Below are 56,782 nucleotides of genomic sequence, written 5' to 3' on the forward strand. Positions count from 1 at the left end.
ACTCGCCTGATGCGGCCGCCTTCAGATAATCGCCCGCCGTCTTGTAGGGCGCGTCCTGCTTGACCCAGAGCAGGAACTCGTCCTGCGCCATCGCCGCGATCGGGGTGAGATCGGTGTAGTTGAAAGCGACTTTGGAGACGAGCGGCTGCTGCCAGGCATTCGACGTGCCGAAGATCACCTTGTAGGGATCGCCGGCGGACGCCTTGCCGTAGACATAGCCTTCCGCGCCGCTGCCGCCGCCCTTGTTGACGACGACGATCGGCTGCTCCACCAGCTTGTGCTTGGTGATGATGTTCTGCACGGCGCGCGCGAGATTGTCCGTGCCGCCGCCGGGCCCGGCGGTCGCCACGAACTCGATCGGCTTTTGCGGCTGCCAGGCCGAGAGCGCCGGCGTCGTGCCGGCGAGCACAATTACGGCTGCGGAGAGCAGAAGTTTTGATGTCTGACCCATGATGTCCTCCAGCTTATTTTTGTCTCTTGTTCTTGTTGTTTTCGACGTCCGGTCAGGCGACCCGTTCCTCGCCTCTTCCCGATGCCAACACGATTGCGCCTTCTTGTTCGAGCGCGTCGATCTGCTTCCGGTCGAACCCATGCTCGGCCAGCACCTCGCTTGTATGCTCACCGTAGACCGGCGCGCCCGTGCGCACTTTGCCTGGGGTCTCCGAAAACTTGACCGGCAAGCCGATCGTCTTCACGGGCCCGAGCGTGGAATGCTCGACCTCGACAACCATCTCGCGCGCCAGCGTCTGCGGATCGCTGAGCGCCTCCAGCATGTCGTGCACGGGGCCGCACGGCACGCCCTTCTCGTCCAGTGCCGCCAGCCAGTGCGCGCGCGTGCGGGTGCGGAAGCGCTCGCTCAGAACAGCTTCGAGCTCCTTCAAATTGGCCATGCGGTCGGCGCCGGTGACGAAGCGTGGATCGGCTGCGAGCTCGCTTGCGCCGAGCGCCTCCAGCATCAACAGCCAATGCTTCTTGTTGGCGCCGCCGACCACCAACCAGCCGTCCGAGGCCTCGAACGCCTGATATGGCGCGTTGAGCGGATGCGCCGAACCCATGGCCCGCGGCGCGGTGCCCGCGGCCAGCGCGATGGTCGACTGCCAGTAGGTCTGCACCAGCGCGGCCTCATAGAGCGAGGTCTCGACCCACTGCCCTTCGCCGGTCTTGAGACGGTGCGTGTAGGCCGCGAGGATGCCCATGCTCGCCAGCAGGCCGGCGGTGATGTCGGACAGCGGCGGGCCGCATTTCACGGGCGGACCATCGGGACGTTCGCCGGTAAAGCTCATGATTCCGCTCATGGCCTGGGCGACCAGATCGAAGCCGCGGCGATGCTTGTAGGGTCCGGTGCGGCCGAAGCCAGACAGCGAGCAATAGATCAGCGTTGGATGCTGCTTGTGCAGGTCGTCATAGCCGAAGCCGAGGCGCTCCATGGCGCCCGGCGCAAAATTCTCGACCAGCACGTCGGCGGCCGCGATCAGCCGCCGCAACACCTGCTTGCCGCCATCGGTATCCAGCACGATGCCGCGCTTGTTGCGGTTCATCATCAGGAAGGAGGCCGCCTCGTCGCCGATCTTCGGCGGCACCGAATGGCGGGTGTCGTCACCGTTCGGCGATTTCTCGATCTTGATGACGTCGGCGCCCATATCGGCCAGCATCAAGGTGCAGGTCGGCCCTGCCATGACATGGGTGAGATCGATGACCTTGAGGCCGGCAAGCGGCCCCGAACGGCCGGAGGTTGATTGCGAGCGATCGCTTTGCATCGGGGCGTCCTATTGGCCGCGCCATTGCGGCGCGCGCTTGGTGAGGAAAGCATCGAGCCCTTCGCGAAAATCCTGGCTCGTGTAGCACATCAGGATGAGGTCTTCGCCCTCGTCGGGCGTCAGGCGCCTTTGCAGGCGCGCCACGGCCTGCTTGGTCGCATTCAGCGTCAGCGGCGCGTGGCTGGCGAGCAATTTGGCAACCTCGTCCGCGCGCCTTTCGAGCGCGGCGATATCCTCGACGACCTCGCCGAGCAGCCCGACACTGGCAGCCTCGGTCGCGTCGACGAGCCGCGCCGTGAAGATCAGATCCTTGACGCGGGCGGCGCCGATCAGCGCGGTGAGACGACTGACATTGGACATCGACAGGCAGTTGCCGAGCGTGCGGGCAATGGGAAAGCCGATTTTCGCGCTTTGGGTGCCGATGCGGAGGTCACATGCCGCGGCAATGCCCGCGCCGCCGCCGGTGCAGAACCCGTTGATCGCCGCGATCGTCGGCACGCGGCACTGTTCGAGCGTGGTCAGCACCCGATCGATGCGGTTCTCGTAGTCGATCGCGTCCTGCGGCGACTTGAAATCGCGGAACTGATTGATGTCGGTGCCCGCGGCAAACGCCTTGTCGCCGGCCCCGCGCAGCACCAGTACCTTGATCGCGTGATCGTCGTTGATCTCCTCGCAGATCGCGGCGAGCCGCTCATACATCGCGAAAGTGAAGGCGTTGCGCGCCTGCGGGCGGTTGAAGGTGATCCGCCCGATCCCGTCCTGGCGCTCGAAAACGAGGTCTTCCGCCTTCACCTGCTGGTCCATTTCCTCGATGTCCTTCTGCTTTTCTACATTTTTGAATGCAAAATGATCGATTTACAAGCCGGAACTTGCATTAATGCGTATATAGCTCCATTTTTGCATTCAAATGGACTTCAGACCCATGCTTCATGAGGAAGTCGTCGGCCGCATCCGGGCCATCCTGCTCGACGGCGAGATCCCGCCGGGCGCGCGGATTCCCGAGCGCGAACTGTGCGAGCGGCTACAGATATCGCGCACGCCGCTCCGCGAGGCGCTCAAGGTGCTCGCCGCCGAAGGTCTCGTGCAACTCCTGCCGCATCGCGGCTCGCGTGCGGCAAAACTGACCGACAAGGATATGCGCGACCTGTTCGAGGTCTGCCAGGGCCTCGAGGCGCTCGCCGGCGAACTCGCCTGCGAACGCATCACCGATGCCGAGATCGACGCGATCGCTGCCGCGCACGCGGACATGGTGCGGCATTATCGCGAACGCGATCTGATCCAGTACTATCGCGGCAACCGCGCCATTCACGAAGCCATCGTCGTTGCGGCCGGAAACCCGGTGCTCGCGGGGCTGTATACGTCCGTGACCGCGCGCATCCGCCGCGCGCGCTATGTCACGCCGATGACGCCCGAACGCTGGGCGGTCGCCGTGAAGGAGCACGATGCCATCCTGAACGCACTGCAGAGGCGCGACGGCGTCGGCCTCGCCCATATCCTGCGAGCGCATTTGCGCCACAAGCGCGAAGAGGTTTTGCAGGCGGGCTTTGCCGAAACGGAAGGGAGCGAGCTCGCGCCGAGAATTGCGTGAGCCATAGGTCGCGGCGTACAAAGAATCTTGCGGTCACGCCGTATCGGGCGGCCAGCAGACACAATCACGACACAATCATTGATTGCTTTTGGCCGTACTGGCACGGATCGTGCTGACGAGGCTCGTCGGCAACGGACGTCTTTTGTCGCGCGCCGGAATTGCGCATCCAACTTCGACAAACCGAGATCATCGCCAAATCAATTCCACTTGCTCGCCTGCCTGAACCGGCGCAGCATTCGACCATCGGCGCGGGCCGAATGTAACGCGCAAGCAATTGCGCAAAACAAAAGACAAAAGCGGAGGAAACGCATGACAATCGATGTCTCACGTCGGTCCTTGTTGACCCTCGGGGCTGGCCTTGGTGCCAGCGCAATGCTCGGCGGCAGCGCCTTGGCGCGCGCTCCCAAGCTCGGCACCCAGACGCCCTACTGGCACCGCTTCGTTCTCGGCGACGCCGAAGTCACCGTCGTGTCCGACGGACCGCTTCCCCTGGGCGATCCCTCGGGCACCTTCACCGGTGTTTCCAAGGAAGAGGTGAAGAAGATGCTCGTCGACAATTTCCTGTCGCCGGACAATGTCGTGCTCGAGCAGAACTCGCCGATCGTCAACACCGGCGACAAGCTCATCCTGTTCGATACCGGCATGGGCTCATCCAAGATGTTCGGCGCCACCACCGGTCGGCAGCAGAAGAGCATGACCGAGGCCGGCATCAAGCCCGGCGACATCGACGCCGTGGTTTGCTCGCATGCCCATATCGACCACATCGGCGGCATCGTGGACGACGGCGGCAAGCCGCTGTTTCCCAACGCGCAGATCTACATCTCGCAGACCGATTTCGACTTCTGGACCGACGAAGGCAAGCTCGGTAGCGCGGCCAAGGATTTCGTCGTTCACGCCCGCAAGAACCTGCTGCCGGTCCGCGACCGCATCGTGTTCTTCAAGGACGGCCAGGAATTTCTGCCTGGCGTGCAGGCAATCGCAGCGCCCGGTCATACCGTCGGCCACACCATCTTCATGGTCTCGTCGGCCGGCAAGTCCTTCGCCTTCCTTGGTGACCTGTCGCATCATCCCGTCCTGCTGCTCGAGCGGCCGCGGATGGAATTCTCCTACGACACCGACCCGAAGCAGGCGGCCGAGTCACGCGTAAAACTGCTGACCATGCTTGCTGCGAACAAGACGCCCGTGATGTCCTATCACTTCGCCTGGCCGGGCTATGGCCATGTCGCCAAGGCGGGTGAAGGATTCCACTATTATCCCGAACCGATGCAGATGACTTTGTAATCGCCGGATCTGGTCCGGGCGACGCACGCGCCGCCCGGACCATCCGAACGATCACCGCCGTCCGACTGGCCGGTAAAGAACTTCAAATTCGTGATGCCTCCGGCGGCGTTGGCGAACATTACTTCCTAGTTGCAAGTTAAGTTCATTTCGCTCAATTGCGTTTGGGAGCGTCAATGTCCCGCGAGAACGATGGTTTTGTCTTCCATCGCGACCTGCTCCAATGGGTCCCGGATGTTATCTATCGGGCCGTCAACTTCTTTGTCACATGGGACAAACTGCCGACCCTGCTCGGAGCCGCCAATCTCTCGGCGTTCCGCGACCGGCTGCGGGAGCGCAATCTGCACCATACCGGCTACGGCACGACATCGCCTCGCTGGAACACGGGCAATGACCGGTGGCGTTCCGCCGACGGCTCGTTCAACAGCCTCGACCATCCGCGCATGGGGATGGCTGGCGCCCGGTTCGGACGTAACTTCGCGCTGTCCGAATGCGTACCGGACAGCCTGGACGATTTGCTCGAACCCAGTCCGCGCGTGATCTCGGAGGAATTGCTGGCGCGCCACGAATTTATTCCGGCGACCAGCCTCAATCTGCTGGCCGCCGCCTGGATCCAGTTCGAAACGCATAATTGGTTCAGCCATGGGGCCCCTAAGTCGGGAAACGAGTTCAAAATTCCGCTGACGCCAAACGACGAATGGCCTGCGGATGAGCGGATCGACGACTGCATGAAGATCCGTCGGACCGTTTGCGACGAGACGCCACGTGAACCATGGCTCGGCGCGACCCCCACGTTCCGCAACCTCAACTCGCACTGGTGGGACGCCGGACAAATCTACGGCAGCGACCGCGCAAGGCAGATGCAGATCCGTTCCGGGGCAGATGGGAAGATCGCGGTCGGCGATGATGGGATGCTTCCAGCCGATCCGGTGCATCCCGGCGCCGATCTCACCGGCTTCAACGACAATTGGTGGGTGGGGCTCAGCCTGCTGCACAACCTCTTCGCACGCGAGCACAATGTCATCTGCGACGGCTTGAAGGCGCGGTATCCGACCTGGAAGGACGAGGCGCTATTCCAGCATGCGCGCCTGATCAACGCGGCCCTGATCGCCAAGATCCACACCGTCGAATGGACGCCAGGCATCCTCGGCCATCCCGCACTGGACTTCAGCATGCACGCCAACTGGTCGGGGATCCCGTGCCGGGTGCTGCGCGCGGTGCTCGGCAAGAACAGCGAAGCCGCCTTTGGTATCGTCGGCTCTCCGACGGATCAGCACAGCGCGCCTTACGCGATGACGGAGGAATTCACCGCCGTGTACCGCCTGCACCCGTTGATCCCGGAAAACCTTGATGTACGGCGGCTCGATACCACAGAGGTTACCCCTAGCAATCTCGTCCATATGCAGGGCCCCGCCTCCCGCAAGTTCATGCAGACTCACGGCTTCGCCAACCTGCTGTACTCGTTCGGCACCGCTCATCCCGGCGCCATTCGCCTCCACAATTTTCCCAACTTCCTGCGCCGGTTCACGAAAGACGGCCAGCCGCTGCTCGACGTGGCCGCGATCGATATCATGCGTGATCGCGAGCGCGGCGTGCCGCGCTACAACCGGTTCCGCGAACTGGTCGGCAAGAAGCGGGTCAACACATTCGAGGAAATCACCAGCATCCCCGGCGCGGCCAGGAAGATGCGCTCGATCTACAAGGGCGACGTCGATCGCGTTGATCTGATGGTCGGATTATTGGCCGAAGACCTGCCGGACGGTTTTGGCTTCAGCGATACCGCCTTCCGCATTTTCATCCTGATGGCATCGCGGCGCCTCAAGAGCGACCGGTTCTTCACCGATGACTACCGGGCGGAAGTCTACACCAATTTCGGTCTGGACTGGATCCACAACAACGGAATGAAATCGGTGCTGCTGCGGCATATGCCGCAACTCGGACCGGCGCTCGAGGGCGTCAACAACGCCTTCGCCCCGTGGAACGTCCTGCGAGGCTGAGCCTTGGCCCATATGTTCAGCATTCCGGGCCTCGTCCGCCTCGGATGAGCGTCAGCCGCCCTAGCACCCGAGCTTGTCGGCGATCCCACCAAAATCCTTGGCGACGATGTCCCAATTGCCGGTGGCCTGGAAATCGACCTTCTGAAGCGGACCGTATTCGGTCGGCCGCGCCACGAAGGCCGTCTTCAGCCCGTTCTTCTGCGCGGCGGCGAGATCGCCGTTGTGGGCCGCGACCATCATCACCTGCTCCGGCTTGAGGCCGAGCAGGCGCGCGGCGCCGAGATAGGTTTCGGGATCGGGCTTGTAGTGCTCGAACAGCTCGGCCGACATGATGAGGTCCCAGGGAAGCCCTGCGAACTTCGCCATGTTGGTGAGCAGCGCGACATTGCCGTTCGACAGCGGCGAGATCACGAATTTCGTCTTCAGTCGGGTCAGGCCGGCGACGCTGTCGGGCCACGGGTGCAAGCGGTGCCACCCCTTGGTGAGGTGATCGAGATCGGCCTCGGTCAGGCTCGGAATCGAAAATTGCGCGACCAGTTTTTCGAGCGAGCGGCGATGCAGATCATCGAGCATGACGTAGCCGCGCTCGGGATGTTTGCGCACGTCATCCATCGAAGCCATGTACATGCCGCGCCAGCCGTCGACCAAGGCGGTCCAGTCGGCGCTGATGCCGCGGCCCTTCGCCCACCAGATGAAGTCGGTGATCAGGCTGGTGCGCCAGTCGACGACGGTGCCGAACACGTCGAAGACCAGGGCTTTGACGGCGGAGAGGTCGGACATGTGCGCTTCCTCTTTTTGTTGTTCGTCATTCGGGGACTCTCGTCAGAGCGGCCCCAGAATCCAGAGGTTATTGGCACGAGATTCCGGCCTCGACGCTGTCAGCGCCGTCCTGAATGACGGCAGTCGTCAGTCGAGGTGGAATTTCGCCAGCTCGCGGTGCTCGGCCTTGATGTAGCGCACGGTGCCGGTGACGGAGCGCATCACCACCGTCTCGGTCTCGATCACGCCGTCCTTGCGGAATTTGACGCCCGACAGCAGCGAGCCCGTGGTGACGCCGGTGGCTGCGAACAGGCAGTCGCCGCGCGCCATGTCCTCGATGCCGTAGATCATCTTGGGATCGCTGACGCCCATCTTGGCGGCGCGCTCGCGCTTCTCGTCGGAGTCGAGGATGAGACGGCACTGCATCTGGCCGCCAATGCAGCGCAGCGCCACGGCCGCGAGCACGCCTTCCGGCGCGCCGCCGGTGCCGAGATACATGTCGACGCCGGTATTGTCGGGGTCGGCGCAGTGGATCACGCCGGCGACGTCGCCGTCAGTGATCAGGCGCACGGCGGCGCCAGTCGATCGCACGCTCTCGATGATGCTGGCATGGCGTGGCCGGTCGAGCACGAGAACGGTGATGCCGTCGGGCTTGACGCCCTTGGCCTTGGCGAGCCGGCGGACGTTTTCGGCCGGTGTCGCATCGAGCTCGACGACGCCCTTGTCGTAACCGGGACCGATCGCGAGCTTCTGCATATAGACGTCGGGGGCGTGCAGCAGCGTGCCGCCGTCGGCCATCGCCATGGTGGCAATCGAGCCCGGCATGTTCTTGGCGCACAGCGTGGTGCCTTCAAGCGGATCGACGGCGATGTCGACCTGCGGGCCGGCGTTCATGCCGACCTTCTCGCCGATGAAGAGCATCGGCGCCTCGTCGCGCTCGCCCTCGCCGATGACGATGGTGCCCTCGATCGGCAGCTTGTTGAGCTCGCGCCGCATCGCGTCCACCGCGGCCTGGTCGGCCGCCTTCTCGTTGCCGTGCCCGCGCAGACGCGCCGAAGACACCGCCGCCCGCTCCGTCACACGCACGATCTCCAGCGTGAGAATGCGCTCGAGCAATGCTTGCGGCGGGACTGAAATATGGGTCGACATCGGCTCACTCCTTCGAAACAGTTTTGGACGGACATCTCCGCCGCATCAACTCGTAACACCCACAGTTCGTTCGAACCGTGTCAGTTCTTCTCGATCCTGATGACCTGCGGCCGTCCGCTGATCACCTTGTCCTTCTGCACGGCCGCGAGCGCACGGCGCACGGCGTCCTCATGCGTGGCATAGGTGATGAGAATGACAGGCACCGGGACCGCCTTGCCGTCTGCCGGCGCAGCGCCGCCATTGGGATGGCGCTGCACGATCGACTCGATTGAAATCTTCTGCTCCGCGAGCCGGGTCGCGATCGCAGCCGCGGTGCCCGGGAAATCGCGTGCCAGAAGGCGGATGTAGTAGCCGCCCTCGTGGCGCTCCATCGGCGCCTTCTTGGTGTCGCGCAGCTGCGAAATCGGCCGGCCGAACGGATTGGCGCGAATGCCGCGCGCAACGTCGGCGATGTCGGCGACGACGGCGGATGCGGTCGCGGCGCCACCGGCACCGGGGCCGACCAGCGTGATCGGCGGGATGCCCTCGCCATCGATCGTGACCGCGTTGGTGACACCCATCACCTGCGCTATCGAGGAGGATTTCGGAACCATGGTCGGATGCACGCGCTGCTCGATGCCCGTGGCGGTGCGAACCGCGACGCCGAGCAGCTTGAGCCGGTAACCGAGATCGTCAGCGGCACGGAGATCTTCCGGCGCGATGGAGGAGATACCTTCGACATACACCGCGCTTTGAGCAACTTTCGTGCCGAAAGCGAGGCTGGCGAGAATGGCGAGCTTTTGCGCGGTATCGTGGCCGTCGACGTCGAATGACGGATCGGCCTCGGCATAGCCGAGCCGTTGCGCGTCCTTCAGGCATTCGGCGAAGGACAGGCCCTCCTGCTCCATCCGGGTCAGGATGTAATTGCAGGTGCCGTTGAGGATGCCGTAGACCCGGTTGATGCCGGTTCCGGCAAGACCTTCGCGTAACGTCTTGATGACAGGGATCGCAGCGCCGACGGCTGCCTCGAAATTCAGCGCGCCGCCGTGCTTTTCGGCGGCCTTTGCCAGCTTGAGGCCGTGCTTTGCCAGCAACGCCTTGTTGGCGGTGACGACGGACTTGCCGGCGGCGAGCGCGGCCTCGACCGCCGCCAGCGCGGGATCGCCCGCGCCGCCCATCAGCTCGACGAAGCAGTCGATGCCCGGATGCGTGGCGAGGGCAAGCGGATCCTTGACCCATTCGATGCCGCGCAGATCGACGCCGCGCTTCTTCGCCTTCGAGCGTGCGGTGACGGCGACGACACGGATGCCACGGCCGCTGCGGCCGGCAAGCACCCGCGCCTGCGTTTCGATCAGACGGACAACTTCGGCGCCCACGGTGCCGAGCCCCGCTATGCCCACTTTCAGGGGTGCAACCATGATGCCTTGGAAAACCTGCGGAAGAGAACTTAACGCCGAGTGGCGAGCGGAACGACGTTGTGCAACGTTTCGATGCCGCTTTCAAGGAAGCGGCGCACGCCACGCGCGGCCTGCCTGATCCGTTGCTCGTTTTCCACCATGGCGATGCGGACATATCCTTCGCCATGCTCGCCGAAGCCGACGCCGGGCGAGACCGCGACACCGGATTTCTCCACCATCAGGGTCGCGAACTGCATGCTGCCGACGCTGCGGAAGGCTTCCGGCAGCGGCACCCAGGCGAACATCGATGCTTCCGGCGGCGGGATCTCCCAGCCGGCACGGCCGAACGATTCCACCAGCGCGTCGCGCCGCTTGCGGTAGGTGTCGCGCATCTCCTTGATGCAATCGTCCGGTCCGTTCAGCGCGGCGGTCGCTGCGACCTGGATCGGCGTGAACGCACCGTAGTCGAGATAGGATTTGACGCGGCCGAGTGCCGCAATCACGCGCTCGTTGCCGACCGCGAAGCCCATACGCCAGCCAGCCATCGAATAGGTCTTCGACATCGAGGTGAACTCGACGGCAACGTCCATCGCGCCCGGCACCTGGAGCACCGAGGGCGGCGGGTTGCTTTCGTCGAAATAAACCTCGGCATAAGCGAGATCCGACAGGATCAGGATCTCGTGCTTCTTCGCGAACGCGACCAGGTCCTTGTAGAAGTCGAGGCTCGCGACGTAGGCGGTCGGGTTCGAAGGATAGCAGACCACGAGCGCCAGCGGCTTCGGGATCGAATGCACGATCGCCCGCTCGACAGCCTCGAAGAATTGCGGCGTGGGCTCCGAGGGCACCGAACGGATCACGCCGCCCGCCATCAAGAAGCCGAAGGCGTGAATCGGGTAGCTCGGATTGGGACAAAGGATGACGTCGCCGGGCGCGGTGATCGCCTGCGCCACGTTGGCAAAGCCCTCCTTGGAGCCGAGCGTCGCCACCACCTGGGTGTCGGGGTTGAGCTTCACGCCGAAGCGGCGGGCGTAGTAGCCGGCCTGGGCCCGGCGCAGCCCGGGGATGCCGCGGGAGGCCGAGTAGCGGTCGGTGCGCGGCTTGCCCAGCGTCTCCTTCAGCTTCTCCAGCACGTGCGCTGGCGCCGGCAGGTCCGGATTGCCCATGCCGAGGTCGATGATGTCGGCGCCGGCGTTCCGCGCAGCTGCCTTGGCCCGGTTGACCTGTTCGAACACGTAAGGCGGAAGGCGGCGGATGCGGTAAAATTCTTCCATGGCTCTCTCAGCTCCGGGCAACCGGTCAGGACAGAATCGACAGGCCATGAAGACCAGGCGGAAGGCGCCCGCATCTCTCGCGAAAATTACTCAAGATCAAATACTTAGAGCAATCATCGACGATGTTGACTGAAGTCGTTCGCCCCGACTCTCGGCTGAACTAAGGTCTTTTAGCACGGCGAGGCGGAGGCGCCAGCGATTACCTTGCGGCGCCCTATTTCGCGTCCTTGGTGGCAACCGCCTGACGGTCGCGCGCGGCAGCAAGTTCGGCCTCGATCTTGGCGCGTTGGTCCGGCGGCATGACGGCCTGATCGCGATCCGGCGGCAGATCGTGCACCGGCAGATAGCTACCGGCCTCTCTGGGATGCGCTTGAGCATCGGAAGGCGTCATATCCGCGAGCTGGCTCGAGCAGCCGCCCAGGGCGAGCGTCGCCATCAGCAGCGCGCCACAGATCCGCCGCCACTTTTGCAGGTCCCTCAACGCCAACACTAGGGAAATCCCCACTTCGTCCCAAAGCACGGCCCCGGGCAACCTTACCCAAGTCCGCGCCCAAGCTCAAACCATTGCTGCCCAAATGGTGCGAGCGAGAAAATAGCCCCAGTCCATCAAGCCGAGCGGTGCGGCTCGATTGTGACGGAACCAAGAAAATTTGTCGCACTGCAACACATCTTCGAGAGTGTTTAACGCCAAACATGCGAGCTTCGCGGTGACGAATACGGAATGAATCGTTACTGTTCTCCTCATGAGTATGGCCACCACCGATACGCCCAAACCCGAGACGAAGTTCGATGCGGAAGCCTTCGCGATGAATGTCGCGCGGGCGATGGAAAGCGGCGGCAAGGCGCTTGCCGCGTACCTGAAGCCGCGCGAGAGCGGCGAGGTGCAGGATCGTCCGCCGGCGGAGCTTACCGAGGTCATCAAGACCTTCACCGCCGTCGCCGAATACTGGCTGTCGGATACGTCGCGGGCCTCCGCACTCCAGACCAAGCTCGCCAAGGACTATCTTGACCTCTGGGGCTCGGCGGCGCGCCGCATGGCCGGTCAGGACGCACCGCCCGCGATCGCACCCTCGCCGCGCGACAAGCGCTTTGCCGATCCGGAATGGAAGTCGAACCAGTTCTTCGACTTCATGATGCAGCTCTATCTGCTCACGACCAAATTTGCGCAGGAGCTTGTGCGCGAAGCCGAGGGCCTCGATCCGCAGACCCGCCGCAAGGCCGAGTTCTACGTCCAGCAAGTCACCAACGCGATATCGCCCTCCAACTTCGTGCTGACCAATCCGGAAGTGCTGCGCGCGACGGTGGCCAGCAGCGGCGAAAATCTCGCGCGCGGCCTGAAGATGCTGGCCGAGGACATCGCCGCCGGCAAGGGCACGCTGAAGATCCGTCAGTCCGATCCGGACAATCTCCTCGTCGGCGTGAACATGGCGACGACGCCGGGCAAGGTGATCTACCAGAACGAGATGATGCAGCTGATCCAGTATGCGCCGGCGACGGAGAAGGTGCTGCGCACGCCGCTCCTGATCATCCCGCCCTGGATCAACAAATTCTACATCCTCGATCTCAAGCCGGAGAAATCCTACATCAAATGGTGCGTCGATCAGGGCATCACCGTGTTCGTGATCTCATGGGTCAATCCCGACAAACGCCTCGGCGCCAAGAGCTGGGAAGACTACATGAAGGAAGGCCCGCTCACGGCGATGGACGTGATCGAGAAGGTCACCGGCGAGATGAAGGTGCACACCGCCGGCTATTGCGTCGGCGGCACCATGCTCGCGACCACGCTGGCCTGGCTCGCCGAGAAGCGCCGCCAGCGCGTGGCGTCCGCGACGTTCTTCGCGGCACAGGTCGACTTCACCCATGCCGGTGATTTGCTCGTGTTCGTCGACGAGGAGCAGATCGCATCCCTCGAGCAGGACATGAAGGCGGCGGGCGTGCTCGAAGGCTCGAAGATGGCGATGGCCTTCAACATGCTGCGCTCCAACGATTTGATCTGGTCCTATGTCGTCAGCAATTACCTCAAAGGCCAGCAGCCGAGCGCGTTCGACCTGCTGCACTGGAATTCGGACGCGACCCGCATGACCGCGTCGAACCATTCGTACTACCTGCGCAATTGCTACCTTGAGAACCGGCTCTCCACCGGCACGTTGGTGCTGGACAACACCTTGCTCGATCTCTCCAAGGTCATGGTGCCGATCTACAATCTCGCAACCCGCGAGGACCATATCGCGCCGGCTGAATCGGTGCTGTACGGCTCCCAGTTCTTCGGCGGCCCGGTGAAATACGTGCTGTCCGGCTCGGGCCACATCGCCGGCGTGGTCAATCCGCCCGCCTCGAACAAATACCAGTACTGGACCAACGACAACGTGAAGTCCGCCAACGTCGCCGAGTGGATGAAGGGCGCGGTCGAGCACAAGGGCTCCTGGTGGCCGGACTGGCGGCAATGGCTGGGCGCACTCGATCCCGAGGAAGTCCCGGCCCGCACGGTCGGCAGCGAGGCGTTTCCCCCGATCGAGGACGCACCCGGCAGCTATGTCAGGGTTCGCGCATAGCAGAATCTTTCGCGCTTTCGTATAAGCTCCATGCCTGCAGCAGAAATTGATGAGGGGACCGGGTTATGACGCGTGAATTGTTCTGGCTGACACTGACGGTGGTCCTGACTGGAATCCTCTGGATTCCCTACACCATCAACCGCTGCCAGATTCGCGGGCTTGGTGGTGCGATGGCCAATCCCTCGCGCACCGACAAGCCGCAGTCGGAATGGGCGAACCGCCTGATGTTCGCGCATGACAACGCCGTCGAGAACCTCGTGCTGTTCGCGCCGCTGGTGCTGATCCTGAATGCGATCGACTACTCCTCGAAGTGGACGGTGCTTGCCTGCGCCGTCTATTTCTGGTCGCGCGTTGCGCATCTGATCGTCTATGCGATGGGTATTCCCGTCTTCCGCACCCTCGCCTTCACCGTCGGTTTTCTCGCCCAAGCCGTGCTGGCGCTCGCGATCTTCAAGGTGCTCTGATCGGCCCCGGTTGGGTTGGCGCCTGCAACGAACGGGTGAAATCTCGAAGGCCTATCGCGGCTGCCGGTGTTGCCGAATGACGACAGTGCGGAAAAAAGCAGCAATGCCCTCTTGGGCTGACACGATGGATCGCACATCCAGAGGTATATTTGCCCATCGCAATTGATTGATTCGGGGCAGACATGAATTGGAAGATTGCATCCGCCGTCGGCGCGTTGTCGCTCGTTGCCGTCGCGACCCAGGCTAACGCCGCAGATCTCGCCGCCCGTCCCTACACCAAGGCGCCGCCGATGATCGCCGCGATCTATGATTGGAGCGGCTTCTACATCGGCGCCAACGGCGGATATGGCTCGTCACGCAATTGCTGGGACCAGACGGTTGGTTTCGCGGCCGGCGTTGCGGAAGGCTGCCATGACGCGACGGGCGCCGTCGCCGGCGGCCAGATCGGTTATCGCTGGCAGAGCAGCGCCTTCGTATTCGGCCTCGAAGCGCAGGGCGACTGGGCGGACCTCTCCGGCCGGAACGCCAGCACCGTGCTCGGCGTCGCGAACCGCACCCGTGTCGATGCTTTCGGCCTGTTCACCGGCCAGATCGGCTACGCCTGGAACAGCGCACTGCTTTACGCGAAGGGCGGCGCCGCCGTCACCCGCAATCGCTACCGCGGCATCGGAACCGGCGGTCTGGCCGGAGCCGAGTTCGACGGTGCCGACGACACCCGCTGGGGCGGCACGGTCGGCGTCGGCATCGAATACGGCTTTGCGCCGAACTGGTCGGTCGGCCTCGAATACGACCATCTGTTCATGGGCCGGCGCGACGTTACCCTCACGGCAAACGGCGTGCTGGCACCCGTCGGCACGTTCTCACGTACCGACCGCATTGGCCAGGACGTCGACTTGATCACGGCCCGCATCAACTACAGGTTCGGCGGCCCGATCATCGCGAAGTACTGAGAAGCGCCCCTCGCGGCCGTCATGCCCGGGACAAGCCCGGTCATGACGAGCAGCGAATGTTGCTCCTACGCCTCCGGCAATCCCAGCATTAGTCGCATGTTCTGCACGGCCGCGCCGGACGCGCCTTTGCCGAGATTGTCGAGCCGCGCGACCAGCACCGCCTGATGGTACTTGTCGCTGGCGAAGACGTAGAGCTCGAGCGTGTTGGTCTCGTTGAGCCCTTCCGGCTCGAGCTTGCCACCCTTGGTCGTCTCGTTCTGCAGCGGCATCACCGAGACGTATTTCGAGCCGGCGTAACGCTTTGCCAGCGCGGCCTGGAGATCGGCGCCGCTGGGCTTGCCGGGCAGCGTGTCGAGCTGGAGCGGCACCGACACCAGCATGCCCTGCCGGTAGTTGCCGACCGACGGGATGAAGATCGGCCGCCGCGTCAGGTTCGAATAGAGCTGCATCTCCGGCAGATGCTTGTGCTCGAAGCCGAGGCCGTAGAGTTCGAAGGACGGCGCGCTGCCGTCCTCGAAACTCGCGATCATCGACTTGCCGCCGCCGGAATAGCCGCTCACCGCATTGATGGTGACGGGATAGTCGCGCGGCAGCAGGCCGGCATCGACGATCGGTCGCAGCAGCGCGATCGCGCCGGTCGGATAGCAGCCGGGATTGGACACCTTCTTCGCAGCCTTGATCTTGCCAGCCTGATCCGGCGTCAGTTCCGGAAAGCCATAGGCCCAGTCGGGCGCGACCCGGTACGCGGTCGAGGCATCCAGCACCTTCGGGCCCGACGGCCCCATGCTGTCGATGAGCGCAACCGTTTCCCTGGCAGCATCGTCGGGCAGACAGAGGATGACCAGATCAATCTTCTCCATCAGCGCCTTCTTGGCCGCGGGATCCTTGCGCTTGTCGTCGGCAATCGTCTTCACGACCACGTCGCTCTGCAGCTTCAGCCGCTCGTTGATGCCAAGCCCGGTGGTGCCGGAGCCGCCGTCGACGAAGACGGTGGCCGGCTTTGTCGCAGCGCCAGTGGTCGGTGCTTTCGTCGTTTCAGTGAGGCTCATGGCGCGCTCCTTTCGAGCATGTTGGTTTCGGATGCGAAGGCCTCCGGCCTTACGTCCTGCATCAGTTGCGCGATCTCCCTGGCGTCGGCATGGGCTTGCGCGCCAAGCGCATTGGCGATCGCCATATAATCGGCGTCGGACTTGTGCTGGTTGAGCTTGAAGCTGGCTTCGACCTCCTCAACCGTCATGACCAGACCCACGATCGCCTTCTTCATCGCCTCGAGCCGCCCGGCCGTCATCTTGCCCGACGTCCACGGCTTCTTCGGCAACAGCCAGTTTTCGAACTTGTTACTGAGCGTATCGATTTGCACGGCCAGTTCACCATCCGACAACAACCGCACCGGCCCGGTCAGATGGACCGACTGGTACAGCCAGGTCGGCACCTGATCCGGCGAGACGTACCAGTCCGGCGACACGTAGGCATCGGGGCCGTTGACCGCGAGGAGCCAGGAGGTCGTCCCGTCCGCAAGCTTTAGCAGCGGATTGTGACGGGCGACATGAAACGCGGCCTGCGGCGTGCCGTCCGCGGCATAGGTCAAATAGAACGGCAGCGGCGAGGCGATCGGCTTGTGGCCGTCGAAGGCGCACATGGTGCCGAAGCCGCGCGTGTCGGCGAATTTCAGGCTCGCGGCGCGGTCCTGCTTGAAAAAGGGTGGCGTATACATCGTAGTCTCCTGCTGGCCTCCTTGGTGGCCGCCGGATCAGATCGCACTGACAGGAGAGAGAATGCCGCGGATCGGATCCAGCGGCAAAGACGATGATCTCAAACGCGATCGACCGCCCAAACCGCTAAAGAGCGGCGGCGGCGACGGGCGAACAGGATGGTCGCGGCGTTGATCATGGCGCGGTGCTATAAGGCCAGCTGCGGTCGCCGTCAAGGTTCCGACGTCACACCACGCCCCAGATCCATTCCATGATCTTGGCGATCACATCTCCGAACAGCAGCAGCGCCGCCGACCAGATCAGTGCCGAGACGAAATTGGCGGCCTGGAAGCTCCAATAGGGCATCTCGAAAATGCCGGCTGCAAGCGGCACGGAGGCACGCAAGGGGCCGAAGAAGCGGCCGATGAAGATGCTCGGCACGCCCCAGCTGCGCACGAAGGCCTCGCCTCTGGGCAGGAGTTCCGGATAACGCGAGAGCGGCCACATCTGCGCGACCTGCTCCTTGTAGCGATAGCCGAACCAGTAAGAGACCCAGTCGCCCAGCGCCGCCCCGATGCCACCGGCGATCCAGACCGGATAGAAGCTGATGCCACTCGCGCCGATCAGCGCGCCGATAGCGACCAACGCGCCCCAGGCCGGGATCAGCAGCGAGATGAAGGCGAGCGACTCCCCGAATGCGAGCACGAACACGATGGGAGCTGCCCACGTCTGGTGAGCGCGCACGAAATCGGCGAGTCCGTGCGCAAACTGCTCCATTCAAAAATAGCCTTTCCGTCCTGCCCGAAGGTGCTGCTCGATGAAAAGGACTGGTAAGCCAATGACTTGTGTGACATCAAGTCACAAAGCCAAGTCCAGCCGGACCGGACCGTCACATTGCCGGGAATTGATGGGGATGCCGCGTAAAATCGCCGGGATTGGTTCCCAACCACACCGCCCGGCCCGCCCCGCGATAACCTTTCCAGGCGAGAAGTGGCATAGTCGGCCCAACCGATTCGCCGCTCATGCGGCCCTCAAAACGCATAAAGATATATGTCCAAGCAGTTGAAGCCCAAAGCAAAAGACGATTTTTTCGGCGGCGATGAGCCCAAGCCCCGCGCCGCCAAGGCCGCCCCGCGCGCGGGCGGTGCCGAGGCCGACTACACCGCAGCCGACATCGAGGTCCTCGAAGGTCTGGAACCGGTGCGCCGCCGGCCCGGCATGTATATCGGCGGCACCGACGAGAAGGCGCTGCATCACCTCTTCGCCGAAGTCATCGACAACTCGATGGACGAGGCGCTCGCGGGGCATGCGACCTTCATCGGAGTCGAATTGAGCGCGGACGGCTTTTTGACCGTCACGGACAACGGCCGCGGCATCCCGGTCGATCCGCATCCAAAATTCCCGAAGAAGTCGGCGCTCGAAGTCATCATGTGTACGCTGCACTCGGGCGGCAAGTTCGACTCCAAGGTCTACGAGACCTCGGGCGGCCTGCACGGCGTCGGCATCTCCGTGGTGAACGCCCTCTCCTCGCTGCTCGAGGTCGAGGTCGCGCGCAGCCAGAAACTCTATCGCATGACGTTCGAGCGCGGCCACCCAAAGGGCAAGCTCGAGGATCTCGGCAAGATCAACAACCGCCGCGGAACCCGCGTGCGCTTCAAGCCGGACACCGACATCTTCGGTGCCAAGGCAGCGTTCAAGCCGCAGCGCCTGTTCAAGATGACGCGTTCGAAGGCGTATCTGTTCGGCGGCGTCGAGATCCGCTGGAATTGCGCGCCCGAACTGCTTAAGGGCGTCGACGACGTGCCGGCGGAAGCGACGTTCCACTTCCCCGGTGGCCTCAAGGACTATCTGGCCGCCGCGATCCACGCCGACACGCTGGTGCATCCCGACATCTTCTCCGGCAAGTCGGGCCGCAACGGCGCGCATGGCGCCTGCGAATGGGCGGTGGCCTGGACCGCGGATGCCGACGGCTTCCTGTCTTCCTACACCAACACTGTGCCGACGCCCGACGGCGGCACGCACGAATCCGGGCTGCGCAGCGCGCTGCTGCGCGGCCTCAAGGACCACGCCGAACGCGTCGGCCAGGGCAAGCGCGCGTCGTCCATTACGTCAGAAGACGTGATGGTGGGTGCAGCCGTGATGCTCTCGGTGTTCGTGCGCGAGCCTGAATTCCAGGGCCAGACCAAGGACCGTCTCGCCACCGCCGAAGCGCAGCGCATCGTCGAACAGGCGATGAAGGATCCGTTCGACCATTGGCTGTCGGGCAATCCGAACCAGGCCAACAGGCTGCTCGACTTCGTGGTCGACCGCGCCGAGGAGCGGCTGCGCCGCCGCCAGGAGAAGGAGACCGCGCGCAAGACCGCCGGCAAGAAGCTGCGCCTCCCCGGCAAGCTCGCCGATTGCAGCGATGCAGGGTTGGAAGGCTCAGAACTCTTCATCGTCGAGGGTGACTCGGCCGGCGGCAGCGCCAAGCAGGCGCGCGACCGCAAGACCCAGGCCGTGCTGCCGCTGCGCGGCAAGATCCTCAACGTCGCGTCCGCCGGCAAGGACAAGCTGACGGCGAATACGCAGCTCGCCGACCTCGTGCAGGCGATCGGCTGCGGGATGCTCGCGCAGTATCGGGAAGAGGATCTGCGCTATCAGCGCATCATCATCATGACCGACGCCGATGTCGACGGTGCCCACATCGCTTCACTGCTGATCACCTTCTTCTACCGGCAGATGCCGCGGCTGATCGACGAAGGCCATCTCTTCCTCGCCGTGCCGCCGCTCTACAAGCTGACCAACGGCACGAAGTCGGTCTACGCCCGCGATGACGCGCACAAGGCAGCGCTGATCAAGAGCGAGTTCAACGCCAACGCCAAGGTCGAGGTCAATCGCTTCAAAGGCCTCGGCGAAATGATGCCGGCGCAGCTCAAGGAAACCACCATGGATCCGGCAAAGCGGACCATGTTGAAAGTGGTTCTGCTCGCCGACGACCGCGACACCACGGCGGATTCGGTGGAGCGCCTGATGGGCACCAAGGCCGAAGCGCGCTTCGCGTTCATCTCGGACAAGGCCGAATTCGCCAACGACGACCTGCTGGACGTCTGATCCGCAGGCGCTGCCCGGTCGTATCCATCCAGAGCCCCGGCATGATGCCCGGGGCTCTTTTGTTTTTGGGAGATGACAACCGCTCTTTCCCGCCAATCCTGCCAACGTTCGCCTCGATTTCGTTGATTCCCGGCCTCATCGCGCCGCGACTCGGCCAACGACTCACCGAGCCATGACTGATGCAGGACTGCCTCCATTTCGGACAAAGCCGAATTCGCTAACGAGAAGCTACCAAAACGCAAATCGCAAAATTCGACGTACTGCATTGATAATGCGTACTTATTTCACATTTCCACGACGGCACCCAGAATCCCTGCCGTGCGGCGTTTCCCGGCGACTGTGCCTGCTCTGCAACAGCATTTCGGAGAGAAGCAGGTATAGTCCGGGACATCAGATCACACGGACTTCAGTGCGCTCGCGCCTGCCAGACAGACCAAAGCTTGGGGATTTTTAAGATGAAGAAGATTTTGCTCGCACTGACCGCGGTTGCCGCGATGACCGGTTCGGCCTCGGCCGCTGACCTTGGCGCCCGTCCCTACGCGAAGGCGCCGATGGCGGCTCCCGTCGCCAACTGGACCGGCTTCTACATCTTCGGCGGTGGCGGTGGCGGTCTCTCGAACGCCGACCAGCACGTGCAGACGACGGTTGGCGCAGTTCCCCTGACGATCGATCAGCGCCAGGGTGGCTCGGGCTGGTTCGGCACCGTCGGTCTCGGCTACGACTGGCAGTTCAGTGGCACCTGGGTCGCCGGCGTGTTCGCTGACGGTCAGTTCGGCAGCATCCGTGCTACCATTCAAGATCCCCTGCTCGGCATCACCGGCAACCAGAAGCTAGAAGACTCCTGGGCCGCTGGTGTGCGCCTCGGCTGGCTGGTCGCTCCGAACGTTCTCTCCTACGTCAACGGCGGTTACTCCGGCGCCCACTTCGGCAGCACCAACTTCATGACCTTGGCTGGCGCTCCGGCCGGCGTTCACCTCAACGGCTACAACCGCAATGGCTGGTTCATCGGCGGCGGCGTTGAGAACAACCTGAACATCTTCGGCATCCAGTCGCCCGGCTGGTTCATGAAGACCGAGTACCGTTCGGCCTTCTACAATGCAAAGACCCAGGACATCCTGTTCGATGCCGGTAACCTCCCGGTCGGTCAGAGCATTCGCGCCAACAGCTGGAACCAGACGATCTCGACTTCGCTGGTTTACCGCTTCAACTGGACCGGTCCGGTCGTCGCGAAGTACTGATCCGAACGCAAGTTCAGACGTCAAAGCCCCGGCATCGTCCGGGGCTTTTTCGTTGTACGGTGCTTCAGCGGACCTTGCGTATGGACATGCATCCGCCCTGCGGCCTGCATCAGCGGCCATTGTATCCCGACCACGGCTACGGCTAGTCTCCCGGCAAGTTTTCGGGCCGCGGCAATCGTCATGTCGCGTCACGACAGAAGCAAACCGCCGGGGAGGAATGCATGCGCAGATTTCTGCTTGTAGCAGGCCTGTTTGCCCTTGCCGTCGGGCTGCTCTGGATCGGACAGGGTACGGGCACCGTCGCGTGGCCGCGATCGAGCTTCATGGTCAACCAGCTGCAATGGGCCGGCTATGGCGCAGCCATGGCCGGCTTCGGGCTGGTGCTGATCTGGCAGAGCAACCAATAGAAGAAACCAGGGAATAGCAGCATGACATCCAGTCGGTTCGATCTGCGCGGCAAGGTCGCGATTGTCACGGGAGGCAATGGCGGCATCGGGCTCGGCATGGCCCGTGGCCTCGCCGACGCCGGCGCCAACATCGCCGTGGTCGGGCGCAACGAAACCAAATCCGCCGCCGCCATCGCCGACCTCAGCCAACGCGGCGTGAAGGCGATCTCTGTTGCCACCGACGTCACCGACAAGGCGGCCATCGCCGCGATGATCGATCGCGTCGTCGGGGATCTCGGCCGGATCGACATCCTCATCAACAATGCCGGCATGAGCATCCGCAAGCCGCCGCACGAGCTCGAGCTCGACGAGTGGAACACGGTGATCAACACCAATCTCACCAGCGCCTTCCTGTGCTCGAAGCTGGCCTATCCGGCGCTGAAGGCGTCCGGCAACGGCAAGGTGATCAACATCGGCTCGATGATGTCGATCTTCGGCGCGAGCTTCGCAACGGCCTATGCGGCGAGCAAGGGCGGCATCGTTCAGTACACGCGCGCCTGCGCCAATGCGTGGGCGCCCGACAACATCCAGGTCAATGCCATCCTGCCGGGCTGGATCGACACCGATCTGACCCGCGGTGCGCGGCAGCAGGTATCGGGATTGCACGAGCGGGTGCTGGCACGCACGCCTGCGGGGCGGTGGGGCGACATCGACGACTTCGCCGGCATCACCGTGTTCCTCGCCTCATCCGCCTCCAACTTCGTCACCGGCACCGCGATCCCCGTCGATGGCGGGTTCTCGGTGATGGCGTAGGCCGCACCAATAAATCTGCACACAAAAAAGAAGCCCCGGACAATGCCGGGGCTTTTGAATTTGGGCAGTGATCGTCTTTTATGGCTGCTTGGTCGTTCGTTGACCCACTTAGTAGCGGGCGATGACCGGCGCGTCGAACTTGTAGCTGGCGCGCACGACGGCCCACTGCAGGTCGCGCGGCTTGGCATCGAAGCTGTAATTGCCGGAGGTGCCGCCGAGTTGATAGGTCTGGCTGGCGAAGGCTGCGTAGTTGTATTCGAGGCCGACGATCCAGTTGCGGGTGATGCCGTATTCCCAGCCGGCACCGACGGTCCAGCCGTTGGCCCAATGGGTCTGACCGCCGGAACCGGTGGCCGGACCGACCGTATCGGTGACCGACAGACGGTTGTTCACGCCGGCATAGCCGCCCTTGATGTAGAACAGGTTGTTCTGCACGGCGAAGCCCGCGCGACCGACGACCGTGGCAAGCACATTGGTGCGCCAGGAGAACACGTCGTCACCCGCGCCGAACGCGGTGTTCAAGAACGAGCCCTTGTTGTCGAGGCCCGAGATCGTGCCTTCCATACCGAACACGTAGTTGTTGGCCTGCCAATTGTAGCCGATCTGGGCGCCGCCCAGGATGCCGGAGTTGCGCTGACGGTAGCCCTGCCCCGGGGTCAGATCGCCAAACGGTGCGCCGGTCCCGTTGTTGATGAACTGCTCGTTGGTCCATGCACCGCCGATGTGGCCGCCGACATAGAAGCCGCTCCAGTTGAACATCGACTCCATATAGGCCGGCGCCTTTGTGTAGGGCCGAGCACCGAGATCGGCGGCGGAAGCGGCGCCGGTCGAAATCAGAGCGGTCGTGCAGGCGAAGGCGGCAATCAACTTGTTACGCATGGTACACCCCGTGTCCTTTGATGGGTGCACGCTCACACGCAGGTCTTACTCAAATTTGAATCAAGACAGTTAAGACGTCGGATTGGCAAGCAGCGCGCCTTCAATCCGTTTGCGCTGTTGCACGCAGGCAACGCGCCGAGCGCGATTTAACGCCGCGTTATCCCTACCGAGCCCTTGCGCTACCGTGCCGGCGCAGCCTTCGACTGCACGTGCTCGGGCCGGACGCCAAGCGCGAGCAGGCGCGCCGGAATGCCCTGGAGCCACGGCAGCGCGGTGATGAGGCGCAGGACCAGCGGCACTTTCAGCGGCCGGTCGCCGCCCTGCAAGGCGCCGCTGATGATGTTGTTCTGCACGATCATCTGCATCCGCTGCGTCATCTTCACCGGGAATTCGCGGCGACGGCGCACGGCATCGAGTTCGTCCTCCGACGGGCAGCCGCGCTGCAGCTCGTCCGCCAGCAGGTTTGCGGTCGCGACCGCATCCTGGACGGCGAGATTGACGCCGACACCGCCGACCGGCGACATCGCATGTGCGGCGTCGCCGATCAGAAGCAGGCCCGGCCGCGTCCAGCGCGGCAGGCGGTTGATCGCGACGGTGAGCAGCTTGACATCGTCGAAGTTCTTCACCTCGGCTATGCCGCTCTTCAGGACCGGCGCCATGCGAACGACGTCGTCGAGCAGCGCCTGCAATCCCCTCGCCTTCACCGCGTCGTATTGTCCCTTGGCGATGACATAGGCGCACTGCCAATAGTCGCCGCGGTCGAAGGTGATCATCATCTTGCCGGGCTCGACGCGCGCGAACAGGATCTCGGTCTCGTTCGCCTTGCGTTCGACGCGGAACCACAGCACGTCCATGGGCGCGCCGATCTCCTCGACCTCGAGGCCGGAATGCTGGCGCACGGTCGAATGCCGGCCGTCACATGCGATGGTGAGATCAGCTTCGATGTCCACGATACCGTCAGGCGTATTCGCCCGCACGCCGGCGATGGTCTCGCCGCGGCGGATCAGATCGACGGCCTCCGTGTTCATCATCACCTGCAGCGAGGCGAAGCGCTGGCCGGCCTCGCGCAGGAAATTCAGGAAATCCCATTGCGGCATGAAGGCGATGAAGGGGTACTTGGTGCGGAGCCGGCTGAGATCGGCGATGCGAACGGGGGTACTGCCGAACAGGCCGTCCAGCTTTTGCAAGCGCTGATGCGGCAGCTTCAGGAATCCGTCGATCAGGCCGAGCTCGTCCATCACCTGGAGCGTCGAAGGATGCACGGTGTCGCCGCGGAAGTCGCGGAAGAAATCCGCATGCTTCTCCAGCACCACGACATCGATGCCGGCGCGCCCGAGGAGATAGCCGAGCATCATGCCCGCCGGTCCGCCGCCGACGATGCAACACCGCACCTTCAGCGGGGAGCCCTGGGGACGCTGCAACGTATCGGGTTTCACGGTCGGGTCCTCCTTCACGAGCCAAGCATTCTTTGCAGTGCAGCAAGCAAGATTCATTTGCTGCGGTTGTGAATGGCCGTTAGCCTTGCCTCCAATTCCGACTCATTCGGGAAATTGCAGTGCAGACAATCCTCATACTGCTCGGCGTCTGGATCCTGATCAACGTGCTTTTCGTCTTGATCATGATCGCACCGCGCAGGCCGCCGCTTGCGCCGGTGCGCATCGAACAGAACGGTTATCCGCACGAGGAGTAGGTCAAGCTCCTGCCGCGCCAAGTCATCATCTCGATCGCGATGGGCGCTTTCTTCCCGCTGACCCCGTCCTTGATCGAGGCCCTCAAACGCTTCATCCGGAAGCGCCGCGAATAGCTAAGCGGCCTGCTCGACACCTCAGTTGTTGCTGCGGTTCGCGCTGCGGAAGCTCTTGATCTCCGACACGCTGCCGTCGCGATAGGTCAGCTCCACCGAGATGAACTGCGTTGCCGGCGCGAGCTTCATGGAGAGCGGCATGCCGGCGCTGATCGCACTGGGATCGCGCATGTCGCAGCGCGGCATCTTCAACACCTGGTTCGGAACGGCGGTATCGATGCCGATGCGCACCTCGCGGATGGCGCAGCGGTAGGACACTAGGTGCGTGTAGTAGACCAGCAGCCCGTTGAACTCGCGGAATGACAGCCAGCTCGTCGCGGTCATGTCCAGGATCTTGCGCTGGTCACGGATCAGCGCGGCTTCGGGATCGAACCTGATCGGGAACGGCCCCTGCATGTCACCGGATTGGTCGACATAGCGAACCTCGATGGTGCCGGCCTGCGCGTCCGGCGGCAATTCGATCGACGGGTTCGGCATCCTCTTGCGCGTGCGCGGGTCGAGCGTATCGATGAAGCCGGTTTCGCGGAAGTCGCCGTTGCCGGCCATGCGCCAGGAAACGCCGAGGGTCGGATCGGCAAAGGAGAACACCACGCTCCAGCCGCCATTGTGACGCGAGAAGCTCGCGATCGGCGCGTTGGTGGTCTCCTCCTTCGGCACGCGCGGCACCGACACCGGTGGCAGCGCCGCGAGCTTCTGCGCCGGCGGATCGGCCGGGCGCGCGGCGGCATCCTTGGCGATGCCGCTGAGGAAGACGTCATCGACCATCTGATCGAAATAGACCGGCACCTGCCTGTGCTTGACAGTGTCGGCCATCTCGCTCACGAGACGGCGCGTACGCTGCGCCACTTGCACCAGGTTCTCGCCGGGCTGGAGCAGTTCCTTGGCGAAGGTGCGCGTGAATACCGAATTGGGATTGGCGTCGTCATTGGAGAGGCGGTCGAGCGCGGTCTGGCGCGGGCCCGCCGAGAAGACCGAGAACACGCCTTCGGGCAGCTGCACCATCGGGGCAAGCCCGCCGCCACCGGAGACGGCGCGGGTACCCTTGCGCTCGAACGGGTTGTTGCGGCAGGCGTCGAACACCAGGATCGAGGTCCGCGCCTTCTTGTTCTGGAGGCGCTCGACGATGCGATCGGCCAGGATGGAGGCGTCACGCACCAGTTCTTCCTGCCCTTCCGTCGCCGCGGGCACGTCCGTCGGCAGCAGATAGTTCTGGCCTGCGATCTCGAAGCCGTGGCCGGCATAGAAGAAGAACGCGGTGTCGCCGGGCTCGATCGTCCGATCGAACGCGAGCAGCGTCTCCGAAAATTGCTGCCGGCTCTGGTTTTCGGCGAGCATCACGGAGAATCCGAGCTGCTTCAGCGTATCGCCCATGGTGCGGGCGTCGTTGACCGCCTTGAGCAGCTTCGGAACGTTCCTGTAGTCGTTGTTGCCGACGACGAGCGCAACGCGCTTCTCGGCACAGGCGGGAAGCGCGAAACCGCTGAGGCCGGCCGCAAGGCCAAGCGCTGCCAGTACTCTGAGAAGCCGACGCGTCATCGAAAATCCCTCAAGAACGGCCCCACGCCGGTTCCCTCGAACAGCGGTTCATGGGAACCGCGCCTTTGATGTGATAGTCGGCCCAGCCACATCGCTGGTTCAACCGCCCTGAGGACTCAGGTCTGTTGTCCAGCCTATGGTAGATGCCACCGGAATTTGCTTTTTCTCGGTCAATTCTTGTGGGCAATTCCGCTGGAAGCGAGGGGCCGCCGTGTATCGCTGGTGCACCGACGAGGTCGAGCCGCACGACCGCTTCGACTTTTGGCGCGAGGTGCGCGCCAAGGGCCTGTTCGGCGTCACCGTCGAACTCGAGCCCGAACGCCGCGCGAACTTCTTCGGCGAATTCTCGCTGCGCCGGCTTGGCGGAGCCGGCCTCGTCGAGCTGAAGGCCTCCCATTACACGGTCGAGCGCAGCGTGACCGACATCGCTCACGCGCCGGGCGACAGCCTCTGCGTCTATCAGCAGCTCGGCAGCGGCGCGTGGTTCGGCGGCATGCGCGGCAGCGACTTCACGATCGCCAATGGCAGCTTCGCCACCAGCCATACCGACCAGACCTATCGCGCCACGCCGCTGGGCACGGGCGGCTTCCACCTGCGGATCCTGAAGATTCCCGTGAGCGGCCTCTCCATGCAGGACAAGCGCATGCGCGAGCTTGCGCCCCGGACGTTCGACGATCCCGGCTTGAAGCCCCTGCTCGACGCCTGCTTCGCCGATCTCGGTACGGTTGCCGCGGGTGATGACGGCGCCGCCGATGCCGCTTCGCTCGTCGAGGCTTTAGCCCATCTGGCGCTGATCGAGCGCGGCATGCTGCGGGCCGGCAGCCGCCTCGGGCAGGCCGCGCTGCGGACCGCCCGGCTCTCGCAGGCGCGGCGCCTGATCGCGCGGCACCTGCAAGACCCAAATCTGGCGCCGGCCATGGTGGCCGACCTGCTCGGTGTCTCCGTGCGTCACCTGCACATGCTGTTCGAAAGCGCGGCAAGGAGTTTTTCGCAAACCGTGACGGACGAACGCCTGAACCAGAGCCGCCGCTTGATGCGCGAAGCCCCGGACCGGTTGATTGCCGACATCGCGACCTCCTGCGGCTTCGAGAGCGTCGCGACCTATTACCGGGTCTTCAACGCCGCCTACGGGATCGCGCCCGGCGACTTCCGCGCGCAGGGGCCGGAGGGGCGCTAGCCGACGTTTGGGCGGAAAACCGCAGCCGCTCCCACTATTTGGGCGAAAACCTCAGGTTTTTTAGGGCCTTCCCGCGCCCGCTCCATTGACTTTGGCCGATTCCCCCCTATGTTCCGTGGCGACGCGGCTCAGATCGAAGAGCGATTCCTGAGTTTGGCGCTTTGTTCGCGTGAGTCAGCACCCCCAGCTTCTTTGAGAGCGCGCCGTTTTGGGGTGGAACGCGACAGCCTTATTACCCTCGATTCCGAACGGCGGTTTCGACCAGAGGCTCAATGTCTTTTACCCATCTCGGACTATCCGAAAAAGTCCTCGCTGCAGTGGCGGCCACCGGTTACACCACCCCCACCCCCATTCAGGAACAGGCGATCCCTCACGTCCTCGCTCGCAAGGACGTGCTCGGCATCGCCCAGACCGGCACCGGCAAGACCGCGGCCTTCGTGCTGCCGATGCTCACCATTCTCGAAAAGGGCCGCGCCCGGGCGCGCATGCCGCGCACCCTGATCCTTGAGCCAACCCGCGAACTCGCGGCGCAGGTGAAGGAAAACTTCGACCGCTACGGCGCGGGCCAGAAACTCAACGTCGCCCTCCTGATCGGCGGCGTTTCCTTCGGCGACCAGGATGCCAAGCTAACGCGCGGCGTCGACGTGCTGATCGCCACTCCCGGCCGCCTGCTCGACCACACGGAGCGCGGCGGCCTGCTGCTCACCGGCGTCGAGCTGCTCGTCATCGACGAAGCCGACCGCATGCTGGACATGGGCTTCATTCCCGACATCGAGCGCGTCTGCAAGCTCGTCCCGTTCACGCGGCAGACCCTGTTCTTCACCGCGACCATGCCGCCGGAGATCCGGCGCATCACCGAAACCTTCCTGCACAATCCGCAGAAGATCGAGGTATCGAAGCCCGCCACCACCGCTGTCACCGTTACGCAGTGTCAGGTCCCGGCCGGGCGCGAGGCGCACGAGAAGCGCGAGCTGCTTCGCCGATTGCTGCGCGAGGCGAAGGATCTCCAGAACGCGATCATCTTCTGCAATCGCAAGCGCGAGGTCGCCGTCGTTCACAAATCGCTGCAAAAGCACGGCTTCAGCGTCGGCGCGCTGCACGGCGACATGGACCAGTCGGCCCGCACGGCGGCACTCGAGCAGTTCCGCAAGGGCGAGCTGCCCCTCCTGGTCGCATCCGACGTCGCCGCCCGCGGCCTCGACATCCCCGAGGTCAGCCACGTCTTCAATTTCGACGTTCCCCACCATCCCGACGATTATGTCCACCGCGTCGGCCGCACCGGTCGCGCAGGGCGGTCCGGCATGGCGATCTCGCTCGTCACGCCGCTCGACCAGAAGTCGATGGTGGCGATCGAGAAGCTGATCGGCCAGAGCATTCCACGCGCGGAGGGCGATTTCGAAGTCCGCACCGATGCTTCCGACGCGAGCGAGCGTCCGCGCGAGCAGCGCGGCCGTGAACGTTCACGCGGCGGACGCGGCAAGCCGCAGCGCGGCCGCGATCGTGAGCGCAGCCACGAGCCGCGCGAACCGCGTGGCGAGGCACAGCCTTCGGCCGAAGCACGGTCCGCTCCCGAGACAGGGCCCGCTTCCGAAGCAAGGCCCGCGCGCGAGGCAAGGCCTCCGCGTGAAGCCAGACCTTCGCGTGAAGCCAGGCCGCCGCGCGAAGCCAAGCCATCATCCGAGCCGCGTGACGGTGCGCGCCAGCAGCAGGCCAATCCGTCGCATGTGCCGTCGATCGGCCGTCCCGAGCCGCGCCGCCAACGCGAAGCCGACAGCGAGCCGGGTGACCACTCGCATCTGCCGGCCTTTCTGCTGCGTCCAGTTCGCTCCCCCGCCGGCGCCTGAAGCACGATGCGCGCCCGGCTTTGGTTGAAACCAAGCCGGCGCGCACTTTTTCGGATGCATTCGTGGACGTATATTTACGGGGCGTTCACGATCGTCCGTTAGCCTACGAACATAATTTAAGTATTGCTGCGGTCGTCGGCGCGCCGGTCGCTGTGGGGTATGTTCCGTGGTCAAGGTGCTCGACGAACACGAACGCACGATGGCGTTCGCCCAGGTAGCGCTCGGTCAGATCCGATCGCTACGGCAGACGGCAATTCCCCGCAATTACGAGATCTGGTACGTCTACGCCACCGGCTACAACGCCCCGCTCAACAAGATCATCAACGAGACGCTGGCGCGAAGCGGCAAGCTGACCGAAGCCGATCTCGATCAGATCTACGAGACCTACCTCTCCCACATCAAGACCACCGAGCGCATCGACAAGGTCGGCGCGCGCGTCATCGGCGAGATCGACGACGTCATAAAGGTTCTCGGCGACGCGCTCGCGATGACCGGCTCCTACGATGCGAGCCTGTCAGACGCGACCAAAAAGCTGTCATCGGCCGAAAGCCGCGAGCAGATCAAGTCGATCATCGAGACGCTGCTGCATTCGACCAGCGAGATGCGCGAGACCAACAAGGCGCTGGAAGACCGGCTGACGCTCTCGAGGAGCGAGATCAGCAACCTCCAGCAGAGCCTGGAGGCGATCCGCGCCGAGAGCCTGACCGATCCGCTGACGGGGCTCGGCAACCGCAAATATTTCGATCGCATGATCGACATGGCCGTGCAAGGCGCGCTCGCCTCCGGCGAGCCGCTGTCGCTGCTGCTGGTCGACATCGATCATTTCAAGTCGTTCAACGATTCCTACGGCCATCTCACCGGCGACCAGGTGCTGCGGCTGGTCGGCCTGTCGCTGAAGCAGACCATCAAGGGCCAGGACATCACCGCCCGCTATGGCGGCGAGGAATTCGCGGTCGTGCTGCCCAACACCGCGCTGCGCCAGGCCCTCACGGTGGCCGATCACATCCGCCGCGCGGTGATGGCGAAGGAACTAAAGAAGAAGTCCACCGGCGAAATCCTTGGCCGGGTCACCATCTCCGTCGGCGTCTCCATGCTCAAGCAGGGTGACGACACCGATGCGCTGATCGAACGCGCGGATGCCTGCCTCTACGCCGCCAAACGCAACGGCCGCAACCGCGTGATCTGCGAGGCCGATCCGGAATTCACGGTCGAGACCCATAACCGGGTGGCGTGACGCCGAAGCCGCGCACCGCCAGCGCTTGACATTCTGACCCGACGAACGACATCTCCCTCGCCGTCTTGAGGCGTCCGACTGCGAAGATCCGGAGGACTTGTCGTCTTGCCCAATCCGCATGATTTTCACTCACCGCAACCGTCCTACACCAGGGACGAGCTGCTGAGATCGAGCGAGGGCGGCTATTTCGGGCCGGGCAATGCGCAATTGCCAGCGCCGCCGATGCTGATGATGGATCGCATCACGGAGATCAGCCTGGATGGCGGCGAGTTCGGCAAGGGCCATATCGTCGGCGAACTCGACATCGCGCCGGGCCATTGGTTCTTCGATTGCCACTATCACGGCGATGCCACGATGCCAGCGTCTCTGGGTTTGGATGCCATGTGGCAGATGGTCGGCTACTGGCTGGGATGGTCGGGCTCGCCGGGCAAGGGCCGCGCCATCGGCGTCGGCGAAGTCGCGTGCACGGGCGAGGTCACACCGAACGCGCAACGCGTGCGCTACGAGGTCTCCATGAGGATGGTCCGGCGCGGCAAGCTGGTGCTCGGAATTGCCGACGGTCGCGTGCTGGCCGACGGCGTCTGCGTCTTCACCGCCAGGGACATGCGGGTTGGTCTGACCAAGGCCGTGGAGTGAAGTCCCATCGGGTGGGCAAAGGCGCTCAGCGCCATGCCCATCATCTCCCACACCAGCACCTCAGCGGAGGGCACGCTTCGCTTTGCCCGCCCTGCGCACTGTTTTCTTCTTGGTCGGCCGCTTCGTTGCAACGGGCTTCTTCGCAACCTTCTTCGCCGCCTTCTTCACCTTGGGCGGCTTCTTCACCTTGGCGCGCTGGGCAGCAGCAAGCGCGGCCCTCGCCCATTGCGCGAGTTCCGCGGAATCGTCGAACAGGCGGGCCGGCAGCTCCCAATAGGAGTTCACCACCACGGTCTTGGCGCGGGTCGAGTATTGGAACGGCTTCGAGCCTTCCGCCTCAAAATCCGGGATGGTCATCTCGTCAGCGCGAAAAAATAGGCCGGCGCGCAAGGCCAGCGCGAAGTTGACGCCGTCGGCGGAGATGCCGTAGCCGGAGAACATTTTCCGGATGGCGACGGGGCCGAAATCGGCGAACAGGTCGATCAGAAATTCGCGGTCCATGGCTGAACTATTTCCGCACGGTCGTCCTGGCGAAAGCCAGGACCCATTCCACGGGAGGGAGTTTAGCGAAGACTGCCAGTCGTGCCAGCGTCGGTATTGGCACCGACGATCACCGCGAGATCACGCGGTATGGATCCTGGCCTTCGCCAGGACGACAGCGGAGCGATTTGCGAGAAACGGACTACCCGTCGATCTGCGCCGGGCGCAGCTCGACGGACTCGCCGCAGCCGCAGGCGGAAATCTGGTTGGGGTTGTTGAAGACGAACTGGGCCTGCATCTTGTCGGCCTTGTAGTCCATCTCGGTGCCGAGCAGGAACAGCACGGCCTTCGGATCGACCAGGATCTTGACGCCCTTGTCCTCGACGACCTCGTCGGTCGGGCGGACATCATGGGCGTATTCGACGGTGTAGGACTGTCCGGCACAGCCGCCGTTCTTGACGCCGACGCGCAGGCCAACGATCTCGGAATCGGCCCGCTGGGTCAGCTCGCTGATGCGCTGGGCGGCAGCGTCCGTCAGCCGCATGACCTGCGGGCGGGGCCGCCTCGGCTTTGGAGTGGATGCTGGTGTCGAGCCCGACGATATCTGTGTCATGTCAATGATGTGGTCCGTTGCCGAGCGAATTCAATGCCAAGGATCTAACAAGGATCTAAAGCCGAGGTTACGCGTCACCACATGTTGAGCACGAGGCGGGCCTCGTCGCTCATGCGTTCCGGCGTCCAGGCCGGCTCCCAGACCACCTTGACGTCGACCACGCCGACGCCGGGGACGCTGGCGACCGCGTTCTCGACCATGGTCGGCAGCTCGCCGGCGGCCGGGCAATTCGGTGTCGTCAGCGTCATTTGCACATCGACGGAACGATCGTCCTTGATCTCGACCTTGTAGATCAGGCCGAGCTCGTAGATATCAGCCGGGATTTCCGGGTCGAACACGGTCTTGAGCCCGGCGATGATCTCGGTGGTGAGACGCTCGGTCTCGTCAGGCGGCAGCGCCGACTGGGTTTCCATCGGATTGGCTTTGATTTCGGCCGTGTCACTCATGCGAACAAATCCCGCGCCTTCAACAGCGCCTGTGCCAGATGATCGACTTCTTCCCGCGTATTATACATGCCGAACGACGCCCGGCACGTGGCTGTGACGTTGAACCGCTCTAAAAGCGGCATCACGCAATGGGTGCCGGCGCGCACCGCGATGCCCTGGCGGTCGATCACGGTGGCGACGTCGTGGGCGTGCGCGCCCTTGAGTTCGAAGGAGATCACCGGGCCCTTGCCCCGCGCCGTGCCGATCAGCCGCAGCGAGTTGATCTCGCGCAGCTTATCCTGGGCGTAGGTGACGAGATCGTGCTCGTGCGCGGCGATGCGCTCCTTGCCGATCGAATTGACGTAGTCGATCGCGGCGCCGAGCCCGACGGCCTCGACGATCGCCGGCGTGCCGGCCTCGAATTTGTGCGGGGGATCGCCGTAGGTGACGATGTCGCGCGAGACCTCGCGGATCATTTCGCCGCCGCCGTTATAGGGGCGCATCGCGACCAGGTGGTCGTACTTGGCCCAGAGCACGCCGATGCCGGTCGGCCCGTAGACCTTGTGGCCGGTGAAGACATAGAAGTCGCAGCCGAGGTCCTGGACGTCGACTGGGATATGCACCGCGCCCTGGCTGCCGTCGACCAGCACGGGAATGCCGCGGGCGTGGGCGATCTTCACAACGTCCTTGACCGGGACGATGGTGCCAAGCGCGTTCGACATCTGCGTGATCGCGACCAGCTTGGTCTTCGACGTCAGCAGCTTTTCGAATTCGTCGATGAGGAAATTACCCTCGTCGTCGACCGGCGCCCATTTGATCACGGCACCATGGCGTTCCCTGAGGAAATGCCAGGGCACGATGTTGGAGTGGTGCTCCATGATCGAAATGACGATCTCGTCGCCTGCTTTGATGTTCGGCTCGCCCCAGGACGAGGCGACGAGGTTGATCGCCTCGGTCGCGTTGCGGGTGAAGATCACTTCCTCGGTCCGCGGCGCGTTGATGAACTGCGCCACCTTGGTGCGGCCGCCCTCATAGGCTTCGGTCGCGGCGTTGGCGAGATAATGCAGGCCGCGGTGCACGTTGGCATATTCGGAGGTGTAGGCCTGCGTCATGCGATCGAGCACGGCGCTCGGCTTCTGCGCAGATGCGGCGTTGTCGAGATAGACCAGCGGCTTGCCGTAGATCTGCATGGCCAGCGCCGGAAAATCCTGGCGCACGCGCGCAACGTCGTAAGAGCCGTTCTTGACTGCCGGATGCGTGCTCATTGGCGCCGCTCCAGCCAGCGCTCGGCAATGCCGATCACGTGCTCGCGCAGATCATCGTCGGCGATCTGCTCGATCGCCTCGCCGACGAAGGCCTGGATCAGCAGCGCCTGGGCCTGCTTCTCCGGCAGGCCGCGCGCCTTCAGATAGAACAGCAGACTGTCGTCCAGCGCACCGGCGGTGGCGCCGTGACCGCAGGAGACGTCGTCCGCAAAGATCTCGAGCTCGGGCTTGTTGTCGGCTTCCGCCTCATCCGAGAGCAGCAGCGCGCGGATCATCATCTTGCCGTCGGTCTTCTGCGCATCGGGACGAACGATGATGCGGCCCTGGAACACCGAATGGGCGCGATCGTCGATCACGGCGCGGAAAACTTCTCGGCTGACGCAGTTCGGCACGGCATGGTCGACCACCAGCGTGGTGTCGCCATGTTCGGTCTTCTGCAACAGGTTCACGCCGTTGACGGAGAGCTCGCTGCCCTCGCCTGCCAGCGTGATGAAGCCCTGCAGGCGGCTGACTGCCGCGCCGGTCGTCATGTTAAAGAAGTTCAGCTTTGTATTCGCGCCGACCGTGACGAACTGCGAGGTGATGTTCACAGCATCCGGCGAATCGTCCATCAGACGGATATGCGCGATGTCGGCATTATCGCCAACCGAGAGGATGACGGCATCGTTGACCTGGTAAGCCTTGGCGCCGGCCGCGACAAAGCTCTCGATGATGGTGGCACGAGCGCCCTTCCCGACCGCAACCTGCGAGCGGGTGAAAGCCGACGCGGAAGATGCAACCGCGACGTGAATGATCTGGATCGGCGCGGACAGCTGCGTGCCGTCGGCGATATCAAGCACGACACCGTCGGTCGCCATCGCCGCGTTCAGCGCGATCACCGCATCGATGGCCGCGGTCCTTAACAGACCGGAATCCTTCTCCAGCGTCTCCCGCAATGTCTTAAAGCCCGCCTCGGAGGCGAGCGCCTTGACGTCGGAGAGATCGGGAGCGAACACACCGTCGACCAGCACCAGCTTGCGGGCGCCGGCGATCGCATGTGCTTTCACCGCGTCCGCGGCGCGCTTCAACGCAGTCGCATCGGGCGCAGCCGCGAGCGGCAGTACCTCGCCGACCAGCGCGCGCAGATCGGTGTACTTCCACTCCTCGATCCGGCGGTGCGGCAGGCCGAGACGCTCATAGGTCTCGAACGCCTCGCGGCGTACCGCGATCACGGAAGGCGAACCCGGCAGCCGGCTTTCGGCGCTGGCGAAGAGATCGCTCACCGCGCGGCCGTTTCCGGTCTTTGCCACAGCAACGTTCATCTCAAAATTCCTTACGCGGCGTCCTCGAACTGGGCGTAGCCGGACGCTTCCAGCTCCAGCGCCAGTTCCTTGCCACCGCTCTTCACGACACGGCCTTTTGACATCACGTGCACGACGTCAGGCACGATATAGTTCAGCAGCCGCTGATAATGGGTGATGACGACCATCGCGCGCTTGGGCGAATGCAGCGCGTTGACGCCGTCGGCTGCAATGCGCAGCGCGTCGATGTCGAGGCCGGAATCCATCTCGTCGAGGATGCACAGGCTCGGCTCGAACAGCGCCATCTGCAGCACCTCATTGCGCTTCTTCTCGCCGCCGGAGAAGCCGACATTGACACCGCGCTTGAGCATGTCCTGCGGGATGTTCAGCGACTTCGAGACTTCGCGGACTTTCTTCAAAAAGTCGGGCGTCGAATATTCGCCCTCGCCGCGCGCCTTGCGCTGCGCGTTCAGCGCGGTGCGCAGGAAATTCATGGTGGAGACGCCGGGGATCTCGACCGGATACTGGAACGCCAGGAACACGCCCTTGGCGGCCCGTTCGTTGGGCGCCATCGCGAGCAGGTCTTCGCCCTTGAACAGGATCTCGCCGTCGGTGACCTCGTAACCAGGCTTGCCGGCGATGACGTGGGACAGCGTCGATTTGCCGGAGCCGTTCGGCCCCATGATCGCGTGGATCTCGCCCTCGTTCACGGTCAGCGTCAACCCATGGAGGATCTCACGCTCCTCGACACGAACCTTGAGGTCTTTCACTTCAAGCAAAGCCATCTTGGTGTCCAGTTTATTCAAATGATGCATAGGGCGCGCGACGCGCGCCGCGAGGGCCGGCGCTAGCCGACCGATCCTTCAAGCGAGATCGAGATCAGCTTCTGCGCTTCCACCGCGAATTCCATCGGCAGTTGCTGCAGCACGTCCTTGACGAAGCCGTTGACGACGAGGCCGACCGCCTCCTCCTGCGTGAGGCCGCGCTGGATGCAGTAGAACAGCACGTCCTCGGAGATCTTGGACGTGGTGGCCTCGTGCTCGAACGTCGCCGACGAGTTCTTGGCTTCGATGTAGGGCACGGTGTGCGCGCCGCATTTGTCGCCGATCAACAGCGAATCGCAGGCGGTGAAGTTGCGCGCGCCGGTCGCCTTGCGATGCGCCGTCACGAGGCCGCGATAGGTGTTCTGCGATCTGCCGGCGGCGATGCCCTTGGAGATGATACGGCTCGACGTGTTCTTGCCGAGATGGATCATCTTGGTGCCGCTGTCGACCTGCTGATAGCCATTCGAGATCGCGATCGAATAGAATTCACCACGCGAATTGTCGCCCCGCAGGATGCAGCTCGGATACTTCCAGGTGATCGCCGAACCTGTCTCGACCTGGGTCCAGGAGATCTTGGAATTGTTGCCGCGGCAGTCACCACGCTTGGTGACGAAATTGTAGATGCCGCCTTTGCCTTCCGAATTGCCGGGATACCAGTTCTGCACCGTCGAATATTTGATCTCGGCGTCGTCGTGCGTGACGAGTTCGACCACGGCCGCGTGCAGCTGGTTCTCGTCGCGCTGCGGCGCGGTGCAGCCCTCGAGATAAGAGACGTAGGAGCCCTTGTCGGCAATGATCAGCGTGCGCTCGAACTGGCCAGTGTTGCGCTCGTTGATGCGGAAGTAGGTGGACAGTTCCATCGGGCAGCGCACGCCCGGCGGCACGTAAACGAACGAGCCGTCCGAGAACACCGCCGAGTTCAGCGTTGCGTAGAAATTGTCCGACGTCGGCACCACGGATCCCAGATATTTCTGCACCAGCTCGGGATGCTCGCGGATCGCCTCCGAGATCGGCATGAAGATCACGCCGGCCTTCTTCAGCTCGGCCTTGAAGGTGGTCGCAACCGAGACCGAATCGAACACCGCGTCGACCGCGATCTTGCGCCTGTTGGGGTCTTCCTCGCCGGGCTTCGGCTCGACGCCTTCGAGCATGGCGACTTCCCGCAAGGGAATGCCGAGCTTCTCGTAGGTCTTCAGAATCTCGGGATCGATCTCGTCGAGCGAGGTGATCGTCTTCTTCGGCTTGGGAGCCGAATAATAATAGAGGTCCTGAAAGTCGATCTTGGGATAGTCGACGCGGGCCCAGGTCGGCTCGGTCATGGTCAGCCAGCGCCGATAGGCCTCGAGCCGCCACTGGAGCATCCAGGCGGGTTCGTTCTTCTTCTCGGAGATGAACTTGACGGTTTCTTCCGACAGCCCCTTTGGGGCCTTGTCGGACTCGATCAGGGTCTCAAACCCATAACGATACTGATCGACGTCGATGCGCTTCACGCGCTCGACCGTCTCTTGCACGGCTGGCATTCTATCCTCCGCTCGCGGTTTCAAGGACCGCGGTGGATCATCAAATTCGGACGACTATTACGATGTTTCTTGGCGGGACGCACGCGCTTAGAACCGTTCAAGCCGTGTTTCATCGCTTATCCCTTAAGTAGGGTATTACCGAGCTTTCGCCAAGCCTCTAACGCCCTGTTGATGTCATCCGGCTCCGTGGACCAGCCCAGACTGAGACGCACCGCTCCTTGGGCGACGGTGGGATCATACCCCATCGCCGACAGCACGTGGGACGGCTGTACCTTGCCCGAGGAACAGGCAGAGCCCGAGGACACCGCGACACCTTCGAGGTCGAAACCGATCACCGCGGTCTCGGCTTTCAAGCCGGGAGCCGTGAAAAGAACGGTATTTGGCAACCGCCTGGCGTCATCTGAGAAGACCGTTGCGCCGGCCATGGAGCGAATGCCATTTTCCAAGCGATCTCTGAGGGTTGCCATCCGTTCCGCATCCTCCGGCAAAGCCTGAAGGGCAGCCCGCACGGATGCCCCGAAGCCGGCAATGCCGGCGACATTCTCGGTTCCGGCGCGCCGGTTCAGCTCCTGCCCGCCGCCCCGCAGCACCGGCTCAAGTCCGGCCACGCCCTCGGCCACGACCAGCGCGCCGACCCCCTTGGGGCCGCCGATCTTGTGCGCAGAAAAGGTCGCAAGGTCCGCACCGATCACCTTGATATCGAAGGGGATTTTCCCAAGCGCCTGGATTGCGTCGACGTGCAGGAGGCCGCCGGCCCCGTGAACGATTCCCGCGGTCTCGGCGATAGGCTGCAGCGCGCCCGTCTCGTTGTTGGCCGCCATGATAGAGACCAGCGCCGGCGGGCCCTCTCTGAGCAGCGCCTTCAAATGATCGAGGTCGATCACGCCGGAGCGTGTGACCCTGATCTGACCGATCTCATCTGCCGGGAACCGGCCGCCTGCCAGTACCGAAGCATGCTCGACGGCCGAGACCAGAAGCCGCTCGACAGGCCCCCCAGACGGCCCCCGAAGCCCCGGTGAAAGCGCCAGCGCGTTGGCTTCGGTTCCCGTGGAGGTGAAGACGACGTTCCGCGGCAGCGCGCCTACTGCGGTCGCAAGGATGGCCCGCGCCCCCTCGACAAGCCGTCGCGCCTCGCGCCCCTCGGCGTGAACAGAGGACGGATTGCCGATCAGCTCGTAGGCTGCGAGCATTGCGCCTCGCGCCTCGGAGCGAAGCGGCGTGGTCGCGTTCCAGTCGAGATAAACACGGCTCGGCATGACGTATTATGTTACCATTCGGACCAGGCTGCTTCGCCCGCACTGGTACCCGACATGGACCCCCGGGCAGCGCTTGGCAATCTCGATTCCCAATCGCCTTCGCGCGATGACGGCCATGACACGCTAACGTCTTGAGCCGATTGCGGGATGTTCAAGATGCTTGCTTTTTGACCCTCGCCTCATGTTAGAACGCGCGCGTCAGTTCGCCGCGCGCCGCTCGCGCATCATCCGAGGGCGCCGCTCCACCCTTCCATTCGCGGCTTGATCGGCCCAGCAGCCGATGAAATCCGCACAATCGGTTGATTGTTGAAGAGCGTCTTCAAGGGATCAATCAAGAGATCATCATGCCTGAAGTTATTTTCACCGGCCCCGCCGGCCGTCTCGAAGGCCGCTACCATCCGGCCAAGCAGAAGAACGCGCCGATCGCGATGGTCCTGCACCCGCATCCGCAGTTCCACGGCACGATGAATCACCAGATCATCTACCAGTGCTACTATGCGTTCGCGCATCGTGGCTTCTCGGTGCTGCGATTCAATTTCCGCGGCGTCGGCCGCAGCCAGGGCTCGTTCGACCACGGCACCGGCGAATTGTCGGACGCGGCCGCGGCGCTCGACTGGGCGCAGACCATCAATCCCGAAGCGCGCGCCTGCTGGGTTGCCGGCTTCTCCTTCGGCGCCTGGATCGGCATGCAGCTGCTGATGCGCCGCCCCGAGGTCGAGGGCTTCATCTCGATCGCGCCGCCCGCCAACCTCTACGACTTCTCGTTCCTCGCACCCTGCCCGTCCTCGGGGCTGATCGTGCATGGCGAGAAGGACGCGGTGGTGCCGCCCAAGGACGTCAACACGCTGGTCGAGAAGCTGAAGACCCAGAAGGGCATCGTGATCGACCAGCAGGTCATCCCGGGCGCCAACCACTTCTTCGACGCCAAGCTCGAGCCGCTGATGGAAACCATCACCGCCTATCTCGACATGCGCCTCGCCAACGTGCGCTGAGCTTTCCGTGGGTGCGTTCATCGCATTGCTGCGTGCCGTGAATGTCGGCGGCACCGGCAAATTGCCGATGAGCGAACTCAAGGCCATGTGCGAGGAGCTCGGCTACGCCGCCGTGCGCACCTATATTGCAAGCGGCAACGTCGTCTTCACAAGCCGCAAGTCGCAATCTGCGATCAAGACCGCACTCGAAAAGCGGTTGCACGCCTATGCCGGCGCGCCGGTCGGCGTGCTCGTGCGCAGCGCCACCGAGATGGCGCAGGTCTTGGCCGATAATCCGTTTCCAAAGGCCGCCCCCAACCGTACCGTCGCGATCTTCCTCGACAAGGCGCCGCCGGCGGATGCGCTCGCCGGCATTCGCGGCCAGAACAAGGAGGAGATCCGCCTCGGCCGCCGCGAGATCTACGTGCATTACGGCGACGGCATGGGCACGTCGAAGCTGGTCATCCCCGCCGCCAAGACCGGCACCGCGCGCAACATGAAAACGATCGCGACGCTCGCGAAAATGGCCGCAGAGCTCTAGGCCAGCTTGAGCGCCGCGATCCCCGTCAGCACCAGCAGGATCCCCGCGATCTTCATTGCGCTCAGCGCCTCGCCGAACAGCACCACACCCATGACGACGGTGCCGGCGGCGCCGATGCCGGTCCAGACCGAATAGGCGACGCCGACCTCGAGCACCTTCAAAGCACGCCCGAGCAGGACAACGAAGGCTACGAGCAGCACGAGCGAAACGACGCTCCAGCCAGCGCGCGTGTAGCCTTCCGCATATTTCATCGAGATCGCCCAGCCAACATCGAGTGCGCCTGCGATCACCAGCATCAGCCAGGCCATGGATTGCGACATCGGCGTGGGCTCAGGCCGCAAGCTTGAGCAGATGCGCGTCGTGGCGCACGAGGAAGGCGCGCAGCAATTGCGGATAGTCCGCGCCCACCGCAGTACGGACGCTCGGACGCTTCGCCAGTTCGGCGCGCCATGCGCGGACCTTCGGCACATCGCGGAAAATGCCGTGGTCGGTCAGCTCGTCGAACAGATCGAAGTAGCGGAAGACGGGGGCGAATACGGCGTCGACGAGACTGAACGCTTCGCCAGCAAAATAAGGACCGGCACCGAGCGCCGCTTCGACCCGGGCGAACTTCACCATCAGCGCCTGGCGCTTGCTCTCGAACGTCGCCGCATCGGTCGTGGTCTCTAGGCCCCAGAGATCGGCGAGCACTGCTGAACCGAACTCCATCCACGCCCGGTGCTCGGCACGCTCCAAGGCATCCGCCGGATGCAGTCTCACGCCGCCTTGCGTCTCCTCGATGTACTCGCAGATCACGTTGCTCTCGAACAGCGCGACCTCGCCCTTCTCGCTCGTCACGACCAGCACCGGCACCTTGCCGAGCGGCGACAGTTTGAGAAACCAGTCGGGCTTATTGGCGAGATCGATGTCGACCCGCTCGAACGGCACGCCCTTCTCGTTGAGCGCGATCACCGCGCGCTGCACATAGGGGCAAAGCTTGTGGCTGATCAGTTTCAGTGAAGCGGTCATGGCGAGAATCCCGACGGTTAGATGCAACTGCATCAAAGATAGATGCATGTGCATCTACCTGTCAAGATCAATGCATCTGCATCATCCCGCCTATCATCTCAAGGCCGCGCGATCACCCCGCCCGTCATCGGCATCGGCACGCCCGTGGTCCCGGGATACGACAGCGGCAGGCCCTTCAGGCCGCGCGCGGCGAGGAAGCCGAAGGCCTGCGCCTCGATGGCGTCGGAGGCCCAGCCGACTGCCTCCGCGGCCTCGACAGTGGCGGACCCAACGCGCTCCCGCAGCATCTGGAGCATGGTCCGGTTGCGGGCGCCGCCGCCGCAGACGATCCAGCTCCGCGGCCTGCGTGGCAGCAGCGGGATGATGCGGGCGATGGCCGCCGCGGTGAAGGCGGTCAGGGTCGCGGCGCCGTCGGCCGGCAGGACATCGCCGAGCTTTAGTGCGGCAAAATCGTTGCGGTCGAGCGATTTCGGCGGCGGGCTTACGAAGAACGGCAGCTCCAGCGCCCGCGCGATCCAGGCTTCGTCCGCCTTGCCGAGGGCTGCGAGCTTTCCGTCCGCGTCGAACGCCTGGTTCATGGTGCGGTACATGAAATCGTCGAGCAGCGCGTTGCCGGGTCCGGTGTCGCAGGCAATCAGCGTGTCGTTGCCGTCGATATAGGTGATGTTGGAGACGCCGCCGATATTGACCACGATGATCGGCCCTTCGCGCTCCAGCGAATGGGCGAGCGCGCGGTGATAAACCGGCACAAATGGCGCGCCCTGCCCGCCGGCCTCGACGTCGGCGGCGCGAAAATCATGCATCACGGGGATATGGATCGCCCTGGCCAGCGCCGGCGCGTCGCCGATCTGCACCGTCAGCCGCTTCTCGGGGCGGTGCAGCACGGTCTGGCCGTGGAAGCCGACGATGTCGATGTCTTCCGGCTTCATCCGGTTCTGGGCGACGAAGGCGGCCACCGCCTCGGCATGCGCGAGCGTCACTGCGCGTTCGGCCTCGGCCAGAACTCCCGGCCTAGCATCGCGTTGCGCCAGGTGCACGGCCTCGCTCAGCGCCTGACGCAGCAGGTTGCGCTCCGCCGGGCTATACGGCCGGTAGCCGGACGGCCCGAATGCCTTCACCTGCTTTCCGTCGGTTTCGATCAGCGCAACATCCACCCCGTCCAGCGAGGTGCCGCTCATCAAACCGAGTGCCGTCAACATCATGGATCAGCGTCCTCAAGAGACCCTTCCGGCATGCCGATCTTGTGCCAGAGGGACACATCTTATAATGCCACAGGCCAAAGTAGCGGGCAGCAACCGAGTTCCCACGGATGACCCTTAAATTGCTCCCAAAACAGTAAACCAAGAATTGTCAGGCGCGCCGACAAATGACTGCATTCAAATCGGATTTCCTCAATACGCTGCAGGAACGTGGATTCATCCACCAATGCTCCGATTTCGAGGGGCTGGACGCCCTCGCCGCCAAGGGCGAGGCGACGGCTTATGTCGGTTACGATTGCACCGCCCGCTCGCTGCACATCGGCAACTACCTGACCATGATGATGCTGCACTGGCTGCAGCAGTCCGGCAACAAGCCGATCACGCTGATGGGCGGCGGCACAACCATGGTCGGCGATCCCTCCGGAAAGGACGAGACGCGCGCGATCCGCACCGTCGCCGAGATCGAGGCCAACAAGGAATCGATCCGCGGCGTGTTCGCAAAGGTGCTGCGCTATGGCGGGGGCAAGAGCGACGCCATCATGCTCGACAATGCCGAGTGGCTGACAAAGCTCAACTACATCGAGATGCTGCGCGACGTCGGGCGGCATTTCTCGGTCAACCGCATGCTGACGATGGACTCCGTGCGCCTGCGCCTCGAGCGCGAGCAGGAGATGAGCTTCATCGAGTTCAACTACATGATCTGCCAGGCCTACGACTTCGTCGAGCTCGCCAGGCGGACCGGCTGCAACTTGCAGATGGGCGGCTCCGACCAGTGGGGCAACATCATCATGGGCGTCGATCTCGGCCGCCGCATGGGCACGCATCAGCTGTTCGCCCTGACGACGCCGCTGCTGACGACGGCGTCGGGGGCCAAGATGGGCAAGACCGCTCAGGGCGCGGTCTGGCTCAACGCCGACCAGTTCTCGCCGTATGATTTCTGGCAGTACTGGCGCAACACCGAAGACGCCGACGTCGGCAAGTTCCTCAAGCTGTTCACGACGCTGCCAATGACCGAGATCAGGAAGCTCGAGGCGCTCGGAGGCTCCGAGATCAACGAGGCCAAGAAGGTGCTCGCCACCGAGGCGACCGCGCTCCTGCATGGCCGCGACGCAGCGAACGAGGCGGCCGAGACCGCGCGCCGCACCTTCGAGGAAGGCGCGCTGGCCGAGAGCCTGCCGACCGTGGAAATTCCGCGCGGCGAGTTCGACGCCGGCCTCGGCGTGCTCAACGCCTTCGTCAAGGCGGGCCTCGTTGCCTCCAACGGCGAAGCACGGCGCCAGATCAAGGGCGGCGGCCTGCGCGTCAATGACGAGCCCGTCACCAACGAGAAGATGGCGTTGTCGGCGGCCGACCTGACGCCGGAAGGCGTGGTCAAGCTGTCGTTCGGCAAGAAGAAGCACATCCTCCTGAGGCCTGCATAGGCGTATGAGCTTTTCGCTGCTTGTCAGGGCGCGCTGAAGCGCGCTCCCTGATCGGCAATGGACCAGAACACGCTAGAGGAACAGTCCAAGCAAGCGACCAGGGAACGCGTCACGGCGACGCCGCAGGGCGTCGTGCGCACCGCGCTGGTGGTGCTCGCGCTCTGCTTCACACTCGCCGTGCTCGGCCGCGGCCTCAGCGAAAGCTTCACCGTCTTCCTGAAGCCGATCTCGGAAAACTTTGGCTGGGATCGCGCCCAAGTGGTCTCGATCTATTCGCTGACGTGGCTCGTCAGCGGACTGACGGCGCCGTTGGTCGGGCGCCTGTTCGATCATTCCGGACCGCGCATCGTCTATGCACTGGGCCTTTTGCTGCTCGGCTCGGCCTTCCTGATCGCAAGCCACGCGCAGTCACTCTGGCAGTTCCAGCTCTCGATCGGACTCTGCGTCGGCATTGGCGTCGCCTTCATCGGCAATGTGCCGAACTCGATCCTGCTGGGCCGCTGGTTCGGCCCAAAACTCCCGACCGCGATGGCGGTGGTCTACTCGGCCATGGGTGGCGGCGTGCTGGCGCTGCTGCCGGCCTCGCAGCTTTTGATCGATCATCTGGGGTGGCGCGAAACCTACCAGCTGTTCGGCTTCGCCGCGCTCGGCCTGCTGGTGCCGCTCATGCTGCTGCCATGGCGGCTGTTCGCCTCGGGCTCGCCGCAGATCGCGAAGAAGACCGATCCGGATTTCGTCGATCACGGCTGGACCCTTCCGAGCGCGATGCGCCATCACGCCTTCTGGGCGCTGTTCTCGACATTCTTCTTCACCGCGGTCGGCATGTATGCGATCGCCGCCCAGATCGTGGCCTATTTGATCGATGCCGGCTTTCCACCGCTGCAGGCCGCCACGGCCTGGGGCTTCTCCGGCATCGTGCTGGTGTTTGGCATGCTAGGCGTGTCCGCGCTCGACGGCCTGATCGGTCGCCGGCCGTCGGTGCTGCTCAGCTACGCGATCTCGATCCTCGGCATCTTCCTGCTGTGGCTGTTGCAATACTCCGCCAATTTCCTCCTGCTCACCGGATTCGTGGTCTGCTTCGGCAGCATGATGGGCTCACGTGGACCGCTGATCACGGCGACCGCGATGAAGATCTTTGGGGGCAAGCGCGTCGGCACCATCTACGGCACCATCTCGATCGGCAGCGGGCTCGGCTCGGCTTTCGGCTCCTGGAGCGGCGGCCTGATCCATGACGCGACCCATGGCTACAACGCGCTGCTCGCCTTCGCACTCGCGAGCGTGGTGCTCGGGATGATCCCGTTCCTGGTCGTGCCCGCCTTGCGGCGGTAGGTCTCCTGAAGGTAACTTGAGCGCATTCGCGTCACCGGGAAATTACGGATGGGCACGACGCGAACAGCTACGAAGATGTGGATCGCACGCGGCTGAAAGTCCTTCCTGCGGTGTTTTGTCCGACATGACAAAAATGTCAGCGCAAATTGCCCTTGGGCGGCTTGCAGGGCGGAACTGAATGCGGTCCTAGTCGCAGCATTGGATGGAGGGCACAAACCAATGAACTTTCCCTATCTCGTTCGCTTTCAACCGGTTCTCTTGAGCCTGTTTCGCTTCATCACCGGCCTGCTGCTGTTCCAGTACGGTGTCGCCAAGCTGTTCAAGTTTCCGGTGCTTCCCTACTTCGCAAACATCCCGCCGATCATCTACGCAGCCGGTACGCTTGAGCTCGTGCTTGGCGCGTTGCTGATGATCGGCCTGTTTACCCGCCTCGCGGCATTCATCCTCTCGGGTGAGATGGCCTTCGCCTATTTCATGGGGCACATGTTCAAGGGCGAAACGCCGGTGTTCCTGCCGCTGCTCAATGGTGGCACCGCGGCGATCCTGTTCTGCTTCGCCTGCCTCTACCTCTCGGCAGCCGGCGGCGGCTCGGTCAGCGCCGATGCGGCGATGGGCAAGGACTAGCGGCGCGTTCGCGCGGCGCTGAGGCGTCAGCGATTGATTCGCGAATGAAGAGATGGCATCCGTATGTTCACGGGTGCCATCTCAGCGCGAGCCCAGCACGTTCCAGACCAGGACGAGGACCGCGACCAGCAGCATCGACATGATGAGGCGGTGAACGAATCGGTTCATTGCCGCTCCCAACGGATTAGGTCGCGACTAAAGACCCACACGATTTTTCTCCGAGTTGACGCGCCATGCGCCCGAGAAGCGCATGACGACCTGCATGTTTGCGCACGCGGCTGCGCACGCAGCTTGCGCAGCAGCCGTCGCACGCGTCCATTCATGATTGGTAAGAATTTCATGCTACCGACGCGAGCAACAATAACCATTCCGTCGAGGCCGTGATGAAGCTGCTGAGTCACCTCAAGATCCGCACCAAGCTCGCCAGCATGGTCTGTCTTTCGGCACTCACGGTCACGGCCATCATCGGGGTGTCGTCCGTGCTCAGCAAGAGCCGCATGCTGGAGGATCGCGTTCAGCAGATGCGGACCGCGGTCGACATGCTCCACAACCTCGCCCAATCACTCGAAGAGGAGGTCGGCGCCGGCAAGCTGACGCAGGCCGAAGCGAAAATCCAGTTCCATCTGCGCGGCCGCCGCATGAGCTTCAATGGCGGCCAAGGCTATCCGGTGGTCTATAACGCCGATACCTCGATCCTGATCAATGGCGCGAACCAGCAGCTCGAAGGCAAGATCACGGGCGCCAAGGACTCCAACGGTGTCCTCATCGCAGATGCGATCGTAACGGCCGGCAACCAGGCTGCTCAGGGCGGCGTAACCTCATATCTCTACCCCCGCCCCGGCCAGACGGAGCCCGTCCGCAAGACCGTTTTCGCGCGCAAATTCGCGCCCTGGAACGCGACGATCAGCTACGGCCTCTATGTCGACGACATCGACGCCGACGTGCGAGCCTTGACGCTGGAGCTGGGGGCGATTGGCATCGGCTTGATGCTGCTGATGGCGACACTGTCCTGGCTGATCGCCCGCGACGTGCTCGGCGCGCTCGATCGCCAGAAGAACCGCATGCAGGCCATTTCCGAAGGCGCCATCGACACGGCGGTCGAGGAGACCGGTCGCGGCGACGAGATCGGCCGCATGGCCGAGACCCTCGAAGTGCTCAGGCAGACCGCGCTGACGGCCCGCAAGCTGGAGGCGGAGCAGGTCGCCACCAAGACCCGCAGCGAACAGGAGAAGCGCGACGCGCTGATCTCGCTTGCCGACCGGTTCGATGCCTCCGTCGGCCAGCTCGTCGGCCTGATGGCCTCGGGCTCCGGCGAGCTGGAGGTCACCGCCAAGTCGATGTCGTCGACCGCGGAAGGCACCAACCGCCGCGCCGCCGTCGTCGGCTCGGCCGCCACCGAAGCCAGCCAGCGCGTCCAGACGGTCGCGGCCGCGGCCGAGGAGCTCTCCTCCTCCATCACCGAGATCAGCCGTCAGGTCGCGCAGTCCGCCGTGGTCACCGGCCGCGCCGTGGACAGCGCCCGCCGCACCGACACCATCGTGCGCGCCCTCTCGGACGGCGCCCAGCAGATCGAGCACGTCGCCGAGCTGATTTCCAGCATCGCGGCGCAGACCAATCTGCTCGCGCTCAATGCCACCATCGAGGCCGCACGCGCCGGTGAAGCCGGCCGCGGCTTTGCTGTCGTCGCTTCGGAGGTGAAGTCGCTGGCGAGCCAGACTGCAGAAGCCACCCGCGAGATCGGCGACAAGATCGCCCAGATCCAGGGCGCGACCAAGGAAGCGGTGGACGCCATCGGCGGCATCACCGCCACCATCGAGGAGGTCAGCCGGATCGCGACCTCGATCGGCGCCGCGATCGAGGAGCAAGGCGCCGCCACGGCCGAGATCGCCCGCAGCGTCTCCCAGACGGCCGAGGCAACCCAGGAAGTCACCACCAATATCGGGGGCGTCAGTACGGCAGCGAACGAGACCGGCAATGCCGCAGGCATGGTGCTCGCAGCAGCCTCAAACCTCTCCAAGCAGGCCGAGCAGCTCTCTGGCGAAGTCGGGACTTTCCTGGCGGGCGTGCGCGCGGCGTAAGGCGGCGCGGAAACCAAGGTGTAGCCTCGCCACTAACGTCGCGCGAGGGTGCAGCCGCTCGATAGCTGGCGCGTCGATCCGGTCGAGCCATCGTTCGACTGCGACGGGAATTCCTCGAACGGCGAGTTCTGTTTGCCGGTGTTGAATTCGAAGATCTTGCGGAACAGACCGGGGGCCATCGCCGAAATCGGGTTGACGCGCATTACGGGCGCTGCCGGCGTGCCGACGACCTCGTAGGTCACGCCGATCAATCCTTCATTGTTGCCGCCGCCGAGGAAGATGCCGAACAACGGGATCTGGCCGAAGATGTTGTTGACGCCGTACATCGGGACGAAGGTGCCGCTCATACAAACCTGGTTGCCGGGAAAGTCGATTGAGCCCTCGATGGTGGCGCCGATCATCGGCCCCTTGACCACGCCGTCGCGGATCGTGAGCGCGCCGTTCTGCCGCGTGAACTCCGCGCGCATCGCCGTGAAGGCTACGCCGTTCTGGGCGCCGTTGGGAGCGCCCGCCGCGACGCGATCGAGTTGCTCCATTCCCTTGACCGAGAAGTCGCGCACGTTGATCAGGCCTTCCCGTGTCGTAGGCTCCGACGTCGGCGGCTCCATGGCCACCACCATCTGGCCGCCGAAGACCTTGTTGGTGGTGTCTGTGAAGCGCAGGAAGTTGCCGGCATCGCTGGTCTGGAGATAGATCACCTCGCGGTTGCCCTGGGCGCGGCCGCCGCGCAGGTCGGCGGCCACGGGCGTGTCTTTTCCGATCCTGCCGCTCAGCGTGAAGGCTTTGACCGCACCATTGCGCCGCGACATCTTGGCGTCGACGCTGCGCATCGCCTCGCCGTTGAAACCCATGACGGCGCCGAGCTTCACGTCGATGTCGAAATCGAGGTTCTTCGTCTTGCTCTTGGCATCGTCCTTGGAATTGCCTGAGATCGCCGACTTCAGGAAGCCGCGGCCGTCGAATACGTCGCCGCGCATCGTACCCTTGAGCACGCCGTCCTGGCTGCGCTCCACTTTGAGTGAGGCCTTGTCGCCGTCGGATGGCGCGTAGGTCGGGAAGTTCGCGTTCATGAGCTCGCCGTTGGCATCGACCTCGAGCGACCCCTTGATCGAGGCGCCGCCGCCTTCGATGACGATGTCCTCCAGACGCGTCGATTGCGCCGTCGGCACCACCTTGAAGCTGGCCTTGCCCGCTCTTCCCGGCAGCTTGACCCAGCCGGGCAGGATGTTGTCGAGCTTGACCGAGGTCAGGTCGGCCTCGATGCCGAGCTTCGTCGTCTGGTCGGGTCCCCCGGCGATCTTGCCCGACAGTTTGATCGGCACCGATCCGCTGACGGCGGGACCCAGATCGAATCCGAGGCGCGCGCGGCTCGCATCGTCCAGCGTGGTCTGCAGTTTGACGTCCGCATCGCCCTCGGCCGGCTTGCGGTAATCGAGCGAGGCCGCCTGCCCGTTGATCTTGACGTCGCCCTTGACCTGATAGCCCTGGTTGCTCGCGACGATCTTGAGGTTGTTGGCCTCCAGCTTTTGGTTCATCACCAGCTTGTCGGCACCAAAACCGTTGAGATCGGCCGTAACGCTGTAGGTGGTGTCGGCTTTGGTCAGCTCGCCCTTGACCGGCAGCCCAAGCTGGACGTTCGCCGAGAACGTCCCCTTGCTAGTATTGGGATCGATGACGGTCGACGACAGATCGCTCAAGCGATCGTTGGAAAGCATTTCGGCGGCCGCAGGCACCGGACCTTCGACACGAAACCTCGTCCGCGACGGCGACGGCTTGGGCGCCATATCGGGCACCTCGAAAACAAAGTCGGAAATCGTGACCTTGCGCCCCGCCGGCGTATCGGCAATGCCCTGCCCGATATTCACCGTCGCGGTGCGGCCGGTCACGCGCGCCTTCAAATCGGCATCGTGCACCACGGGCAGGCCATCGACGGGGCGAACCGTGACACCGCTCGCCACGATATTGACCGACAAGCCGTCGTCGGGAATGGGTGGGCCCTTGCGCGGAAGATTCTTCGTCGGTGAATTAACGCCGATCTCGATGCGCTGGAGCGTTCCACGCTCGATCCGCTCGATCACCCATTCGCGCAACTCGGGAACGACAAGGGTCGGCCACATCCGCTTGAGCGCGGAGGCCGACATCGGCGTTCCCGCGAAACCCAATGTCAGCCGCGGCTCGCCCGAATAGTCGATGGCACCGGTGCCGGCGACGCCGATCTCTCCGTTGGAGATATCGGCCTGGGTCAACAGCAGCCTCTTGTGGTCGGTATCGAAGCGGAAGCCGATCGCAATACGGTTGAAGACCAGCGGCGGCTCGTTGTCGATGCCGCCGAGCAGGATCGAACCGCCACTGAAACCGAGCTGCCAGTCATTGACGGTGCCGTTGGGCGGCTCGACATGAGCCAGAAGCGTCAGGCGGTTCGCGCCCGAGAGGACCTTGAACGGAGCGACCAGCACCCGCCGGTTGGCGTCCCACTCGACATTGATCTCGGCCGAGTCGATTGCCATCGGATAATCGGGCGTATCGGTGTCGATGATGTTGCCCGCACCGACCGTGATCTTGCCGCGAAAGAAAGTCGGCACGCCGTCGCGGCCGAGCTCGCCCTTGAGCTCGCCGGTCAGCGGCAGGTCGGCGGTGTAGGTGAGGTCCTTCACCCGCAGCGCCAGCAGGATGTTGGCGGTCGAGACCTTGTCGGCGCGGATATCGACCGAGCGCACGCCGTTCTCGGTGGGACCGATCGTGGCACGCAACGACCACGGACGCGCGCCCTCTTCACCGAGGCTGAGCGCGACGCCGCCACGGCTCGGTCGGCGCAGGCTGAGCGTGATGTTCTCAAACGTCCATTTGCTGCCGCGCTGCTGGTCGTCGACGATCAGATTGCCGTTCTTCAGGCCGATCTCGTTGAGATTCTGGCCGTCGAGGCCGGTCATGCTCAGACTGTCGAGCCAGTCGAGGCCCTGAAGAATGCCAGTCGGGGACGTGGCCTGGGGCGCGGCTTGCGGTGCGTCGGAGGTCGCAGGCTCGGTGGCGAATGGCGGCGGTGGCACACCGTTGCGCGGGAAAGTCGGCGGCAGTCCCGCGTCCCTTTTGGAGGCGACGCCGGTTGCGAGCGGCTTTGCGGTGTCGCCGGCCGATACCGTGACGGTGCCGTCAGGCGCGATCCGGATTGCGAGCTCGGCATCGACGAGGTTGAGGCTTTCGGCGCGCAGATGCCCCATCAGCAGGCCCGCACCCGACAGCTTCACCTCGGCCTTCGGCGCGGTGGCGACAATGACGTGATCGTGGTCGCGCACGACGATATCACGGATGCGCACGGCGATGCGGATCCGCCCGGCCCGCTCGATCTGCGTGCCGCCGACCTCCACGGTGTTGCCGTGACCGATATTGTCCTCGATCGCGGCCGCGAGCCACGGCGTCGCAATGTCGAGATTGATGGGACCGGCGCCGAGCCGCCACCACAGCGCGCCGAAACAGCCGACGAAGATGACGACCAGGACACCGACGACCACGGCCACGCGCTTCAGCCAGCGACCGCCGCCCAACCAGCGGCGCAACGGCCCAAACCCGTCAGCGAAGCGATGGAAGCCCGAATTGGAACGCGACAACAGCCGGCGCGCCCGATGGCCCGCCGCCGCTTCCTGATCCGGATCCCAGTCGGCGTCGTCCCATTGCTGCTGCTCTGGTTGGCTGCCGCGCCGATCCAAATCCCGATTGTAATCCTGGGGCGACGTATTCCTTGCCATTGCCTCTCGATACAGGCGCCCGTCGTGGGATTGAGCGCCGCCGGGGCCGCAGCCGTCGACGGGAAGCGAAGCTTCCCGCGCCGGCATTGCCGCCATACCTCGAATATTCCTTCTGTTCGTCATGTCGCCCCGGGAGCGCGTTCAACGAGCAGTGGGGTGGTGCGTGGAATTCCTTGTAACCAGACTCCGGCGTCGTCAGACTCGCCCCGCCGAGGGCACGATTCCGGCATAGCGGAAAAGGGCTGCAATACCGCTTTGGTTGACCCGCCGAAAGCGACGAAAGGAAGGCGTATGTCCAAGAAATCCCGAAAGAAATCGTCCAAAACGCCCTCCGTCACTCCGACGGCTAAAAAGACGCCCGTGAAAGCGCGGGCTGCGACTCAAACCAAGCTCGCGAAAACACAGCGGACACCGGCGAGCAAATCAACTGGGACCATAGCAAAGACAACATCGCATAAGGCCGCATCGAAACGGTTAAATTCTTCCAAATCGGCATCCGCGCCTGAAACGGCGGCGAAGGCCGGCTTGGCTGAGGGGCAGAAGGCTCCCGCCTTCCGCCTGCCCCGCGACGGCGGCGGCGTCGTCGCGCTGTCGGATTATGCCGGCCAGAAGCTGGTCCTGTTCTTCTATCCCCGCGCCGACACGCCAGGCTGCACCAGGGAGGCCATCGATTTCACCCGGCTCACCGGCGCCTTCGCCAAGGCTGGCACCGCCGTGCTCGGCATTTCCGCCGATCCGGTCAAGGCTCAGGACAAGTTCCGCGACAAGCACGGTCTCGGCGTGCCCCTCGTCTCGGATGAGACGCACGAGATGCTGGAGGCCTACGGCGCCTGGGGCGAAAAGTCCATGTATGGCAAGAGCTTCCTGGGAATTCTTCGCACCACGATGCTGCTTGGCGCCGACGGCAAGATCGCCCGGATCTGGCGCAATGTCCGGGTCGACGGCCACGCCGACGAGGTGCTGGAAGCCGCAAGGAGCCTTTAACCAATCATTTAAATTCAAGGGGTTCCGTTTCCGGAAAATTAACCATGACCGGCCCAGATTGCCGCGGCAATTAGGCCGCACGGACTCATCCGATCGGCGCGGGAGTGCCGATGTCGAAAAGTTCTGCCCAACTCTCGCAGTACCCCCAACATCACCCGCACGACCATGGACGGGCCTTTCATCGCCGTGCCGCCGCAGTGGCAACCGCGCTTCCCCTTCCGGACACCGACGACGCCTACACCATCGTGCATCACGGCAAGCAGGTTCGCCTGGGACCTGTGGTGTTCTGGATCGTGGTCGGCACTGTCGTGTTGCTCGGGCTCTGGTCGGCCGCAACCGCGACCTATTTCGCCTTCCGCGACGACGTCCTCACCCGGCTGATCGCCCGGCAGGCCGAGATGCAATACGCCTATGAGGACCGCATTGCCGAGCTCCGCGCCAAGGTCGACCGCACCACCAGCCGGCAGCTGCTCGACCAGGAGCAGTTTGACCAGAAGCTCGACCAGATCATGAAGCGCCAGACGGCGCTGGAGTCCCGTGCCACAGCGCTCGGGTCCATGCCGGACGTGACCGGATCAATTCCCCGCTCCACCCCGCAGCGTGGCGATGCCAGCCAGACGACGCAGGGCACGCCAAAGCCCTCGCCGATCAGCGACACCGTGATCTTCGTGGCGCCGCCGGATCGGGAAGCGCGGCTCGAGTCGCGCGCGCCGACCCTCGCAGCTCCGCCCGTCAATCAATTCGCCAAGAACCAGGGGTTCGACAACGTCGTCGTTCGGCTCACGACCTCGCTGGACCAGGTCGAGCGTCGCCAGATGGCGGCGCTCAACGCCGTCGAGGAAGGCATGGATTCGCGCATGCGCCGGATGCGCGGCGTCGTCAGCGATCTCGGCCTGAACCTCGCAAATCTCGAAGCCGCCGTGCCGCGCACCGCGATGGGCGGGCCGTTCGTGCCTGTTAAAATCACCGCCAGTTCGGGGCCGTTCGAGAAGCAGCTCTATCGCATCAACAACACCCGAGCCGAGATGGACCGGCTCAATCGCACGCTCGCGCTCGTGCCCTATCGCAAGCCCGTCATCGGCGAGGTCGAGTTCACCTCCGGCTTCGGCGTGCGCAGCGATCCGTTCCTCGGCCGGCCTGCGATGCATACCGGGCTCGACTTCCGCGCCGCGAGCGGCGATCCCGTTCGCGTCACCGCCAACGGCAAGGTCGTCTCGGCCGGCTGGTCCGGCGGCTACGGCCGCATGATCGAGGTCGATCACGGCAATGGCCTTGCGACGCGCTATGGCCATCTCTCCGAGATCAATGTCCGGGTCGGCGAGATCGTGAGAATCGGCCAGGTCGTTGGTCTCGTCGGGTCGACCGGCCGTTCCACCGGGCCGCATCTGCACTATGAAACCCGGATCGACGGCGAAGCGGTCGATCCGCAGAAGTTCTTGCGCGCCGGCGTGCGACTCAGCGCGGGCTAGGCTCGTTGAGAGCGCGCTCGTCTCGTCCCAGGTTTACATGGCGGAACTTCGGAGTTCCCTTCGCGTTAGGTCGCAGGTCCTCAATGGCGCGATCTTCTGATGCAACAGATCCATACGAAAGCTCGTCCGGCCAAGGGCAAAGCGGACCAGCCACGTAACAACGCGGCTCAACTCTTCAGCGATATTGCTAACCGAACATCTCAAGCGGCCGGGCGAGCGCTGACATTCATGATTGCAGCCGGCATCATCCTGGTTTGGGCGGTCACCGGTCCCATCTTCCATTACTCCGACACATGGCAGTTGGTGATCAACACCGGCACCACCATCGTGACATTCCTGATGGTCTTCCTGATTCAGAATTCCCAGAATCGCGATAGCGCGGCCATTCAGGTGAAGCTCGACGAACTGATCCGGGTGAGCGCGGTGCAAAATTCCTTCGTGGGAATTGAGCATTTGACCGACGACGAGCTCGACGAGATCCGCACCAAATGTGAGCTTCGCGCCAAGGCCGAAAAGGTCGGAGACGAGACAGTCAAGAATACCGGCAAGAAGGCGAAACGCGCCGCCGATCTCGTCACCGAATAAGCGGACGGATGCCGGGAACGACGAGGTGCGCAGCTTCGTTCGCAATCGCAACGCTTCGGCAGGCTCGCCCCGTCTTCATCACACCAGGCAACTGGCCCGCCGCGGAGCCAGCCCTGACTATTGGCCGCGCTCGTGGCCGACCTCACCGGTGATGACGTCGCCGAACAACTCCCAAGCCTGGCCGTTGAAGCGCATCAGCTGCATCTGCTCGATCGGAAAATAATCGTCGGCCGAAGTGTTGACCATGATCCCGGGCAGCATCAGGTCGGTGTGAAAATCCTTCAGGCTGGTGGCCTGCTTCATCACGTTGTCACGGGTGAGATTGTCGCCGCACTGCCTCAGCACCTGCGCCATCGCCTCCGCCTGGACGTAGCCATAAAGGTTGTTGGCGTTGGTCTTGTCCCCTTCGGGATAGTACTTATCCATGAAGGTGCGCCACGCGACGACCGCCGGATCCTTGTCCCAGGTCGGGTCGGTCGGATCCTTCAAATATGCTGTCGAGATGATATCCTTGGCATAGTCGAGCCCGGCGGGCTTGAGCACCGAGGCGATCGAGGTAGCCGTATTGGCGAGGAAGAATTTTGGCTTCCAGCCGAGCTCGCCGACCTTCCGGATCGCCTGTGCCGAGCCTTTCGGCGCGGCCCATGAGAAGAAGATGTCGGCGCCGGAATCGTGAAGCGCAACGATCTGCGAGTCGATCGAGGGATCGCTGACCTCATAGGATTTGTCGGCGATGATCATGCCAGCCTTGTCGCCGAGCCCGTCCTTCAGGCCCTTGAACTGGTCCTTGCCGGCGTCGTCGTTTTGCCAAAGAACGGCGATCTTGCTGTTCGGAAAGTTGTCGCGAATATATTTCGCGTAGATGCGCCCCTCGCTCTGGTAGTTCGGCTGGAAGCCCATGGTCCAAGGGAAATTCTTGGGGTCCCCGAACTTGGTGCCACCGGAGGCGACGAAAAGCTGCGGCACCTTCTTGGCATTCATGTATTTCATGATCGCGGAGTTCGAGGGCGTTCCGAGCGGCTGGAAGATCAGCAACACCTCGTCGCTCTCGACCAGCTTGCGCGCCTGCTCAATCGCCTTTGGCGGCGAATAGGCGTCGTCATAGCTGATGAAATTGATCTTGCGACCGTTGATGCCGCCCTGGTCGTTGATCATCTTGAAGAACGCGGCCTCGGTCTTGCCGATCACGCCATAGGACGACGCCGGCCCGCTATAGGGCATGATATTGCCAAGCTTGATTTCGGTGTCGGTGGCGCCGGGGTCGTATTTTTTCTGCGCCAGGGCCGGTGTCGTGACGAGCGCGCCGGCAGCTAGAATGGCGAGGGCAGCAAGGCTATTGCGACGATCCGGCATCGTTCTCTCCCTGTGTTTTATAGTCTTGTTTTGCCGAGAGTGTCGCAAGGTGGCTCTCTGCTGGCAAGCGCCACGATTTTCCGTGAGATGAAACGAGCGTTCCAGAACTATGTGCCGCGCCGCAGCAGGTTCAGAACGCGCCCATCGATCACCAGTAATGCGCTGCCGATCACGATCGCTCCCGCGATCTCGCGCATGGAGATCGGCTCGCCCAGCACCAGCCATCCCAGAAGAATGGCGGTGACGGGAATGAGAAGCGTCACTAGCATCACATTGGTCGCGCCCGAGCGCCGCAGGATCTGGAAGAAGACGATATAGGCGAGCGCCGTCGACAACCCGGCA

The 56,782-nt window shown here is 63.7% G+C and carries 52 protein-coding genes (2 of these 52 running past the window's edge); 24 read left to right on the forward strand and 28 right to left on the reverse strand.

The annotated features are described in order from the left end of the window. The 3 genes in view from AC0L23_RS01305 to AC0L23_RS01315 are tightly spaced (at most 52 nt apart) and all read right to left on the reverse strand, a layout consistent with a single transcriptional unit that may run on beyond the window. Positions 1–451, reverse strand: partial view of a Bug family tripartite tricarboxylate transporter substrate binding protein gene (locus AC0L23_RS01305; protein ID WP_026232729.1) — the start only. The gene continues 542 nt to the left of window position 1, outside the view; 451 of the gene's 993 nt are visible here — the first part of the coding sequence; its start codon is at positions 449–451; its stop codon lies off the left edge, out of view. A gap of 52 nt (positions 452–503) precedes the next feature. After that, on the reverse strand, positions 504–1,757 hold the full coding sequence (locus tag AC0L23_RS01310) for a CaiB/BaiF CoA transferase family protein (protein ID WP_473356757.1): 1,254 nt from the start codon (positions 1,755–1,757) through the stop codon (positions 504–506). 9 nt (positions 1,758–1,766) lie between these two features. Beyond that, positions 1,767–2,561: an enoyl-CoA hydratase/isomerase family protein gene (locus AC0L23_RS01315; protein WP_018454422.1), complete on the reverse strand. Its 795-nt coding sequence runs from the start codon at positions 2,559–2,561 to the stop codon at positions 1,767–1,769. A 118-nt stretch (positions 2,562–2,679) separates the two neighbouring features. On the opposite strand from AC0L23_RS01315, the gene AC0L23_RS01320 reads away from it, so the two are divergent. The 3 genes from AC0L23_RS01320 (at position 2,680) to AC0L23_RS01330 (ending at position 6,620) form a co-directional block, all read left to right on the forward strand. Continuing rightward, the gene (locus AC0L23_RS01320; RefSeq protein WP_018454423.1) at positions 2,680–3,345 is read left to right on the forward strand and encodes a GntR family transcriptional regulator; all 666 of its coding nucleotides are present in this window, start codon (positions 2,680–2,682) and stop codon (positions 3,343–3,345) included. 309 nt (positions 3,346–3,654) lie between these two features. Further along, positions 3,655–4,626 (forward strand): MBL fold metallo-hydrolase, encoded by a 972-nt coding sequence (locus tag AC0L23_RS01325; protein ID WP_085353482.1) that lies wholly within the window; start codon positions 3,655–3,657, stop codon positions 4,624–4,626. Between the two features lie 173 nt (positions 4,627–4,799). After that, complete coding sequence (locus AC0L23_RS01330) at positions 4,800–6,620, forward strand: peroxidase family protein (protein WP_085353483.1); 1,821 nt, start codon at positions 4,800–4,802, stop codon at positions 6,618–6,620. A gap of 60 nt (positions 6,621–6,680) precedes the next feature. Here the strand turns inward: AC0L23_RS01330 and AC0L23_RS01335 are convergent, their stop codons facing one another. From AC0L23_RS01335 to AC0L23_RS01355, 5 genes are all read right to left on the reverse strand, one after another. After that, on the reverse strand, positions 6,681–7,400 hold the full coding sequence (locus AC0L23_RS01335) for a haloacid dehalogenase type II (protein ID WP_085353484.1): 720 nt from the start codon (positions 7,398–7,400) through the stop codon (positions 6,681–6,683). A gap of 126 nt (positions 7,401–7,526) precedes the next feature. Next, positions 7,527–8,528, reverse strand: a complete 1,002-nt coding sequence (gene glpX, locus AC0L23_RS01340; RefSeq protein ID WP_018454427.1) for a class II fructose-bisphosphatase — start codon at positions 8,526–8,528, stop codon at positions 7,527–7,529. A gap of 80 nt (positions 8,529–8,608) precedes the next feature. Continuing rightward, a complete protein-coding gene (locus AC0L23_RS01345; RefSeq protein ID WP_085353485.1) occupies positions 8,609–9,925 on the reverse strand; it encodes a homoserine dehydrogenase in 1,317 nt (438 codons plus the stop codon). Between the two features lie 29 nt (positions 9,926–9,954). After that, on the reverse strand, positions 9,955–11,175 hold the full coding sequence (locus tag AC0L23_RS01350) for an LL-diaminopimelate aminotransferase (RefSeq protein ID WP_018454429.1): 1,221 nt from the start codon (positions 11,173–11,175) through the stop codon (positions 9,955–9,957). A 214-nt stretch (positions 11,176–11,389) separates the two neighbouring features. Next, the gene (locus AC0L23_RS01355) at positions 11,390–11,665 is read right to left on the reverse strand and encodes a hypothetical protein (protein ID WP_085353486.1); all 276 of its coding nucleotides are present in this window, start codon (positions 11,663–11,665) and stop codon (positions 11,390–11,392) included. Between the two features lie 253 nt (positions 11,666–11,918). Here AC0L23_RS01355 and AC0L23_RS01360 point away from each other — a divergent pair, with 253 nt between their 5' ends. From AC0L23_RS01360 to AC0L23_RS01370, 3 genes are all read left to right on the forward strand, one after another. Further along, positions 11,919–13,727, forward strand: coding sequence for a PHA/PHB synthase family protein (locus AC0L23_RS01360; protein WP_085385278.1), 1,809 nt, complete (start codon positions 11,919–11,921; stop codon positions 13,725–13,727). A gap of 65 nt (positions 13,728–13,792) precedes the next feature. Continuing rightward, positions 13,793–14,191 (forward strand): MAPEG family protein, encoded by a 399-nt coding sequence (locus tag AC0L23_RS01365; protein WP_018454432.1) that lies wholly within the window; start codon positions 13,793–13,795, stop codon positions 14,189–14,191. A gap of 182 nt (positions 14,192–14,373) precedes the next feature. After that, positions 14,374–15,141, forward strand: a complete 768-nt coding sequence (locus AC0L23_RS01370) for an outer membrane protein (RefSeq protein WP_018454433.1) — start codon at positions 14,374–14,376, stop codon at positions 15,139–15,141. Between the two features lie 65 nt (positions 15,142–15,206). On the opposite strand, the gene argC is transcribed toward AC0L23_RS01370, so the two are convergent. From argC to AC0L23_RS01385, 3 genes are all read right to left on the reverse strand, one after another. After that, positions 15,207–16,190 carry an N-acetyl-gamma-glutamyl-phosphate reductase gene (argC, locus tag AC0L23_RS01375; protein WP_085358768.1) on the reverse strand — a complete coding sequence of 328 codons (984 nt, stop codon included), beginning with the start codon at positions 16,188–16,190 and terminating at the stop codon, positions 15,207–15,209. Beyond that, complete coding sequence (locus tag AC0L23_RS01380; protein WP_085353489.1) at positions 16,187–16,855, reverse strand: FMN-binding negative transcriptional regulator; 669 nt, start codon at positions 16,853–16,855, stop codon at positions 16,187–16,189. Before AC0L23_RS01380 ends, argC begins: the two co-directional genes overlap by 4 nt. 223 nt (positions 16,856–17,078) lie before the next feature. Then, positions 17,079–17,609: a DedA family protein gene (locus AC0L23_RS01385; protein ID WP_018454436.1), complete on the reverse strand. Its 531-nt coding sequence runs from the start codon at positions 17,607–17,609 to the stop codon at positions 17,079–17,081. Between the two features lie 273 nt (positions 17,610–17,882). On the opposite strand from AC0L23_RS01385, the gene parE reads away from it, so the two are divergent. The 4 genes from parE (at position 17,883) to AC0L23_RS01405 (ending at position 22,362) form a co-directional block, all read left to right on the forward strand. Further along, positions 17,883–19,925, forward strand: coding sequence for a DNA topoisomerase IV subunit B (gene parE / locus AC0L23_RS01390; RefSeq protein ID WP_018454437.1), 2,043 nt, complete (start codon positions 17,883–17,885; stop codon positions 19,923–19,925). 455 nt (positions 19,926–20,380) lie between these two features. After that, a complete protein-coding gene (locus tag AC0L23_RS01395) occupies positions 20,381–21,163 on the forward strand; it encodes an outer membrane protein (protein WP_085353490.1) in 783 nt (260 codons plus the stop codon). A gap of 221 nt (positions 21,164–21,384) precedes the next feature. Further along, positions 21,385–21,570, forward strand: a complete 186-nt coding sequence (locus AC0L23_RS01400) for a hypothetical protein (RefSeq protein ID WP_007591540.1) — start codon at positions 21,385–21,387, stop codon at positions 21,568–21,570. A gap of 21 nt (positions 21,571–21,591) precedes the next feature. Next, complete coding sequence (locus AC0L23_RS01405; RefSeq protein ID WP_085353491.1) at positions 21,592–22,362, forward strand: SDR family NAD(P)-dependent oxidoreductase; 771 nt, start codon at positions 21,592–21,594, stop codon at positions 22,360–22,362. A 108-nt stretch (positions 22,363–22,470) separates the two neighbouring features. Here the strand turns inward: AC0L23_RS01405 and AC0L23_RS01410 are convergent, their stop codons facing one another. After that, a complete protein-coding gene (locus tag AC0L23_RS01410; protein WP_085353492.1) occupies positions 22,471–23,241 on the reverse strand; it encodes an outer membrane protein in 771 nt (256 codons plus the stop codon). Between the two features lie 179 nt (positions 23,242–23,420). Then, a complete protein-coding gene (locus AC0L23_RS01415) occupies positions 23,421–24,677 on the reverse strand; it encodes an FAD-dependent oxidoreductase (protein ID WP_085358781.1) in 1,257 nt (418 codons plus the stop codon). Positions 24,678–24,796: 119 nt separating this feature from the next. Between AC0L23_RS01415 and AC0L23_RS01420 the strand changes: the two genes are divergently transcribed. Then, entirely contained in the window at positions 24,797–24,931 is a 135-nt protein-coding gene (locus AC0L23_RS01420; protein WP_256465053.1) for a hypothetical protein, read from the forward strand. Between the two features lie 135 nt (positions 24,932–25,066). Here the strand turns inward: AC0L23_RS01420 and AC0L23_RS01425 are convergent, their stop codons facing one another. Further along, positions 25,067–26,581: a caspase family protein gene (locus AC0L23_RS01425; protein WP_085358770.1), complete on the reverse strand. Its 1,515-nt coding sequence runs from the start codon at positions 26,579–26,581 to the stop codon at positions 25,067–25,069. Positions 26,582–26,792: 211 nt separating this feature from the next. Here AC0L23_RS01425 and AC0L23_RS01430 point away from each other — a divergent pair, with 211 nt between their 5' ends. The 4 genes from AC0L23_RS01430 (at position 26,793) to fabA (ending at position 31,472) form a co-directional block, all read left to right on the forward strand. Further along, a complete protein-coding gene (locus tag AC0L23_RS01430; protein WP_085353493.1) occupies positions 26,793–27,758 on the forward strand; it encodes a helix-turn-helix transcriptional regulator in 966 nt (321 codons plus the stop codon). Between the two features lie 272 nt (positions 27,759–28,030). Next, positions 28,031–29,602: a DEAD/DEAH box helicase gene (locus tag AC0L23_RS01435; protein WP_085353494.1), complete on the forward strand. Its 1,572-nt coding sequence runs from the start codon at positions 28,031–28,033 to the stop codon at positions 29,600–29,602. Between the two features lie 166 nt (positions 29,603–29,768). After that, complete coding sequence (locus AC0L23_RS01440) at positions 29,769–30,836, forward strand: GGDEF domain-containing protein (protein ID WP_085353495.1); 1,068 nt, start codon at positions 29,769–29,771, stop codon at positions 30,834–30,836. Positions 30,837–30,941: 105 nt separating this feature from the next. Next, a complete protein-coding gene (gene fabA, locus AC0L23_RS01445) occupies positions 30,942–31,472 on the forward strand; it encodes a bifunctional 3-hydroxydecanoyl-ACP dehydratase/trans-2-decenoyl-ACP isomerase (protein ID WP_085353496.1) in 531 nt (176 codons plus the stop codon). 60 nt (positions 31,473–31,532) lie between these two features. Here the strand turns inward: fabA and AC0L23_RS01450 are convergent, their stop codons facing one another. The 8 genes from AC0L23_RS01450 to AC0L23_RS01485 form a co-directional block, all read right to left on the reverse strand. Further along, the gene (locus AC0L23_RS01450; RefSeq protein WP_018454449.1) at positions 31,533–31,973 is read right to left on the reverse strand and encodes a TfoX/Sxy family protein; all 441 of its coding nucleotides are present in this window, start codon (positions 31,971–31,973) and stop codon (positions 31,533–31,535) included. Between the two features lie 181 nt (positions 31,974–32,154). After that, entirely contained in the window at positions 32,155–32,565 is a 411-nt protein-coding gene (locus AC0L23_RS01455) for a HesB/IscA family protein (protein ID WP_007609828.1), read from the reverse strand. Positions 32,566–32,639: 74 nt separating this feature from the next. After that, complete coding sequence (locus tag AC0L23_RS01460; protein WP_085353497.1) at positions 32,640–33,011, reverse strand: SUF system Fe-S cluster assembly protein; 372 nt, start codon at positions 33,009–33,011, stop codon at positions 32,640–32,642. Then, entirely contained in the window at positions 33,008–34,255 is a 1,248-nt protein-coding gene (locus AC0L23_RS01465; RefSeq protein ID WP_018454451.1) for a cysteine desulfurase, read from the reverse strand. The genes AC0L23_RS01460 and AC0L23_RS01465 overlap by 4 nt, the downstream gene beginning before the upstream one ends. Then, on the reverse strand, positions 34,252–35,556 hold the full coding sequence (gene sufD, locus AC0L23_RS01470; protein ID WP_085358772.1) for a Fe-S cluster assembly protein SufD: 1,305 nt from the start codon (positions 35,554–35,556) through the stop codon (positions 34,252–34,254). Before sufD ends, AC0L23_RS01465 begins: the two co-directional genes overlap by 4 nt. Positions 35,557–35,567: 11 nt before the next feature. Further along, entirely contained in the window at positions 35,568–36,320 is a 753-nt protein-coding gene (gene sufC / locus AC0L23_RS01475) for a Fe-S cluster assembly ATPase SufC (RefSeq protein ID WP_007609807.1), read from the reverse strand. Between the two features lie 62 nt (positions 36,321–36,382). Next, a complete protein-coding gene (gene sufB, locus AC0L23_RS01480) occupies positions 36,383–37,879 on the reverse strand; it encodes a Fe-S cluster assembly protein SufB (protein WP_007609805.1) in 1,497 nt (498 codons plus the stop codon). A gap of 116 nt (positions 37,880–37,995) precedes the next feature. Then, complete coding sequence (locus tag AC0L23_RS01485) at positions 37,996–39,135, reverse strand: cysteine desulfurase family protein (RefSeq protein WP_085358774.1); 1,140 nt, start codon at positions 39,133–39,135, stop codon at positions 37,996–37,998. Positions 39,136–39,479: 344 nt separating this feature from the next. Here AC0L23_RS01485 and AC0L23_RS01490 point away from each other — a divergent pair, with 344 nt between their 5' ends. Together AC0L23_RS01490 and AC0L23_RS01495 are read left to right on the forward strand one after the other, a co-directional pair. Continuing rightward, the gene (locus tag AC0L23_RS01490; protein ID WP_007591562.1) at positions 39,480–40,127 is read left to right on the forward strand and encodes an alpha/beta hydrolase; all 648 of its coding nucleotides are present in this window, start codon (positions 39,480–39,482) and stop codon (positions 40,125–40,127) included. A 7-nt stretch (positions 40,128–40,134) separates the two neighbouring features. Further along, positions 40,135–40,647 (forward strand): DUF1697 domain-containing protein, encoded by a 513-nt coding sequence (locus tag AC0L23_RS01495; protein WP_085358775.1) that lies wholly within the window; start codon positions 40,135–40,137, stop codon positions 40,645–40,647. On the opposite strand, the gene AC0L23_RS01500 is transcribed toward AC0L23_RS01495, so the two are convergent. From AC0L23_RS01500 to AC0L23_RS01510, 3 genes are all read right to left on the reverse strand, one after another. Next, on the reverse strand, positions 40,644–40,967 hold the full coding sequence (locus AC0L23_RS01500; protein WP_039799056.1) for a DMT family transporter: 324 nt from the start codon (positions 40,965–40,967) through the stop codon (positions 40,644–40,646). The genes AC0L23_RS01495 and AC0L23_RS01500 overlap by 4 nt on opposite strands. A gap of 10 nt (positions 40,968–40,977) precedes the next feature. Next, complete coding sequence (locus tag AC0L23_RS01505; protein ID WP_018454457.1) at positions 40,978–41,655, reverse strand: glutathione S-transferase family protein; 678 nt, start codon at positions 41,653–41,655, stop codon at positions 40,978–40,980. A 98-nt stretch (positions 41,656–41,753) separates the two neighbouring features. Continuing rightward, positions 41,754–42,857 (reverse strand): anhydro-N-acetylmuramic acid kinase, encoded by a 1,104-nt coding sequence (locus AC0L23_RS01510; protein ID WP_018454458.1) that lies wholly within the window; start codon positions 42,855–42,857, stop codon positions 41,754–41,756. Positions 42,858–43,021: 164 nt separating this feature from the next. On the opposite strand from AC0L23_RS01510, the gene tyrS reads away from it, so the two are divergent. The 4 genes from tyrS to AC0L23_RS01530 all read left to right on the forward strand — a co-directional run bounded on the left by tyrS (position 43,022) and on the right by AC0L23_RS01530 (position 48,306). Further along, positions 43,022–44,275 carry a tyrosine--tRNA ligase gene (gene tyrS, locus AC0L23_RS01515; RefSeq protein ID WP_085358777.1) on the forward strand — a complete coding sequence of 418 codons (1,254 nt, stop codon included), beginning with the start codon at positions 43,022–43,024 and terminating at the stop codon, positions 44,273–44,275. 57 nt (positions 44,276–44,332) lie between these two features. Beyond that, a complete protein-coding gene (locus tag AC0L23_RS01520; RefSeq protein WP_085353503.1) occupies positions 44,333–45,604 on the forward strand; it encodes an MFS transporter in 1,272 nt (423 codons plus the stop codon). Positions 45,605–45,823: 219 nt separating this feature from the next. Beyond that, positions 45,824–46,228, forward strand: a complete 405-nt coding sequence (locus AC0L23_RS01525; protein ID WP_018454461.1) for a DoxX family protein — start codon at positions 45,824–45,826, stop codon at positions 46,226–46,228. Positions 46,229–46,611: 383 nt separating this feature from the next. Next, on the forward strand, positions 46,612–48,306 hold the full coding sequence (locus tag AC0L23_RS01530; RefSeq protein WP_018454462.1) for a methyl-accepting chemotaxis protein: 1,695 nt from the start codon (positions 46,612–46,614) through the stop codon (positions 48,304–48,306). Between the two features lie 32 nt (positions 48,307–48,338). On the opposite strand, the gene AC0L23_RS01535 is transcribed toward AC0L23_RS01530, so the two are convergent. Next, positions 48,339–52,136: a YhdP family protein gene (locus AC0L23_RS01535; protein ID WP_085385291.1), complete on the reverse strand. Its 3,798-nt coding sequence runs from the start codon at positions 52,134–52,136 to the stop codon at positions 48,339–48,341. 204 nt (positions 52,137–52,340) lie between these two features. On the opposite strand from AC0L23_RS01535, the gene AC0L23_RS01540 reads away from it, so the two are divergent. The 3 genes from AC0L23_RS01540 (at position 52,341) to AC0L23_RS01550 (ending at position 55,087) form a co-directional block, all read left to right on the forward strand. Further along, positions 52,341–53,033, forward strand: coding sequence for a peroxiredoxin (locus tag AC0L23_RS01540; RefSeq protein ID WP_085353506.1), 693 nt, complete (start codon positions 52,341–52,343; stop codon positions 53,031–53,033). Positions 53,034–53,143: 110 nt separating this feature from the next. Beyond that, positions 53,144–54,502, forward strand: a complete 1,359-nt coding sequence (locus tag AC0L23_RS01545; RefSeq protein WP_198957644.1) for a M23 family metallopeptidase — start codon at positions 53,144–53,146, stop codon at positions 54,500–54,502. Between the two features lie 99 nt (positions 54,503–54,601). Further along, positions 54,602–55,087: a low affinity iron permease family protein gene (locus AC0L23_RS01550; protein WP_026232740.1), complete on the forward strand. Its 486-nt coding sequence runs from the start codon at positions 54,602–54,604 to the stop codon at positions 55,085–55,087. A gap of 117 nt (positions 55,088–55,204) precedes the next feature. Here the strand turns inward: AC0L23_RS01550 and AC0L23_RS01555 are convergent, their stop codons facing one another. Together AC0L23_RS01555 and AC0L23_RS01560 are read right to left on the reverse strand one after the other, a co-directional pair. Next, positions 55,205–56,440, reverse strand: coding sequence for an ABC transporter substrate-binding protein (locus tag AC0L23_RS01555; protein WP_085353508.1), 1,236 nt, complete (start codon positions 56,438–56,440; stop codon positions 55,205–55,207). Between the two features lie 107 nt (positions 56,441–56,547). Beyond that, positions 56,548–56,782: the 3' end of a DMT family transporter gene (locus tag AC0L23_RS01560; RefSeq protein ID WP_085353509.1), read on the reverse strand. It continues 677 nt past the right edge of the window; only the last 235 of its 912 coding nucleotides appear in the window; the start codon falls outside the window, past its right edge; the stop codon is at positions 56,548–56,550.

Source organism: Bradyrhizobium sp. MI1.4 (assembly GCF_055811315.1).

Bases quoted from the DNA above. Each gene is read 5' to 3' on its own strand.
- AC0L23_RS01310 (WP_473356757.1), bottom strand. From the start codon at position 1,757: ATGCAAAGCGATCGCTCGCAATCAACCTCCGGCCGTTCGGGGCCGCTT.
- AC0L23_RS01315 (WP_018454422.1), bottom strand. From the start codon at position 2,561: ATGGACCAGCAGGTGAAGGCGGAAGACCTCGTTTTCGAGCGCCAGGAC.
- AC0L23_RS01320 (WP_018454423.1), top strand. From the start codon at position 2,680: ATGCTTCATGAGGAAGTCGTCGGCCGCATCCGGGCCATCCTGCTCGAC.
- AC0L23_RS01325 (WP_085353482.1), top strand. From the start codon at position 3,655: ATGACAATCGATGTCTCACGTCGGTCCTTGTTGACCCTCGGGGCTGGC.
- AC0L23_RS01330 (WP_085353483.1), top strand. From the start codon at position 4,800: ATGTCCCGCGAGAACGATGGTTTTGTCTTCCATCGCGACCTGCTCCAA.
- AC0L23_RS01335 (WP_085353484.1), bottom strand. From the start codon at position 7,400: ATGTCCGACCTCTCCGCCGTCAAAGCCCTGGTCTTCGACGTGTTCGGC.
- glpX (WP_018454427.1), bottom strand. From the start codon at position 8,528: ATGTCGACCCATATTTCAGTCCCGCCGCAAGCATTGCTCGAGCGCATT.
- AC0L23_RS01345 (WP_085353485.1), bottom strand. From the start codon at position 9,925: ATGGTTGCACCCCTGAAAGTGGGCATAGCGGGGCTCGGCACCGTGGGC.
- AC0L23_RS01350 (WP_018454429.1), bottom strand. From the start codon at position 11,175: ATGGAAGAATTTTACCGCATCCGCCGCCTTCCGCCTTACGTGTTCGAA.
- AC0L23_RS01360 (WP_085385278.1), top strand. From the start codon at position 11,919: ATGAGTATGGCCACCACCGATACGCCCAAACCCGAGACGAAGTTCGAT.
- AC0L23_RS01365 (WP_018454432.1), top strand. From the start codon at position 13,793: ATGACGCGTGAATTGTTCTGGCTGACACTGACGGTGGTCCTGACTGGA.
- AC0L23_RS01370 (WP_018454433.1), top strand. From the start codon at position 14,374: ATGAATTGGAAGATTGCATCCGCCGTCGGCGCGTTGTCGCTCGTTGCC.
- argC (WP_085358768.1), bottom strand. From the start codon at position 16,190: ATGAGCCTCACTGAAACGACGAAAGCACCGACCACTGGCGCTGCGACA.
- AC0L23_RS01380 (WP_085353489.1), bottom strand. From the start codon at position 16,855: ATGTATACGCCACCCTTTTTCAAGCAGGACCGCGCCGCGAGCCTGAAA.
- AC0L23_RS01385 (WP_018454436.1), bottom strand. From the start codon at position 17,609: ATGGAGCAGTTTGCGCACGGACTCGCCGATTTCGTGCGCGCTCACCAG.
- parE (WP_018454437.1), top strand. From the start codon at position 17,883: ATGTCCAAGCAGTTGAAGCCCAAAGCAAAAGACGATTTTTTCGGCGGC.
- AC0L23_RS01395 (WP_085353490.1), top strand. From the start codon at position 20,381: ATGAAGAAGATTTTGCTCGCACTGACCGCGGTTGCCGCGATGACCGGT.
- AC0L23_RS01400 (WP_007591540.1), top strand. From the start codon at position 21,385: ATGCGCAGATTTCTGCTTGTAGCAGGCCTGTTTGCCCTTGCCGTCGGG.
- AC0L23_RS01405 (WP_085353491.1), top strand. From the start codon at position 21,592: ATGACATCCAGTCGGTTCGATCTGCGCGGCAAGGTCGCGATTGTCACG.
- AC0L23_RS01410 (WP_085353492.1), bottom strand. From the start codon at position 23,241: ATGCGTAACAAGTTGATTGCCGCCTTCGCCTGCACGACCGCTCTGATT.
- AC0L23_RS01425 (WP_085358770.1), bottom strand. From the start codon at position 26,581: ATGACGCGTCGGCTTCTCAGAGTACTGGCAGCGCTTGGCCTTGCGGCC.
- AC0L23_RS01435 (WP_085353494.1), top strand. From the start codon at position 28,031: ATGTCTTTTACCCATCTCGGACTATCCGAAAAAGTCCTCGCTGCAGTG.
- AC0L23_RS01450 (WP_018454449.1), bottom strand. From the start codon at position 31,973: ATGGACCGCGAATTTCTGATCGACCTGTTCGCCGATTTCGGCCCCGTC.
- AC0L23_RS01455 (WP_007609828.1), bottom strand. From the start codon at position 32,565: ATGACACAGATATCGTCGGGCTCGACACCAGCATCCACTCCAAAGCCG.
- AC0L23_RS01460 (WP_085353497.1), bottom strand. From the start codon at position 33,011: ATGAGTGACACGGCCGAAATCAAAGCCAATCCGATGGAAACCCAGTCG.
- AC0L23_RS01465 (WP_018454451.1), bottom strand. From the start codon at position 34,255: ATGAGCACGCATCCGGCAGTCAAGAACGGCTCTTACGACGTTGCGCGC.
- sufD (WP_085358772.1), bottom strand. From the start codon at position 35,556: ATGAACGTTGCTGTGGCAAAGACCGGAAACGGCCGCGCGGTGAGCGAT.
- sufC (WP_007609807.1), bottom strand. From the start codon at position 36,320: ATGGCTTTGCTTGAAGTGAAAGACCTCAAGGTTCGTGTCGAGGAGCGT.
- sufB (WP_007609805.1), bottom strand. From the start codon at position 37,879: ATGCCAGCCGTGCAAGAGACGGTCGAGCGCGTGAAGCGCATCGACGTC.
- AC0L23_RS01485 (WP_085358774.1), bottom strand. From the start codon at position 39,135: ATGCCGAGCCGTGTTTATCTCGACTGGAACGCGACCACGCCGCTTCGC.
- AC0L23_RS01490 (WP_007591562.1), top strand. From the start codon at position 39,480: ATGCCTGAAGTTATTTTCACCGGCCCCGCCGGCCGTCTCGAAGGCCGC.
- AC0L23_RS01500 (WP_039799056.1), bottom strand. From the start codon at position 40,967: ATGTCGCAATCCATGGCCTGGCTGATGCTGGTGATCGCAGGCGCACTC.
- AC0L23_RS01505 (WP_018454457.1), bottom strand. From the start codon at position 41,655: ATGACCGCTTCACTGAAACTGATCAGCCACAAGCTTTGCCCCTATGTG.
- AC0L23_RS01510 (WP_018454458.1), bottom strand. From the start codon at position 42,857: ATGATGTTGACGGCACTCGGTTTGATGAGCGGCACCTCGCTGGACGGG.
- tyrS (WP_085358777.1), top strand. From the start codon at position 43,022: ATGACTGCATTCAAATCGGATTTCCTCAATACGCTGCAGGAACGTGGA.
- AC0L23_RS01520 (WP_085353503.1), top strand. From the start codon at position 44,333: ATGGACCAGAACACGCTAGAGGAACAGTCCAAGCAAGCGACCAGGGAA.
- AC0L23_RS01525 (WP_018454461.1), top strand. From the start codon at position 45,824: ATGAACTTTCCCTATCTCGTTCGCTTTCAACCGGTTCTCTTGAGCCTG.
- AC0L23_RS01530 (WP_018454462.1), top strand. From the start codon at position 46,612: ATGAAGCTGCTGAGTCACCTCAAGATCCGCACCAAGCTCGCCAGCATG.
- AC0L23_RS01535 (WP_085385291.1), bottom strand. From the start codon at position 52,136: ATGCCGGCGCGGGAAGCTTCGCTTCCCGTCGACGGCTGCGGCCCCGGC.
- AC0L23_RS01540 (WP_085353506.1), top strand. From the start codon at position 52,341: ATGTCCAAGAAATCCCGAAAGAAATCGTCCAAAACGCCCTCCGTCACT.
- AC0L23_RS01545 (WP_198957644.1), top strand. From the start codon at position 53,144: ATGTCGAAAAGTTCTGCCCAACTCTCGCAGTACCCCCAACATCACCCG.
- AC0L23_RS01550 (WP_026232740.1), top strand. From the start codon at position 54,602: ATGCAACAGATCCATACGAAAGCTCGTCCGGCCAAGGGCAAAGCGGAC.
- AC0L23_RS01555 (WP_085353508.1), bottom strand. From the start codon at position 56,440: ATGCCGGATCGTCGCAATAGCCTTGCTGCCCTCGCCATTCTAGCTGCC.